Source organism: Lentzea sp. DG1S-22 (assembly GCF_036321065.1).
Taxonomy (GTDB): Bacteria; Actinomycetota; Actinomycetes; order Mycobacteriales; family Pseudonocardiaceae; genus Lentzea; species Lentzea jiangxiensis.
Map to the genome: position 1 here is coordinate 3,477,428 of NZ_CP143276.1, position 56,212 is coordinate 3,533,639.

Sequence of the window (56,212 nt, forward strand, 5' to 3'; positions counted from 1 at the left end):
GGCCTGAGTCAGTGGTGGGTGACGGTCGAGCGGCGGTGCACCAGACCCAGCCGCTCGGCCGTGGCAGCGCTGTCGATGCCAACCATGCCCACCGTCTTCTTCGGGTCGGAGGCGCACAACATCGCGATGACGTCGTCCGCCACCTCGACCGGATCGCGGCCGGCGACGTCGATGCCGTGCCGGAACGTCACCGACGGTTCGTCCCACGACGCGCCGGCCGGATACCGGAAATCCAGGACGGCGGCGTCGTGGACGTCCCGCGAGCTGCGGCAGTGGCCAGGTCCGCAGTCCCAGCGGCCGAGGATCGAGGGATCAGCCCTCAGCCGGTGCTCGACCAGCCGGGCCACCGTGCGGGCGGGCCACTCCCAGGAGCGGTCCGCCTCCGCCAGCGCCACCTCCCGGTCGTACTCCTCGGCGTCGAAGCGGAACTCGCCCGGCAGCCGATCGTTGTGCCTGGTCCACCGCCAGTCCTTCCACACCACCTCCGCGCCCTCTCGCACGATCGTGACGTACAGGTCGGTGCCGTCGTGATCGTCGAGGAGCACCTCCCGCGGCTCGTCGGTGGCCAGGAGGCGGCCGCCGTCGACGACCCGCTCCGGCCACCCGGAGAAGCCTCCCCCGAACAACGCCGCGCAGATCGGCTCGCGGTCGAGGAGGATCCTGGCTTCCACTCCACCGGTGGGTTCGGGCGCGCGGGTCGCGATCCGCACCGCGAACCGCTTCGACGGCATGCGCAGACCTGGGCTCTCGCGAAGCACCCACGCAGCGCGGCCGTCGTCCGCCGCTTGTTCCTCCAGCACGCTGCTCCAGCGCGACAGCACACTCCTGATCTCGCTCAGGAGACCGTCGCGCAGGTCGCGCACCACCACGGCCGCGTGTCCGGACACCAGCTCCTCCGCCAGGGAGCAGAGCAACACGGCGCGGTCCACTGTGGCCGGTCGGGTCGAGGCGAGCGCCACCCACCGCCTCAACGCCGTCGTGTCGTGCGGGTAGTAGCCGAACTCGGACGACAGGTCGTTGTGGCACATGTCGTACAAGCGTTTGCCCATGCGGTCCCACGACTCGTCGTCCACGTGCGCTCGGTCGAGCAACTGCACGCGCAAGTCGTGTTTGCCCGCCCTTTCGCGCACGTGCCTCATGTACCCCGACGAGTTCCGGCAGGCCCAGCGGCAGACGTCCGGATCCGGGTGCCCGCGCAGGGCTCCGCCCGCCTCGCCGCGGACGCCCGGTACTCGGTCGGCTACCCAGATGGCGTCGGTCTGCGCGCCGGGGATCGCCAGCAGCGCGCGAACGGCCTGGGGCGCCGCGAACTCGTGCTGTCCGAGGGTTCTGAGGAGCGGGATGTCGCTTTCGCGGGCCTGACCGGTCAGGAGCGCGAGTCCGATGAGGACCGCGCGCTGGTTCTCGCTCGTGAGCAGCCACCTGGCGGCGTTCACCAGGCGCGGCGAGCGCTCTGGGGCCAGTTCGCGCAGCACGGCTCGCACGTCGTGGTCGTAGAACGCGAGTCGCGTGCACCTGTCGTGCAGGGTGTCGGCTGAGGTCGCCGTGTCGGTGGTGACTTCCCGCAAAAGTGCGGTCAACGCCCGCCGGCGTTCTTCGGACCCCTGCTCGAGGAGGTCCGGCCATTCGCGCCTCACCGGGCGGGGTGGAACTCGATTCGCTCGATCATGCCGCCACTGTACCGGCCGGTGCCCCGTCGGGACACCGGCCAGCCGGCTCAGCACCCTCTCAGACGGCTTTCAGGCCGTCCGGCGTCTGCTCGTGCCGGGTGCCGCACTCCGGGCACGAGAAGTCGTCGGAGAGCCGCAGGCCGCACGCGCAGACCCAGCCCTTCACGACCGCCGGGTTGCCGGCAACGAACGCGTGCGCGGGCACCGACTTCGTCACGACCGCACCGGCGGCGGCGAACGCGTGCTCACCGATCTCCGTGCCGCACACCACCACAGCACCAGCACCGAGAGTCGCCCCTCGACGCACGAGAGTCGTCTCCAGCGCGTCGCCCGTCTTCTTCACGTGCGCGCGGGGGCGGAGGTCGTTGGTGAAGAGCACGTTCGGGCCGAGGAACACGTCGTCCTCGCACGTGACGCCGTCGAAGACCAGAGTCCCGTTCTTGACCGTCACGTTGTCGCCGAGCACCGCGCGCGACTCGACGAACGCGCCGTCGCAGATGTTGCAGTCGCGGCCGATGCGGGCGCCGGGCAGCACGTGCGCGAACGCCCAGACGCGCGTGCCGTCGCCCACGTCGTCGGATTCGCAGAGGCCGTGGGGGTGGACGCGGACCCCGCTCATCGCAGCGCCTCCGCGAGCGCCTCGACCACGCGGGTCTGCTGCGCCTCGGTGATCTCCGGGAAGAGCGGCAGCGACAGGATCTCCGCGGCCGAGGTCTCCGCCACCGGGAACGAGCCCGCCAACTCGGCGAAGGCGCCGGTCCTGTGCAGCGGCGTCGGGTAGTGGATCCCCGCGCCGACACCGGCCGCGTGCAGTGCGGAGAGCACGCGGTCGCGCTCGGCGACGCGCACGACGTAGAGGTGCCAGACCGGCAGGTTGCCGGCCAGCACGATCGGCGTGCGCACGCCGGGGACGTCGGCGAGCATCTCGGTGTAGCGCTGCGCGGCGGCGCGGCGGGCCTGGTTCCAGCCCTCGAGGCGGCGCAGCTTCGCGGACAGCACCACGGCCTGCAGCGTGTCGAGGCGGCTGTTGAAGCCGAGCACCGGGTGCTCGTACTTGCGCGGCGAACCGTGCTCGCGCAGCAGCTTCACCGACTCGGCGACCGCGTCGGACGTCGTCAGCACCGCGCCGCCGTCGCCGTACGCGCCGAGGTTCTTGCCGGGGTAGAAGGAGGTGGCGGCGGCGACGCCGAGACCGCCGACGGCGACGCCGTTGCGGCGGGCGCCCTGGGCCTGGGCGGCGTCCTCGACGACCGGCAGGCCGTGCGGCAGCAGCTCGACCGGGGCGGCCTGGCCGTAGAGGTGCACCGGCACGATCGCCTTGGTGCGCGAGGTGACCGCGGAGGACACCTGGGTGACGTCGATCAGCAGCGTGTCGTCGACGCAGTCCACGAGCACGGGCGTCGCGCCGCAGCGGGCGACGGCCTCGGCCGTCGCGATGAAGGTGTTGGCGGGCAGCACGACCTCGTCGCCGTGGCCGACGCCCAGCGCGCGCAACGCCAGCTCGATGGCGTCGGTGCCGTTGCCGACGCCGATGGCGTGCGGAACTTCCTGGTAGGCAGCGAATTCCGACTCGAACCGGGCGACCTGGGGGCCACCGATGAAGGCTGTCGTCTTGAGCACCTCTGCCCAGCCGTCGGCCACCTCGTCGGCCACCTGCTCGTGCTGGGCACGCAGGTCCACCAGCGGAATCTCGATCACGCGCTCTCCCCACGCAACGGGCGGGCCGGCACACCGGCCCACGTCTGGCCTGCCGGGACGTCCCGCAGGACAACGGCTCCCATGCCGACGACGGCACCGGCGCCGATCTTCACACCCTCGCGCACCAGGGCTCCCTGCCCCAGGTACGCGGACTCCCCCACGAACACTCCCCCGCCGAGCGAGGCGTGGCCGGCGAACGTGACGCCGTCCGACACCTCGTCGTCGTGGGTGATCAGCACGTGCGGCATCGCCACGACGTGCCGGCCGATCTCCAGCGGTGTCGTGATCACGACACCGGCGAGCAGCACCGTCCCGGCGCCGATGGTGGCGCCGGAGGTGACGGCCGCCGGGTGCACGACGGTCGCCCACCGCTCGTCCGGCAGCCCGAGCCTCTCCACGAGGTTCAAGCGGGACAACGGCCGCCGCGCGTTGGCGATGCACGCCACGACGGCCGCGTCCGGGTGGTCACCGAGGCTGTCGAGCCCGCCCAGCACGGGCACCCCGTCGACCAGGGTGCCGTGCAGGGCGGCGGAGTCGTCGAGAGCCCCGATCGGGGTCCAGACGTCCGGGAGGAGGCGGACCGCCGCGAGCACCTCGCGGGCGAGTCCCCCGCTCCGATCAGCAGCAGCGGCCTCGTCACTGGAAGACCACGTCCACCCAGTAGTTGCCGCCGTTGTAGGTCGTGGCCGGGAAGCCCGACCCGGCCGTGAACACACCGGCGTTCGGCGTGGCGCCCAGCGGCGGCGAGGTCACCGAGCCGAAGTAGCCGGCGTTGACCGCGTAGTGACCCGTGGTGGTCGTGTACGAGGCCGTGTACTCGGTCCCGGCCGTGATCGACACCGGCTGCGAGAACGTCAGCGTCTGCCAGCCCGACTCGGTCTCGTTCGAGAACGTGCCGGTCGCGAGGCGCTGCCCGTCCGCGGCCCAGAGCGACCCGGTGTGGGTGCCGGTGTTGCCGGCGCCCTTGTAGAACTTCACGCCGGTGATCTGGCCGTTGGCGGTCGACGTGAACTTCACGCCCAGCTCGTAGGCGCCGTTGTCGTCGGCGGAGGTGACGGACGGGACCGTGGCCGCGCTGAACAGCGAGCACGGGCAGGTCTGCGTCGTCGCCGACGTGAAGGACCACGTCTGCGCGTTGGGCATCAGGTTGCCGAACGTGTCGGCGATCTTGACGCTCACCGAGTACGCGGTGGACGCCGCGAACCTGGCGGCCGGGGTGAACGTGACCATCCGCGAGTCCTCCGAGAGCGCCAGCGTGCCGGCGATCTTCGCGCCACCGGGGTCGGTGACGGTGAACTGCGCGGAGCCCAGGTCGACGGCCTCGTCGAACGACGCGGTGACGACCGAGTCCAGCGCCACCTCGGACGCGCCGGGCAACGGGGTGCGGGACTGCAGGACGGGCGCGTCGTTGTCGGCGTTGGGCTGGTAGACGACGTCGACCCAGTAGTTGCCGGAGCCGTACGTCATCGTCGGGAAGCCCGAGCCGGGGACGAACACGCCGTTCGTCTCCTGCGGTGCCGACAGCGGACCTGAGCTGACCGGGCCGGTGCCGAAGTAGCCGGCGTTCACCGCGTAGTTGCCGGTGGTGGTCGTGTACGAGGCCGTGTAGGCCTGGCCCGCGCTGACGATCACCGGCTGCGAGAACGTGAGCGTCTGCCAGCCCGTCGCGGTCTCACCGGTGAACGTGCCGGTCGCGAGGCGCGAGCCGGTGGCGTTCCACAGCGAGCCGGTGTGCGTGCCGGTGTTGCCCGCGCCCTTGTAGAAGCGGACACCGGTGATCTGGCCGGACTGCGTCGGGCTGAACCTCACGCCCAGCTCGTACGCGCCGTTGTCCTCGGCCGAGGTCACCGCCGGAACCGTCGCCGTGCTGAACAGCGAGCACGGGCAGGTGGCCGTCGTCGTGGTCGTGAAGGTCCACTCCGCGGCGTTCGGCATCGCGATGCCGTTGGCGTCCGCGATGCCCACGTGCGCCTTGTACTGCGTGCCGGACACGAGCTTGCCGGACGGTGTCCACGTGACCGTCTTCTGGTCGCCGGACAGCGACACCGAGCCGGACAGCCTGGCGCCCTTCGGGTCCTCCAGCCAGATCTGCGCCGACGCCGGGTCGACCGGCTCGCTGAACGTCGCCGTCAGCGTGCTCTGCAGGCCCACGTTCGTCGCGTTCGCGGCCGGCGTGCGGTTCGTGATCGTCGGCGGCGTGGTGTCACCGTTGAGCCCGTTGCGGTAGATGACGTCGACCCAGTAGTTCGTGGCGTTGTAGGAGCTGTTCGGGAAGCCGCTGCCGTACTTGTAGACGCCGTTGCCGCCGTCGGCACCGTTCTGCAGCGCGTGCAGCGACTGGTAGCTCGCCTCCTGGCCGTTGAAGTAGCCGGAGGTGACCGAGTACCGGCCGTTCGGGGCGTTGTAGGACACGACGTAGGTCGTGTTCGCCTGCACCTGGACCGGCGAGCTGAACATCAGCTTCTGCCAGCCGGACGTGGTCTCGCCGCTGAACGTGCCGGTCGCGAGCAGCAGACCCGTGGAGGTCCACAGCGAGCCGGTGTGCGTGCCGGTGTTGCCGGTGCCCTTGTAGAAGCGGACGCCGAGCACGTCGCCCTTGCCGTCGAAGCGGACCTTGGTGCCGAGCTCGACCGCGGTGGTGTCACCGGAGTCGGCCACGGCCGGTGCCGCGAAGTCGTCCCAGACGGTGCACGGGCAGGTCGCCGGGCGCGGCGAGCCTGTCGTGAACGTCCAGTTCGCCTGCGTGGACAGGTTCCCGGCCGCGTCCGCCGCCCTCATCGTGACGGTGTAGGCCGTGGCCGCCGCCAGGGGCGCCGAGGGCGTGAACGTGATCGTGCGGGCGTCGTTGGAGATCGACTTGGTGCCCGTGACGGCACCGGCCGGGCCGGTCACCGTGACCTGCGCCGAGCTGAGCGCCACGTTCTCGTCGAACGTGCCGGACACCGCGGTGTCGAGCGCGACGGAGCCCGCGTTGGCCACGGGGGACGTCGCGGACTGCAGCGGCGCGCGGGTGTCCGGACCGGGGTCCGTCGCCCACACCACGTCGACCCAGTAGTTGGTGTGGTCGAACGTCTGGTTCGGGAAGCCGGCGCCGAAGCGGAAGACGCCGTTCGGACCGTCCACACCGGACTTCAGGCCGGTGATGGGCTCCATGTACGCCTGCTGCTGGTGGAACCCGCCCGTGTCGTACGCGAAGTGCCCCGTCGGGGTGTAGTAGGACACGATGTAGGTCGTGTTCCCGTTCACCGCCACGGGTTTCGGGAAGAGCAGCGTCTGCCAGCCCGTCGGACTCTCGTTGGCGAACGTGCCGGTCGCGAGCAGGTCGCCGTTCGCGGACCACAGCGAGCCGGTGTGCGTGCCGGTGTTGCCGGTGCCCTTGTAGAACTTGACGCCGCGGACGTAGCCGTTGCTCGCGGCGCGCCACTTCACGCCGAGCTCCAGCTGCGAGCTGTCGTCCGCGGAGGCGACCTTCGGGACCTCGGTGCCGGAGAACATGCCGCACGGGCAGGTCTTGGCTGTCACGTTCGGGGTGGCCGGCACGGGCGCCGACAGGTTGAGCGAGTCGTCGACCGCGCGGACGCGGAGCTGGGCCGTGCCGGACTGCGACGGCGTGTAGGTGTAGCTCCACGTCGTCTGGCCCGCCTGCCAGTTCGCGTAGTGCCAGCGGGTGCCGCCGTCGGTGGAGACCTCGACGCCCGCGACCCGGCCGGCGGCGTCGATCACGGTGCCGCCGAAGGTGTAGGGCTGGCCGACGACCGACTGCGACGGCAGGGTCGTGATCTGCACGCCCGGTGCGGCGTTGTCGCTGATGGCGCCGGAGGTGGAGAGCTGGTCGGCCGCCCACAGCTGGTAGGGCTGCACGCCCATGTCCGCGAGGAAGTTGACCGTCGCCTGCTTGATCCGCTTGTCCGAGGTCGGGGTGTTGGTCGGGAACGCGTGCTCGTCGTCCACGCCCCATGCCCACTGCACCGTGCCCGCGCCGAACACCAGCGCACCGGAAGGTGCGCGGTAGTACGTGATCGCGTGGGTCTCGGTGCTCGAGCCGTACTCGTCGCCGTAGTTCTTCAGCGCGTAGTAGCCGTCGAGCTGCACGGTCGTGCGCGACATCTGCGCGACGCCGGCGGGCTGGAAGCCGTTGTCGTACACGGTGTTCCACTCGTAGCCGAGCGTGCCGGGCTGGAAGGTGTACGTGGTGCCCGCCGTCATGTTCTGCAGGTCGGTGTTGCGCCAGAGCCGCATCTTGCCGTACGCGGCCGGCACCTGCAGCGAGTCGTCACGCCGGCCGTTGACGGTGAACATGTTGCCGAGCAACGCGTTCTCCGGCCTGCCGCCGTCCTGCGGAGGGCTGTACCGCGGGTCGCGCCACGTGCCGGTCCAATCGTTCAGGCCGTCGTTCTGGGTGCCCTTGGTCTCCTTGAAGCAGGCGATGGTCCGCCAGTCCGTCTGCGAGGAGTCGATGCTCTTCTCGTAGCGGGTCTTCCAGAAGATCTCGTTGCCGGTGAGGAACGCCATGTGCACGCCGGCGTCGCGGGCGGCCATCACGTTGTTCCACTGCTCGTTCGACCAGTACTCGTCGTGGCCGACGGCCATGAACACCTTGTGGTTCTTGATCAGGTGCCCGCGGCGCGCGGAGTCGACGTCGGTCGTGTAGCTCATGTCGTACCCGTTGCGCTCCAGGAACCTGAGCATCGGGTACTCGGCGTTGAAGATGAAGTTCTCGTCGCCGTCGCCGCCGGTGTAGGGGCGGTTGTAGCTGACCTTGTACGAGCTGCCGCCCTGGCCGGGACCGTCACCGAAGTAGAGGCTGTTGCCGCCGTAGCGGTTGTAGGCGACCCAGGTCGCGTCGGAGGTCTGGAAGAAGATCTTCGACTGGGAGCTGTCGTCGCGGACGACGAAGGCCATCTCGTTCTCGGCACCGGTGTCGTTGCGCGTCATGCGCACGTAGTAGATGCCCGAGGTGGCGGTGGCCGGGATGGTCCAGGTGAGCGAGACGGCCCAGTTGCCGCAGTCGATGAGCGCGGTCGGCGCGTCCCGCAGACATGGAGGTTGGTTCTGCGGTGTGTTGCGCTGGACCGTGCCCATGTACCGGGCGCCTTTGCCGCCGTACCAGCCCATCCGGTAGATGTCGAGCTTGTACGACGAGGCCGACGTCAGCATCTTGAAGCTGACGGTCTGGCCGATGTTGTAGCTGATGTCCGTCGTGTACCCGAGGATCGTGTCGTCGCGGTACTGGGCCTGCCAGTTGTCCGCGCCGGGCTGCGTGTTCTCGCACGCGACCTTGTTGGTGACCGGGAAGTCACACGGAGCAGCGTGTGCGTTGGGGGCGTTGAAGACCCCGAGCACGAACATCGTCGATGCGATCAACGCCGTGATCACGAGCACCCGCACGAGACGCGACTGCTGAGCCACCATTGGGTTTCACCTCTCGGACGGAGTTACCGTGTGTGATCCGCGCACTACGCTGGACAGCACAGGGCTGCTACTCCGAACGTCGGCGATCTGGTTATAACTGTTACGTGTCAACAGAAGAATGTTCCGGCGGGGCTTGAATCCCCGACTTTCAACCACGCACGGTCAGACGGGATGCGTGCAGAGTGGCCGACAACGCTGACACGACCTGGTCCTGTTCGGACTTCGTCATGTCGTGGAACAGCGGGAGGATCAGCGTCCTGGCCGTGAAGGCCTCCGTCACCGGGAGCTCCACGCTCCCGTGGCCGGAATAGGCGGGTTCCAGGTGCGACGCCATGATCCCGCGCCGCGCGCTCACGCCGCGCTCGGCCAGCCCGGCGAGGACTTCCTGGCGGTCGGGCGCGCCCTCGGGCAGCCACACCCAGAACGACTGGTAGTTCGTCGTCCCGCACTCCGGGTCGCGCACGGTCTCGAGGTCGAGGTCCGCCAGCAGCTCGTGGTAGCGGGCGGCCAGCTCACGGCGACGGGCGATGATCATGTCCAGTTTGGACAGCTGCACCAGGCCCACCGCGGCCTGGATGTCGGTCATCCGGTAGTTGAACGCCGTCTCCAGGTACTGCTCGATCACGGCGCTGCCGCCGTTGTGGCGGTCCGCCGCCGAGACGCTCATGCCGTGCTCGCGCAGGCGCTTGAGCCGCACGGCCCACTCGGGGTCGTCGGTGGTGACCATGCCGCCCTCACCGGTCGTGAGGAGCTTGCGCGGGTGGAACGACCAGGCGGCGAGCAACGCGTTCGTGCCGACCGGCGCGCCCTTGTACGTGGAGCCCGCCGCGCAGGCCGCGTCCTCGATCACCGCGATGCCCCGCGGTGCGCAGAGCGCCTTGATCGCGTCGACGTCCGCGGGCACGCCGGCCTGGTGCACGACCATGACCGCGCGGGTGCGCCCGGTGAGCACGGGTTCCACAGTGGACGCGCTCAGGTTGCCGGTGCCCGGCTCGACGTCGGCGAACACCGGCGTCGCGCCCGTGTAGCGGACCGAGTTGGCGGTGGCGATGAACGACAGCGACGGCACGACGACCTCGTCGCCGGGCCCGATGCCGAGCACGTGCACGGCGAGGTGCAGGCCGGTGGTGCAGGAGGACACGGCGACACCGTGCCGGGCGCCGACGGACGCGGCGAAGGCCTCTTCGAACTCGCGGACTCGGGGGCCCTGCGCCACCCAGCCGGACCGGACGGCCTCGGCGGCGGCGAGTGCCTCTTCTTCACCGAGCAACGGCCGCATAACCGGGATCACTGGTACTGCCCTTCGCTGGCGGACGAACGTTCGTGGGAAAGGGTGCGGCCGTGGCTCGGGCCCACGGCTCCGCGGAATCCAGCCGTGGACTTCGTTCCGCGGGGTGCGCCGTGGGTCTTTCGGACCACGGCTCCGCGGGTGCGGCCACGGGCGTCGGGCCCGCGGCCGCGGTCGGTCCGTCAGGCGTTCCGCTCGGCAGCGGCCTTCTCGGCACGCCACCACGCGACGAGGTCGCGCAGTCCGCCGTCCATCTCGATCTCGGGCTTCCACCCGAGCTCGCGGGCCGCGAGGCTGATGTCGGCGAGCCGGCGCGTCACGCCGTTCACCTTGCGCTCGGGGCCGTGCTCCAGCGGCAGGTCGGAGTCCATCGCGGCGAGCAGCGCGAGGGCGAGCTCCTTGAGCGAGGTCTCCTCGGAGGACGCGATGTTGTACACCGCGTCCGTGACCGGCGCCTTGGCCGCGAGGATGTTGGCGCGTGCGATGTCGTGCACGTGCACGAAGTCCATCGTCTGGGCGCCGTCGCCGAAGATGAGCGGCGACTTGCCTTCGACGATGCGCTCCATCCAGCGGATGAGCACCTCGGTGTACAGGCCGTGGACGTCCATCCGCGGTCCGTACACGTTGAAGTAGCGCAGCGCCACGTAGTCGAGGTCGTACATGGCCTTGAAGCTGCGCAGCATGCCTTCGTTGAACGCCTTCGCGGCGCCGTAGAAGGTGTCGTTGTTGTACGGGTGGTGCCGTTCGTCGGTGGGGAACGACTCCGCGAGGCCGTAGACCGAGGCCGACGACGACGCGATGACCTTCTTCACCCCGGCGGCCGCGGCGGCCTCCAGGATCGTGAACGTGCCGTCGACCAGGCACTCCAGCGCGAGGCGCGGTTCCTCGGCGCACTGGGTGATGCGGATGGCGGCGAGGTGGAAGACGAGGTCCACCCCCTCGGTCAGCTCCCGCACCAGTGCCTTGTCGTTGATGTCGCCCTCGACGACGCGGACGACACCGGACTCGAGCGCGGAGGCCAGGTTCTCCCGGCGGCCGCGCACGAAGTTGTCCAGCACGACGACCTCGGCGGCGCCGGCCTCGACGAGCTGGTCCACCACCGAGGAGCCGATCGTGCCCGCACCACCGGTGACGAGGGCACGCTGCCCGGTGATCGGCTGGCCCGCTTCGTTCTGGGCGGTCATGGAGAAATCCTGCCTTCGACTTGGTGAACGGGGACGAACAGACCGCCGGAGCGCAGCGACTCCGACGCCGCCTCCAGCACCGCCAGCACGCGCAGGCCCGCGCGTCCGTCGGTGAGCGGCGCGCGCTTCTCGGTGATGGACGCGGCGAACTCGGCCATCATCGTGCGCAGCGCCTCGCGTTCGACCAGCGCCGGCGCGACCATGTCGCCGGTGCGGTAGGAGATCTTCTGCTGCTCCACGGAGCGCTCGACGCCGCGGTCGTAAATGGACAGTCGCTGCGCCGGGTTGTTGTCGTCCCACACGACCGTGCGCTGCGAGCCGCCGATGACCATCGTGCGGATCTTGGTGGGAGACAGCCAGTTCACGTGCACGTGCGTGATGGCGCCGTTCGACAGCCGGACCGTGAGGTGGCCGACGCACGCGACGCCCGCGCCGATCGGGTCCGAACCGTGCGCGGCGACCTCCACCGGCACCACGTCGTCGGGCAGGATCGCCTCGAAGATCGAGAGGTCGTGCGGGGCGAGGTCCCACAGCACGTCCACGTCCGGCTGCACCAGACCGAGGTTGATGCGCACCGAGTCGATGTACTGGATGTCGCCGAGCTCGCCACCACGGATGATCTCGCGCAGGTGCTGCACCGACGACGTGTACGCGAAGGTGTGGTCGAGCATCAGCGTGAGGCCGCGCTGTTCCGCGGTCTCGACGAGCTTCAGGCCGTCCTCGAGGTTGGCCGCGAGCGGCTTCTCCACGAGGACGTGCTTGCCGGCCTCCAGCGCCGCGAGCGCGACGGGCAGGTGCGTGGCGGCGGGTGTCGCGATGGCGACGGCGTGCACCTCGGGGTCGGCGAAGACCTCGTCGAGGGACGCCGTGGCGCGCACGGTCGAGTACTGGCCCAGCACGCGCCGTGCCTTGTCCACGTCGAGGTCGCAGAGGTAGCGCAGGTGCAGCTCGGGAGTGGCCTGCGCGTTGCGGACGAGGTTCGGCCCCCAGTACCCGGCGCCGATGACAGCAAGGCCGATCACGTCTTGGTCCCCCATCAGTAAGCCCCCTGGCCGCCGAAGACGGCGCGGAAGGTCTTCCACATGATCACGAGGTCGAGGGCGAGCGACCAGTCCTCGACGTAGCGCAGGTCGAGGCGGACCGACTCCTCCCACGAGAGGTCGCTGCGTCCGCTCACCTGCCAGAGGCCGGTCAGGCCGGGCTTCACCAGCAGGCGGCGCCGCACGTCCGAGGAGTACTTCGCGGTCTCCTCCGGCAGCGGCGGGCGGGGACCGACGAGCGACATGCTGCCCGCGAGAACGTTGAACAGCTGGGGCAGCTCGTCGATCGAGTAACGGCGCAGGACCGTGCCGACCTTGGTGATGCGCGGGTCCTTCTTCACCTTGAACAGCACGCCGTTGCCCTCGTCGACAGCGGCGAGCTTGGCGCGCAACGCATCCGAGTTGGTGACCATCGTGCGGAACTTGATGATCGTGAACGGCACGCCGGTCTTGCCGACCCGCTTCTGGCGGTAGAAGACGGGGCCGCGGCTGTCGATCATCACGAACGCGGCGACGGCGAACATGAGCGGTGCCAGCAGGAGCAGCAGCACGAACGCTCCGACGCGGTCGACGACCTCCTTGACCAGACGGCGGAACCCGCTCAGCGCCGGTTCGCTCACCCGCAGCAGCGGCATGCCGAGCACGGCGCTCATGTGCAGGCGCGGGCCCGCGACCTCCATGAGACCGGGCGAGACGACCATCTCGGCACCGGTGCCTTCGAGGGCCCACGCGAGCTGCTGGAGACGGCGAGGTGTCCAGTAGGCGTCGGGTGTCACGGCGACGATGCGGTACCCGCCGCGGCGGACGTGCTCGGCGAGCTCGCGCAGCTGGCCGACGACGGGCACGCCGTCGACGTCGGTACCGGTGCGGCCGCGGCCGTCGATGGTGCAGATGGCGTCGACGCGCCAGCCCAGGTGGGCGACGCGCTTGGTGCGGTGGATCAGGTCCTCGACGGTGTCGAGGTTGCCGGCGGCGAGGACCGGGAGCAGGAAGCGCCCTTCACCGCGGCCGCGGTGCAGGGGGCGGCGCAGGAGGTAGCGCATGGGGAACGCGACCAGGGCGATCGCGGGTACCACGACGAAGATCCACAGGCGGGCGCCGGGGATGTCGACGGCGAGCGCTCCGAGACCGAGCGCCACGACGGCACCGAACAACCCCCGGCCGAGTCTTCGGAACTCCTCGGCACCCTGGCCGAGAACGGCCGGCTGCCACACGCGGTTGATCGCGAGGGAGCCGACGACGAGGACTACTGTGAGTATGTCCAGCAGGGCAAGGGAAAGCGGGCCGAAGGCCGTGTGGCGCACGCTCATGACCGCACCGACGGCGACGACGACCAGGGCAACGGTCAGCACGTCGGCGGTGATCACGGCGTAGCGGTAGCGGCTTTCCCAACGGGCAACAGGTGGGTGGGTCTGTCTGCGTTCCGACAGCGGATTGAGCGTGGAGCGCTGCCCGTCGACGTCACGGGCAGCGCGGACCTGCTCACTCATCGTTCTGATCTCCCCGGCTCAGCGGCGATTCGGACGTGCACGTACGCAGGTCACCCCGAGGACCTTGATTCTCAGATCTTCGCGATCTCCGGCCGCGCCGCATTCAGGCGCGACAGCCGAAGCTCGCAACCGGTGATTCGCGCGTTCCGGTGTTCGCGTTACAGACCCTGGAGAAAAGTTTCCCCGGTGATCGAACAACGGACGTGACGCGCGTCTCACCAACTGGAAACCGTGGCGACGCAAGACGTTTCAAGATGTCCAAAAGGGACATAGAGGTTACGCATGTCGCGAGGTAATCGTTCAGGTCAGGTCTTCAGACCCTTGTCTGATCGACTGCGATTGTGCATGCTCTTACCGCTGAATGGAGCAATGCGTTACGGCCGAACGGAAACGCGTACTTCGTCACCTTCGACCACCACTACGTCACCGTGACGCAGCTGTGCTCCCCGCCGCAGCTCCACAGAGCCGTTGACGTGGACTTCTCCGTCCTCGATGAGCTCTTTCGCGTGCCCACCGTCCTCCGCCAGCTGAGCCAGCTTGAGGAACTGCCCTAGCCTGATCGGCTCTTCGGAGATCTCCACCGTCCGCATGAGCGCCATCATCCCAGTAGGGCGCACCCCACCGCTCGCTCGGGGGCCGACACCAGCGCGTTCGAGTGACGCCGTTGACAGGCTTGGGGCATGAAAACTTCGAGGGGGCACATCGCCTGGTTGGCGGTGTCGGGGGTCGTCTGCGTGGCGATAACGATCTTCGCGGCGAGCGCGTACGTCACGCTGGACGTGGACCAGGCCAGACCGCCGCTGCGCGGGCCGCTGCACTACGGGCTGCTCGTCGCGCACGTGTTCACCGGATCGGTCGCGGTCCTGACGGGTGTACCGCAGTTCTGGCTGAAGCTGCGCGGCAGGCACCCGCAGGTGCACCGGGTGCTGGGCCGCGTGTACTTCGCGGCCGTGCTGCCGTCGTCGCTGCTCGGTCTCGTGTGCGCCCAGCTCGCCGTCGTCGGGCTGCCGTCGTCCGGGCCGCTGACCGTGCTGTCGGTGCTCTGGTTCGTCACCGCCGTGCAAGGTCTGCGAACGGCCCGGCGGCGCCAGTTCGGCGCTCACCGCATCTGGATGATCCGCGGGTTCGCGCTGACCACCGCCGCCGTGACCGGCCGGCTGTGGGCACTGCTGCTCGGCTCGCTGCTGCCGGAAGCCGACGGGCTCCTGGTCTTCACCACGGCGAACTGGTTGTCGCTCGTGGTGAACCTGCTGGTCGCCGAGTGGTGGGTCCAGTCGCGGGGCTACACCCGCGCCTTGCCCTCCTCAGCGCTGAGCCCGAGCATCTCGAGCAGGTCAGCGCAGTCGAGCGCGTCCGTGGCGTGACAGGCCACGGTGCGCGCCGCCTTGCTGTTCTGGATCGTGCTGTGCTCCTTCTCCAGGGCCTTGGCCTCGGCAAAGGTGCCGGTTTCGGGCTCGGCGATCGCGGGACGCGCCCAAGTCATGTCGTGCCTGCTTCCGCATCGGGGGATGAAGCCATCATGACAACGGGATCACCGAAACACCAGAACTTGTGCTTACCGTAATCGACCACCCACGCTGCGTGCCAACCGTGGGAGCGCTTTCTCAAGAACGCTCCAAACGATTTTCAGCCGCGTTTCGATTTTATCTGCCGTACCTCAGGACCGACTCCACTTCGGTCACAAATGCAACCAGGCGTTCGTCGTCCACATCGTCCGGAGTAGGACCGTCCACAGCGAGCCGTTGCAGTGCAACGGAAGTGGTGGCGCTTTCCCGGGCGAGACGGCGAAAGCCGAACGTGGCCTCGTAGAGCGATATCGCCGTGCCGAGCGCGGCGAGCGTCGTCGCCGCGAAACCCCACATCGCCCGGCGTGGCCCGTCCGCCATGCCGATCGCCGCGGCCGCCGCGGCGGCGATGAACAGCGCCGCCGCGAGCGCGACCGTCCACGTGCGAGCGGCGGAGTAGCGCCTGCGGCTGCGTTCGAAGTGGTCGAGGCGGTCTCGGAACCGGTGCCGCAGATAGGCTTCGACGAACTGGGCCTGCCGCTGCTTGTCGCTCATGTCCTGACCACCTCGTGCTTGCGGTCGCTGACCGCGGCCTCCAGGTCCGCCACCCGGTCCCGCCGTTCCTCCTCCGTCGCCGGCGCGGGTGCGGCGAGGTGCGCGAAGTACAGCGCCCGCAGCCGTTCCGCCCTCGACCGCGCGGTCAGGTACTTGTCGAGCGACTCCCTCTTGCGCGCCACGATCGTGATGGCCGCGGCGAACGCCCCGCCCGCGACGACCAGGACGCCGGGCCACGGCGTGTCCCTGAGCCACGTCTGCAGCGCGGCGAACACCGTCGTCGTGAGACCACCGGCGATCGCGAGCACCGCGGTGAGGCGGTAGCGGTTCTGCTCCGCCTCCGCCTGCGCGTCGAGCTCCTGGAAGGCGGGCGCGACGACCTGGTTGGCGTCGTGGATCGCGTCGGCGAGCGCCGGGTACGCCACGACGAAGCCGGGGTCGACGAGCGGGCGCGGTTGCGGTGCCCGGTAGCGCACCCGGGGCAGCAGCTTCGGCGGCTTGACGGGCTTCTCCTTGCCCAGCAACCGTTCCAGCGCGGTGACGGCCTTGGCGGGTCCCTCGTCCACGTGGACGAGGGAGATCCTGCCGCTGCGCACGAGCACCGCGAGGTCGCCGCTGAGGTCACCGGTCGCGATGCGGTCCGCGAGACCGCCGGTGCCGGCGAGCACCAGCAACGGGTTGTTCCCGCCGAGGTGGTCGACGACCTCATCCTCGTTCTCACCTCCGGCGACGAGAGCGACCACGGGCTTCTTGTGGCGCACCGCGTCGACCGTGCGGAACAGCACCGGTGTCGCGTCCGTCCACTCCGAACCGGGGACGATCACGGCGACGCTGTGGTGGGGTTCCAGCGGGACCTGACCGTTGGTGGAGGTCTCGGTGAGGTCGTGCACCTTGCTGCTCGGTGCGACACCGACGACGACGGGCCACTGCTGCTCGCACGCCCGCAAAGCCAGGCCCAGCAAGTGGACAACGCCTCTGTCGGTGCCTTCGGTGACGAACACGGCGCCGTGGCGCGCCGCGGTCACGACCACGGATCTGAGCACCGGCAACAACTTCGCGGCGAGATCCGTCTCGATGTCCTGCGTGGAGCCGAAGACCGAGATGACCGTGCGTCCTCGGGGCAGGCCGAGGGCCTTCGGTTTGATCTCGGCGTCCGGCTGGGACAGCCGTTTGACTGTCGGGCCGCCTGCTGTGGGCATGCCGCGCACCATAACGCCGTGATCGACCGGAGGCCAGAGCCGTTCAGACCCGTCTCACCTCGCCCACACGCTCCTGATCAGCTCTTCCAGGTCGCTCAGGTCGTCGATCACGATCTGGGCCCCCGCCCGGTGGAGGTCCTGCCGCGAGTTGCGCCCCGTGGCCACCGCGACCAGGCGCACACCCGCCTTCGTGGCCGCGTGCACGTCGTGCGGGGTGTCGCCGATGACGACGACCTGGTCGGAGGTGAAGGGCCGGATGCGCTGTGCGCGTTCGCGGGCGAAGGTCACCAGTTCGGCGCGGTCCGCGTGCTCGTCGCCGAACGCGCTCACGTCCCAGTCGACGAGGTGCGCGAGGCCGAACTCCTCGAGCTTGATGAGCGCCACGCTCCTGAGGTTGGCGGTCAGCACGCCCTGGTGCACGCGCGGGTCGTCCGCGAAGTGCTCGAGGGCCCGGAGCGCACCCGGCAGGACCTCGCCGTGGCCGGGGAGATCGGCGCGGCGCGTCTCGAAGGAGTGCGCCAGCGCGTCGGACAGCAGGCGCGCGGCCTCCTCGGTGTCCTCGATGCCGTGCTGCCGCAGCACCTCGCCGATGACGTCGACCTCGGTGCGTCCGCCGAGGTCCACGGGACCGGTGAGCTCCCGGCCGAACGCCGCGCGGAACGCCTGGCTGTACATCAGCCCGCCGAACCCGCGCGCCGAGATCAGCGTGTTGTCGACGTCCCACAGCACCAGCAGCTCGGGCCCGGTCACCGGACCACCCCCCACTCCCCGTAAAATGCCTGATCATGACCTCGATCGACCCCGCAGAGCTGGAAGTCTGCCTGCGCGTGCTTGCCCAGGTCGAGGACCTGCCGGCCGAACACGACGACGCCGTGCGCGTCCGCCGGGCCACCGCGAAGATCTTCAAGGCCGCGAAGAAGTTCCGGAAGTCCGAGCGCAAGGCCGCCATCGTGGCCAACGACCGCGCTGTGACCGCGCTCACGGCCACCGGGTCGCCGGACCGCATCGACGACGAGACGCAGGGCCTCCCCCTGGTGTCGAACGCCGCCGGCGCCACCGCCGGGACGCTGCTGCGCGCCCGGTCCTGCTACACGTGCCGTTCGAGGTTCGTCGAGGTCGACGCCTTCTACCACAACCTCTGCCCCGCCTGCGCCGCGTTCAACCACAGCAAGCGCGACGCCCGCACCGACCTGACCGGCCGCAACGCGCTGCTGACCGGCGGCAGGGCGAAGATCGGCATGTACATCGCGCTGCGGCTGCTGCGCGACGGCGCGCACACCACGATCACCACCCGCTTCCCCAAGGACGCGGCCCGCCGGTTCGCCTCGATGCCCGACGCGGCCGACTGGATCGACCGCCTCAAGATCGTGGGCATCGACCTGCGCGACCCGGCCCAGGTGCTGGCGCTGGCGGACGAGGTCGCCTCGAACGGCCCGCTGGACGTCCTCATCAACAACGCCGCCCAGACCGTGCGCCGCTCCCCCGGCGCGTACGCACCGCTGGCCCACGCCGAGCACGAGGCGCTGACCGGGGACGCCCGCCGTCCGGAGCTGATCTCGTTCGGCGGCCACGGCCAGCTCGCGCTGCCGGGCACCGCGGTTCCCGAGGCCCACTCGGTGACGACGCTGGCGTTGATGGCGGGGTCCAAGGACATCGACGCGGGCGGCCTGGTGCCGGACACGGCGGCGACGAACTCGTGGATCCAGAACGTCGACGAGGTCGACCCGGTGGAGCTGCTGGAGGTGCAGCTCTGCAACTCGACGGCGCCGTTCCTGCTGATCTCGCGGCTGCGCGCCTCGATGGCGAAGTCGTCGCACCGCCGCAAGTACGTGGTGAACGTGTCGGCGATGGAGGGCCAGTTCTCCCGCGCCTACAAGGGTTCCGGGCACCCGCACACCAACATGGCCAAGGCCGCGCTCAACATGTTGACGCGCACCAGCGCCGAGGAGATGCTGCAGTCCGACGGGATCCTGATGACGGCCGTCGACACCGGCTGGATCACCGACGAACGGCCGCACCCGATGAAGGTGCGGCTGGCCGAGGAGGGCTTCCACGCCCCGCTGGACCTGGTCGACGGCGCGGCGCGGGTGTACGACCCGATCGTGCGCGGCGAGGCCGGCGAGGACCTGTACGGCTGCTTCCTGAAGGACTACGCGCCCTCCCCGTGGTGACCGGCGGGCGACTTCCGTCGGGAAACACGCGTCCGAGGTACCGGTCGGACGCACCCGAACGAGCCCTTTCGTCACGTCGAAGGCCTGTTTGAACACCTGTTCGAGTACTCCTTTGTCATGAGAACTGTGTGGCGGGGAGCACTCCGGTTCGGGATGACGACCATGACGGTGCGGCTGGTGTCGGCGGCGACCGAGCACCGCAGCAAGGTGCACCTGGTGCACCGCGAGGACAGCGGCCGCGTGCGGCACCAGCAGGTGTGCGGGGAATGCTCGCTGAGGCTCACGCCGGACGACATCGGGCGGGGCTACGAGCTCGACGACGGGCGCATCGTGCAGATCGACCCGGCGGACCTGCCGGCGCCCGAGGACGGTGTGATCGACGTGCAGCAGTTCGCACCGCAGGTCGACCTCGACCCGGTGGCGTTGCACCGCAGCTACTACCTGGAGCCCGACGACCTGGCCGTGCGGTCCTACGTGCTGCTGCGCGAGACGCTGGAGCGCACCAAGGCCGCGGCCATCGTGAAGTTCGCACTGCGGGGCAAGGAAACACTGGCCGCGATCCGGCCGCAGCACGGCGTCCTCGTCCTGCACACGCTGCTGTGGCCGGACGAGGTGCGGGAGCCGCACTTCGCGTTCCTGCACCGCGACACCGAGGTGCGGACCGGCGAACTGGCCGCCGCGGCGGCGCTGGTCCGCGCGCAGACCCGTCCGTTCAAGCCGCACGACTACCCGAACACGCACCACGAGGCGCTGCTGCACCTCGTGGAGGCGAACGTCTAGGCCACCGCTCCAGGTGGGACCGGGCGCGCTCCCCGCGTATCGGGGATGAACGCGGGGCGCGCGCCCGCGCCGCCGGCGTGGCAACCCCGGAAGCACTCCGGGGTTGCCACGCCGGGGTGAGGTCCCACCGCTGCCGGTGCGGCTAACTAGCATCACTGCCCATGCTCGCCAGTCCGTCCGATCTCGTCGACCTGCTCGAGTGCGAGCACCGCAGCCACCTGGCTCGTGACGAACGGCGCGGCGACCCCGCCGAGCTGCACCGGCTCGCCGCCCGGACGGCGCGGGACATGCGGTCCGGCGCGGACGTGGTCGAGAACGCGGTCTTCTTCGACGGTGTCTTCCACTGCTCGGCGCAGACACTCGTGCGCACGGCCAACGGCTACGAGCCGTGCGACGAAGTCCCCGAAGCCACGCCGCTGGCCGTGTTGTCGCTGGTCGCGGCCGCGCAGGCGGTGGGGGCCGAGCGGGCGCACCTGGTCGTGGACGGGCGGCGGACGTCGTTCCGGGTCGCCGACTTCACCCCCCTGCTCGGGCGGCTGCGGACGCGGCTCGCGAAACCCGGTCCCGCGCCCGCCCGGTCGTGGGGTGAGGTGCGGGCGGCGTGCACCGGGTGCCGGTTCGCCCGTCACTGCGCTTCCGGTCGCGAGGAGGCGCGTGACCTCTCGCTCGTGGCCGGGTTGCGCGCCGACCAGCGGCGGAAGCTGGTTTCAGCCGGCATTGACACCATCGACGCGCTTGCGGAGACCGAGGAACGGCCGGCCGCGTTGTCGCCCGCCAGCTTCACGGCGCTGGCCGCCCAGGCGCGGCTGCAGGTGCGGCAGGAACGCACCGGCGAGACCACCTACGAGGTCGTGGCGCCCGAGGCGCTGGCGCACCTGCCGGAGCCCGCCGAGGACGACGTGTTCCTGGAGGTCGACGGCGACACGTTCCGCACGCCGGGCTGGGAGGGGACGTTCGCGGAGTTCGTCGAGCGCACGCCGTCCGGGACGGTCTACCACTTCATGCCGCACGACCTGGCCGGCCGGGCCGCGCGGTCGGCGACGCTGGAGTCCGAAGTGGACGAGCTGGTGCGGCGGTGCGTCGACCTGGGTGCGTTGACGCGGCGGGTGTTGCGGGTGTCCACGAGGGAGTACACGCTGCCCGCGTTGAGGCCGTTGCTGGACGACGAGGTCCCGACGCGCGGCCTGCGGGATCTGCTGCACCGCATCAAGGCGGAGCGCGAGATCGAGACCGCCGCCCCGCCGGAACGCGACGAGGCGGCGCTGGAGAAGGCGGCCGAGCGGGCGCGCCGGATGGCGGCGCTGACCGAACCGTTGGCGGCGGAAGGGCACGACCTCTTCGCGGCGACGGTCGGCTACCACCGGCGCGAGGCGAGTCCGGCGTGGGGCGACTTCTTCCGGCAGGCCACCGCGCCGATCTCCGACCTGGAGACGGACTCGAACTGCGCGGTGCCGATCACGCTGCGGGCCGAGGACTGGGTGCCGCCGAGCGGGCGGGTCCGGACGCACAAGCGGCAGGTGCACGCGCGGATCGACCCGGAGCGCCCGCACCCGTTCGGCTCCGGCGAGCAGGTCCGGCTGCTCTACCCCGGCAACGTGACGCGCAACGCCGTGGTGGCCGACGACAACCCGTACGAGCTGGTGCTGACCGAGAGCAACGCCGTCGTGCACGGCGAGATGCCGATCGCGGTGCTGCCGGGCAGCCCGGTGCCGGCGTCGCCGAAGGACGAGGCCGTCGCGGAACTGGCCGAGCAGGCGGTCGGCCTGTTGCCGCTGCTCCCCCGCAACCCCGGCATCGACCTGCTGCTGCGCACGCCGCCCGCGCAACCGCTGCCGCAGCACGACGACGTGGTGCAGGCCGTGATCAAGGCCGTTGACCAGCTCGACGGCGGGACGCTGGCCGTGCAGGGACCGCCCGGCGCCGGCAAGACGTACCTCGCGACGAAGCTGGTGCGGCACCTGATCGACCAGGGCAGGACCGTCGCGGTCACCTCGACGTCGCACAAGGCCGTCGAGAACGTGCTGTCGAGCGTCGACCCGGACATCCCGATGGCCAAGCGCCCCAAGGAGAAGAAGCCAGAGGAGGGTCTGCCGTGGGACCAGCCGAAGACCACCGGCGCGCTGGCCCAGTGGCGTGAGGAGCACCCGCAGGGCCATCTCGTCGGCGGCACCGCCTGGACGTTCTCGAACGCCGTGATCAAGGCGAACCCGTTCGACGTGATGATCATCGACGAGGCGGGCCAGTTCGCGCTGGCCGACGCGGTGGCCGTGGCGACGGCAGCGCGCAACCTCGTGCTGCTGGGCGATCCGCAGCAGCTGCCGCAGGTCGTGCAGGGCGTGCACCCGCCCGGCTCGGACGCCTCGGCGCTCGGCCACCTGCTCGGCGACTCGGACGTCATCCCCCCGCACCTGGGCTACTTCCTCGCCGAGACGCGGCGGATGCACCCGGCGGTGTGCCGTCCCGTGTCCGAACTGTCCTACGCCGGACTGCTCCATTCGCACGAGACCGCCGCCCTCCGGTCGATCTCCGGCATCGAACCCGGGATCTACCTGCGCGAGGTCGACCACCGGCACAACATCACGTCGTCGGTCGAGGAGGCCGACGCCGTGGTCGACACGGTCCGCGCGATCGTCGGTCGGGAATGGACGGACAACGGCAAAACGCGCGAACTGACCGATGCGGACATCCTGGTCGTGGCGCCGTACAACCTGCAGGTGCGGGTGATCCGCCGCCGGCTGGCCGAGGCGGGGTTCGAGGGCACGCGGGTGGGCACCGTGGACCGGTTCCAGGGGCAGGAGGCGCCGGCCGTCATCATGTCGATGACGTCGTCGTCCACCGTGGACCTGCCTCGTGGCCTGGACTTCCTCCTGTCGCGCAACCGGTTGAACGTGGCGTTGTCGCGCGCTCAGGTGCTGGCCGTGATGATCTGCTCGCCCCGGCTGCTGGACGCCGACGTCCGCGGAGTGGAGCAGATGCGGCTGGTAGCGGGCACGATCGGGCTAACAGAAAACATGAGAATCTTTCCGTGGTGACACCGTAGCGTTGTCAGACGGTGACCTTTCGACTGCTCTGGGTTGTTAACGTGACGCGGTTCACCCGATCGGGTGGTTCAGACATGAATGTTCGCTCGATCCGCCACGCATCAATGCAGAGCAGGAGAGATTCGTTGGCACGGAGAGTTCTCGGCGCGGTCGCGGTGACCGCCACCGCCGCGCTGGCCACGATCGTGATGGCCACCCCCGCAAGCGCGCACAACCCCAACTGGTCTGCGCGCTGCGACGAGGACGCCAAGGTCACCAAGGTGTCGATCGACCTCACCCAGTACGCGAGCAAGGGCAAGAACACCGTCACGCTCACGGACAACGGCAAGGAACTCCTCAAGACGACCGAGTTCCCGGAGTCGTTCCACTGGAAGAAGAACGACCTCGACGCCAGCGTCAAGCACGAGTTCAAGATCGTCGTGACGGCCTGGGACGGCTTCAACAAGACCGACACCAAGACGGTCGAGCCGTGCGCGAAGAAGACGCCGCCCACCACGACGACCAAGCCCACGACGACGACCACGACGCCGGCCACCACGGCTCCGGAGGTGCCCTCGACCTCCGCCGAGGCCACGCCGTCGACCACCCCGGCCGCTCCCGGCGGCAGCGCTCCGGAACCGCCGCTCGCGGCGACCGGTGCGTCCCCGACGTGGCTGCTGCTCTCGGGTCTGGGCCTCGTCGGTGCCGGCGCCGGCACCCTGCTGTTCCTGCGCCGCCGCCGCAGCGCGTGAAGTAGCTGAGCCAGAAGCGGCGGTGGCCACCTTCCGGCCACCGCCGCTTCCTGCTCTCCCTAGAGGTCCAACGCCGTGGCCGGGCCGTGGCCCTCGCGGATGAACCACTCCGTGCCGAACGCGTGGGCGAACGTCGGTTCGTCCAGCGCCAGGAAGAACGAGTCCTCGGTGATCTGCGAGGCGTGCGCGCGCATGGCCTTGCGCTTGAACTCCAGGTACTCGGTGACGTCGACGCCCACGTTGATCTCCGACTCCGGGACGGCGCCTTCCTCCAGGGGCGGCGGCTCCGCGATGCCGGAGCGGCGGAAGGCCTCGCGGAACTCCGACTCCCGCACCGTCGCCTGGTAGACGTTCGGGGTGCCGGCGATCTCGGCCGCGCGCATGCCGACGCGGTGGACCTGGATGTGGTCGGGGTGGCCGTAGCCGCCGAAGCTGTCGTACGTGGTGAGGACCTTCGCGTCCTCCTCCTCGAGGATCTTCGCGAGTTTCCGGGCTGCCTCCTCCACGTCCGCGGTCCAGAAGGAGCCGGGTTCGGCGTTGAGGGCGTCACCCATCATGCCGGAGTCGCGGTAGCCCAGGAACTCCACTCGCGCCACGCCGAGGATGTCCGCCGCCGCACGGGTTTCCTGGACACGGCGTTGCCACAGTTCCTCGTTCTCCCCGAGGAAGTCGGGGATCTCGCCCGCCTCGCCCCTGGTGGCCACCACCAGCACCACGCGGTGCCCCTCTTCGAAGGCCTTGCGCATGACGCCGCCGGTCACGATGCACTCGTCGTCGGGATGGGCGTGGAACGTCACCAGGGTTGCCATGGTTGCGACGTTACCCGGTGGCGGGGTTCGCCCCGGGGTGGCTGTGGCAGCGAGCCCTGCCCCACCTGCGCCTGCCGCCCGCTCCCCGGACGGACATGTGAAAGGGCGGCGCTCCCCCGTGCAGGACAGGAGGCGCCGCCCCTCGGCGAACTCGTGGAGCTATCGCAGGGTCAGGTTCCAGGCGTTGATGTACCCGGTGTCACCGGAGTACAGGTCCTGGACCCGCAGCTTCCACGTGCCCGCCGCGACCTCGGACGAGGCGTTGACCGTGTAGGTCGCCACCACGTTGTCGGCGCTGTCCGAAGAGGACGAGTTCTTCAGCCGGTAGGCGGTGCCGTCCGGCGCGACCAGGTCGATCACCAGGTCGCCGCGGTAGGTGTGGACGATGTCCACGCCGACCTTGGTGGTGCTGCCGGCATTGCCCGTCACCGCGGAGGTGATGGACGAGGTGACCGCGGTGCCGCGGTCCGGGATGGCGACGTCCGTGGTGTTCTCCAGGGCGCCGCTGGGCGGGGGCGTGGTGTCCAGGGCGTTCACGGTCTTGGTGGCGTCGGCGAGGCCGGCGCCGCAACCGCCCGAGCAGGTGCCGGGCAGGGCGCGGGAGTTCGTCTTGATGAGGTCCTTGACCTGGGCCGGGGTCAGGGATGGCTTCTTCGCCACGAGCAGCGCCGCGAGGCCCGCGATGTGCGGGGCCGCCATCGAGGTGCCCTGGTACGGCTTGTAGTTCTCGGCGCCGGGGACGGTGGTGCCCGCGTTCAGCGTCGACCAGATGCCGTTCTCCGGCGTGGTGATGGTGCCGGGGGTGTCGGTGCCGCGGCGGGTCTCGCCGCCGGGGGCCGCGATGTCGATGCGGGTGCCGTAGTTCGAGTAGAACGCCTTGTTGCCCTCGCGCGAGGAGGCCGCGACGGTGATGACGCCGTTGCAGTTCGCCGGGGTGAAGTTCGAGACGTTCATGTTCGAGTTGCCGGCCGCGACGACGACCGTGCTGCCGCGGTTGATGGCCCCGTTGATCGCGTTCTGGTAGGTCGTCGAGCAGGACGACTGGCCGCCCAGCGACATGTTGATGACCTTGGCGGGCGTGGCGTTGGCGGGGACGCCGCTCACCGTGCCGCCCGACGCCCAGGTGATCGCGTCGGCGATGTCCGAGGTGGCGCCGCCGCACTTCGCGAGGACGCGCAGGGGCTGGATCCTGGCGTCGTAGGCGATGCCGGCGATGCCCTTGGTGTTGTTCGTGGACGCGGCGATCGTGCCGGCCACGTGGGTGCCGTGCCAGGACGAGCTCTGGTCGGCGGCGGGCACCGGGTTGCCGTTCGCGTCGGTGCCGCACTCGCCGCGGGCGACCCAGTCGCCCTCGTCGGCCGGGTTGGCGTCGCGGCCGTTGTTGTCACGGGCGCGCGCCGCGTCCGAGACGAAGTCGTAGCCCGCGACGACCTTGCTCGCCAGGTCGCTGTGCGCGACGTAGCCGGTGTCGATGACCGCGACGGTCACGCCCGCGCCGGTCGTGCTGGACCACGCGCCGGGGACGTTCATGCCGGCGGTCGCCTCGAAGAGGTCCCACTGCCGGGAGTACTCGGTGTCGTTCGGGTCGGCGAACGGCTGCATCAGCAGGTCCGGCTCGACGTAGGCGACATCGGGGTCGTTCTTGAACGCCTGGATGACCGAGTCGGCGTTCGAGGTCTTCGATCCCAGGTCCACGACGACCGCGCCACTCGCCATGCGGCGGTGCACGGACTTGCCCTTGCTGCGGGCGTCGTCCGAGGCAGCGGAGTCGGACGAGGCCTCGGCGGTGCCCGGCCGGTAGCCGACGATCAACCGCTCGAAAGGCCGGTTGACCTGCGTCGAGTCCGGCTGGGACTGGATCTGGGACGGTGCCGCGCTGACAGGGGCGACAACGCTGAGCACAGCGGCGGAAACTGCCGCGGCGCACACACTCGTGCGTCGCAATCCGTTCACGTGAGGTCCTTCCACGCATTACCTTCCGCGTGCCGTTGAGGGCGTCAGGGTTCTGAACCGGCTGCGGAGGTGGGGAGGACCGTAAGTCGCGTCACACCTGCGAAAACAGGTCCAGCGGAGTCCGAATAACGACACTGGCGTGTTCACGACAGGGGTGTTGCGCCGAATGGCGCACAATATGGCCGTGTTCGGACATCTGGGCGTCTCGCCGGAGCTGTCGGCGGTCTACGAACTCCTGGTCACAGGGGGTAGCCGCACGACGGAGGAGATCGGCGTCGCCGCCGGGGTGCTGCAGGAGATGCGCGAGCTCGGCCTGGTCCGGCACCTGCCGGGGGACGTGTGGCAGGCCGTCGCGCCGGACCTCGCGGTGGAGGCGCTGATCGCCGCCCGCGAGGAAGCCCACCGCCGGGCACGCGCGGACGTCGGCCCGCTGATGGAGCTCTACCTGCGCAACCGCGACGAGGAACTGGCGGACAACGCGTTCGTCGAGGTGATCTCCGGCGTGGCCCCGGTCCGCGACCTGTGGCACACGCTGCTGCGCGGCGCCCGCGAGGAGGTCTGCGTCCTCGACCAGCCGCCGTACGTGACGCCGCTCGGCCAGCACGTCGCCCTGGAGGACGAGACGCGCGAACGGGACGTGCGGTGGCGGGTCGTCTACGACAGGTCCGCAGTGGACATCCCCGGCCGTGTCGTGGAGATCATCGAACTGGTCGCCGCCGGCGAACGGGCCCGCGTCACGCCGACGCTGCCGTTCAAGCTCGCGGTGATCGACGCGCACGCCGCCGTGCTCCCCGTCGTGAACGGCGACGTGGTCGACAAGGTGCTGCTGATCCGCCCGTCGGCACTGCTCGACGTGCTGCGCTCGACGTTCGAGCTGTACTGGGACAAGGGAATCCCGTTCAGCCCCGGCGGGATCTACGCGGCGGCGGCCGACGTCGACCCGAACCTGCTCGGGCTGCTCGCGGCCGGGCTGACCGACGAGTCGATCGCGCGGCAGCTGGGGCTGGCGCCGCGCACGGTGCAGCGGCGGGTGCGGCAGCTGATGGACCGGTGCGGGGCGCAGACGCGGTTCCAGGCCGGGGTGCAGGCGATGCGGCGCGGCTGGCTGTAGAAAGCGGATCTCGCGTGCAACCTCCGGTGATCTCGCGGCGTCTTCACCCACAGCAAGCGAACACTCACCAGGGGGATTCAACGATGCGCATGCGCAAGGTGATGGCGGCTGCCCTGACGGGCCTCGCCCTGATCGGTCTCGCGGGCACGGCCTCGGCCTCGCCGTCGGCGGACGTGGTGTGGCCGCCGAAGGACGTCACGCCGGTCCACAAGACCAAGGCGGAGCTCGAGAAGCAGGCCGCCGGGTTCACCGCCCGCCAGCAGAAGACCTTCCCGAGGATCTTCGCCGGTGCCCGGAACGTCTCGCCCGGCAACTGGGGTGGCGAGGCCGAGGGGCTGTTCGACGACATGCAGTACATGACCAACTGGACGACGTTCGACGTCCACGGTCAGGGCAGCACGGTGTTCATGCAGGTCAACGCTCCGGGCTTCTTCAAGGACTCGCCGGAGCAGCTCTGCGAGCGCGACAAGTGCACCGGTGAGGCCGGTGACCACCGCGGTGGCGTGACGGTCTTCACCAAGGACGAGGTGCACGGCATCACGGTCGCGTGGAACTTCCGCCGCAACGGTGAGGTCGTCTGGGCGCAGAGCTGGACGCCGGGCACCGAGGCGCAGCTGGCCGCGGTGGCGTCGGACCGCGCGTACACCTTCACGCGCTAGGGAGAAGTGGAGAGCGGGCGCTTCCGGTCATGGAGTCACCGGAAGTGCCCGCTCCATCAGCCGGCGACCTTGCGCGCGGCCACCAGCTGCCCGTCCGCGAAGCCCTCGACGCGCACCTCCTCGCCGGTCGCGGTCAACGTCGCGGTGTGCGCGCCGTCGGTCACGTCCAGCGAGGTGGCGGGGCGGCCGTCGACGTAGACGTCCACCCGGTCGAGGTTCACGGTGTCCAGTGAGACGGTCGTTCCCGCGACCGCCACCCCCAGCCTGCGCACGGGCTGTTCCGCCAGCAGCTCCCCCGCGCGGGCGAGCAGGTCCACGTTGCCCTCCAGTAGGTCCGCGCGCGTCACCTTGTGCTGGTGCGTCGGGCGCACGCCGAGGTCCTCCACGGGTGTGCCTGCGAGCTTGCCGACGCGCAGGGTGCGGCGGATCGAGACGCGCATGTTCGCCTTGTTGGGCAACGGCTTGTACGGCGACTCGGCGTCGGCCGGTGCGGGGATCTTCAGCAGTGTCGCCAGGAGTCCGTGCGTCCACACGTTCGCGCCGCCGGCACCGGTGTTGTCGTCCACACCGAGGATCGGGCCCAGGTCGTGGTCGGCCCAGCCCGCGGCGAAGATGTCGGTCGCGGAGTAGCAGCGCGCGTCGGTGATCAGCACGACCGGACCGTGGTAGGTCTGGCCCACGGCGTTCGCGCCCTCGACCGGCGTGATGGTGTGCGAGCAGGAGAACGCCTGGCCCGTCTCGGTCGACGAGTCGAGCGAGGGGAACCACGGGCCCAGGTTGATCCGGCCCGTCGGGTCGTCCGCGTGGCGGCGGCAGATGCGCAGGTTCAGCGGGGTGCTGAGGAACTGCACGGGTTCCGGTTCGATGCGCCGGGGCGTCATCGTCTGCAACAAGAACTCCGCGGCGAAGATGTGGCCGCCGCCGTTGTCGCGCACGTCGACGATGAGTCCGTTCTGCGGCAACAAAGCCGCGAGCCGCACGAACTCCGCGAGGAACGCGTCGGGGTCGTCGACGCTGAACGTGAAGATCCGCAGGTGTCCGAACGTGCCGGACGGCGTCGTGACCGGGCGGGCCCGGAACACGCCGGGCATCGTCGTCGCGACGTCCTGCGAGCCCATCGCGACGGCACCGCCGGCGGCCTCGGCCTGCACGACTTTGGGCGCGTGCAACAACTTCTTGGCACGTGCCTTCTCGTCGGAGTCCAGGTCCACGCCCTGCGCGGCCGCGGCGGGTGAGAGCGCGTCGACGTCGGTCATCGGCGGCAGGTTCTCCGTCACCTGCCAGTCGACGCGGACGTCCTCGGGACCGGTCGCGCCGCGGTAGGTGACGACCACCCAGTCCTCGTCGGGCGGGAGCTGGATCACCAGGGGGCGCAGCGTGAGCGACTCCAGGCCGCGGGCGAGGTTCGCGGCGGCGTTGCTGCCCGCGAAGACCGCGCCGTTCACCGCGACCGCGCGGGCGATCGGCGTGCCGTTCCAGTGCGTCACCTCGGTGCCGGCCTCGAGGCCGGTGAAGCCCGCGACCGTGCGGGCGACGAGGTACTGCTCGGTGCCGTCGGGTGCGAAGCAGCGCTCCAGCTGGAACGGCAGGAAGGCGATCTTGCCCGCGAACGGCGCGGGCAGGAGGTAGTTGGTGTGCAGGTCGCGCACCGAGTGGAAGGTGCTCGACAGCTCGCGGTGGAACTGCCACTCGGGCTCGGCCGTGGCGTCGGTCTGCCGTTCGAGCCTGGCTCTGAGGACCCTGAGTCTTTGCACGGGGTTCACCGCGTGCATGGCGACTTTCAGCGGCAGGTGCGCGTAGTTCTGTTCCAGCATGATCAGCGCCTGGTCGACGATGAGCTTGCGCTGCGCCAGGGTGAGCGTGCCCGCGGTGGCCAGGAACTCGGCGAGTCCTACGGAGTGTGCGACGTTCGGGTGAGCGGTTGCGGTCATGGTGGGGCCTCCTTGCCAAGTAGAGGCTTGCGGAGGCGTCCGGATACACCTTTTTCACCCGTTCGGCCGCTGACCGGAGCAGTTCCCGCGACGACAACCGGAGTAAAGGGGAGGCACGCGATGAGCCCACGCGTCCTGGAACTGCGCATCCACGGGGTCAACAACACGCCACCGGACGCGATGCTGGCCCTCCCCGACCACGCCGTCGAGCAGTTCCGCGGCGACCGGTTCGGCAGCTTCTGGCGGCCGAAGGCGGACAAGATCGCCGAACTGCCCGCCGACCACGCCGGGCGGGTGCCGCGGACCGTGCGGCGCGAGGCGTACTCGTGGGGCGGCATGGCGCGCAGCAGCCCCGGTGTGCCCGGCAGCGGGGTGCCGTCGGTGCTCGCGAACGTGCTGGGGCGCATCGGGTGGGCGTTGCTGCTGCCGTTCGGGCTCGCGAACGTCGCCTACTGGTCCCGCAGGCTCCCCGACGACTCGGTGCCGACCACGAAGCGGATGGTGTGGTGGAACGCCGGGCGCGGTGCGGCCAGCACACGGCTCTTCGGCCTGGGGCTGACGATCTTGCTGGTGCTCGCGGTGTGCGAGGTCGCGATCGACGTCTACGCGGTCCAGTGCTCGCTGCCCGGCACCACGTGCAGGCGCCTGCCGGAGTTCCTGGACGTGCTCGGCGATCCCGCGCGGCACGTCCGGGTGCTCGCCGCGTCCGCCGTTCCGGTGTTGCTGCTGCTCGGGTTGCTGGCGCTGACCTCGTTGTCGCGCAGCAGGTACGAGATGACGACGATGCGCCGCGCGCCGGTGCGGCGGCCGGGCGTGGTGCTCAGCCGGGCGTCGATGTGGGAGGGCAGCCCGCGGATCCGCCGGCTCACCCGGCTGCACATCGCCGCCGGGTGCTGCGTCGTGGTGCTGGTGACGAGCACGCAGGTGTGGCAGAACGCGGTCTTCCTGGTGCTGAGCGTGGTCGCGGGTGGTGTGCTCGCGGTCGTGGTGGGCCGGGTCGTGGTGACGGCGACCGACTGCCCGGACGTGCCGTCGACCGAGAAGGGCGGCCTGTGGTCGTGGCTGCTGATGATCTCGGCGGTCGTCGTGCTGGTGGCGCACGGGTTCGCGCTGCACGCGGTCGAGCCGGTCTTCGACGGGCCGCTGTGGCTGACGTCGTGGGGGCCGCCGGTGGTCGCGGTGGCGCTGCTCGGGTCGGTGCTGGCGGCGTGGTCGTGGCGGCGCGACGACGCCAAGGGCCCGCTGGTCCTGCTCGTGCTGTTCGTGGCGTTCATGGCCGCCACGTACTGGTTCCCGCTCGCGTGGGCCGGCGCGGCGGTGGCCGGCGGGGCACTGGCGTGGCGGGCGAGGCCGCGGCGTGGTGACGAGTGGCAGGCCTGGCACGGTGCCGGGCCCGGTGTGCTGCTGGGCTTGTCGCTGACGGCGTCGGTGATGCTGTCGGCGGTGCTGGTGCTGACGTTCCGCGGCTGGGTCGGCACAGGACTGCGCGTGCCGTCGTTCTACTCGTGGTTCAGCGCGGCGTTCGCGGCGGCGCTGGTGCCGCTGGTGGTGCTGCTCCTGGTGCAGGCCCTCGTCCTGCTGTCCCGGCTGGCGAAGCCGTCCGTGCTCGACGACGAGGCCGAGGTGCTCGTCGTGCGGGTGCGGCACGTCGTCGCGGTGACGCACCGGGCCGAGAACGTGGTCGGCGTGCTGTCGACGCTGGGCGTGCTCGCGGTGCTGCTGACGTGCTACCTGACGTTCGCCTCGCCGGGCTGGGCCGGGTCGTCCGGCGTCGCGTGGGTGGTGGGCAGGGGCGACTGGGTGACGGGCCTCGCCGGGATCGCGGTGATCGGGTCGTTCGTCGGCGCCGGCATGCTCACCAACCGCAGGCCGCTCGGGCTGCTGTGGGACCTGATGTGCTTCCTGCCGCGCACGGCGCACCCCTTCGCGCCGCCCTGCTACGCCGAACGCGCGGTGCCGGAGATCGCCGACCGGGCCCGCGAGTTCCTGGACGCCTCGCCGCGGCACCGCGTGGTGCTGTCCGCGCACAGCCTGGGCGCGGTGCTGGCCGTCGCGGCGCTGTACGCGCTGCCGGACGGGTACCTGCGGCGCGTGCAGCTGCTGACGTACGGCGTGCAGCTGCGGCCGTACTTCGGCCGGATCTTCCCCGAACTGCTCGGCCCGGCCGTCCTCGGCACACCGGAGGTGCGCGCGGGCGCGATGTTCTCGTGCGACCCGTGGTGCCGCGATCCCGGTGCGGCACAGGACCGCGGGCTCTACTCGTTGCTGGGCACCAACTGGATCAACCTGTGGCGGCGCACCGACTACCTCGGGTTCCCCGTGCACGGCTGGCAGCCCAACGACCTCGACCGCCGCGCCGGCGAGACGGACGGCTCACCGGACAAGGTGGAGACGCACAGCGACTACCACCTCTGCTCCGCCTATCGGGACGCGTTCGCGGACCTCGTGTCCCGGCCGATCTGAACCAGTCACCCGATCGTGGACGTGGAGGGGATGGGAACCTGGACGCCGTTGACCCAAGGAGAAACATGCGCGCGACTGTGGCGACCCTCGTGGGTGCCGTACTGCTCACCGGAGGGCTGGCGGCCTGCTCGGCCCCGTCCGAGGCCCCCTCCACCGCCCCGTCGTCGGAGGCACCGGCGTCGTCCGGGGCTCCGGCCGTGAAGCCGGTGGCGGAGACCGACGTGGTGGCGCCGGTGGCGTCCGGGGACCAGCCGAAGGGCATCACCTACGACGTGGCGCGGATCCCGGTGGGCGCGCGGCTCTCCACCGGTTCCTCCGTCTCGAACGGACGGACGACGGTCGAGCTGGAGGTGTCCGGCCTGCTGCCGAACACGAAGTACGGCTCGCACGTGCACACCAAGCCGTGCGGCGCCAAGCCCGCCGACTCGGGCCCGCACTACCAGCACGAGAAGGACCCGGTGTCGCCGAGCGTCGACCCGGCGTTCGCCAACGCGCGCAACGAGATCTGGCTGGACTTCACCACCGACGCGCAGGGCGCCGCCACGGGCACGGCGACGGTGGAGTGGGAGTTCCGCAAGGGCGAGGCGAACTCGGTCGTGGTGCACGCCGCGCACACCAGCACCGAGCACGGGAAGGCGGGCACGGCGGGTGACCGGCTCGCGTGCCTGACGGCCGCGTTCTGAGCCTGCCGGTGGCGGACGCGTGCCGCGGGCTCGAGGCGGCACCTCACCGGTCGAGGTGCCACCACCCCGCGGACTACAGCGGCCAGCTCAGAGCCACCCCTCCGCCGAGGTGCGGCCCGGCCACCGGTTCCAGCACCGCGGCCCGCACCAGGTTGAGCACCTCGTACCGGGGTCCCGCGCGGCGCACCAGTCCGCGCACGCTCAGCTCCCTCACGAGTCGCGCCGGCCCGGGGTCCTCGTCCCCCTCGGCCATCCGCACCAGCAGCGCGCGGCCTTCCTCGTCCAAAGTGGACAAAGAGCGGCGCAGCGAGTCGCGCAGGTGGGCCGAGGTCGGGTCGAGCGGGTTGCCGCGCAGCCGTTCCAGCAGGTGCTGCGGCGAGTAGACCATGAACCAGCCCGCGGCGAACTCCAGCGCCGACGGCAGTCCGTCCAGCGCGTGGACCAGGCCGACCAGGGCGGCCTGGTTCGCGGGTTCGGCCCGGAAGGCGGGGCGCACCCGGTGCACGTGCCGCAGCAGCAGCCGCACCGCCGCGTCGTCGGCCAGCGGCCCCAGCGGGAAGACGTGTTCCCCGGGCACGCCGGTGGGGGCCAGCGCCGTGACGACGACCCGCAGGCGCGGGTGGGCGTCCAGCAGGCCCTGGTCCGGGCGGCGGTCGGTGACGAGGACGGTGTCCTGGTCGTCGTCGATCGGCGGGGTCGCCGACGACGGCTGCCACACCACGGACCAGCCCTGGCGGAAGTGCAGGTCTCCCGCGACCTCCAGGGCGAGTCTCGTCTTGCCGGCGCCGCTGACGCCGGTGATGGTGACCAGGCGCGACTCGCCCGGCAGGCAGGACGCGTCGGTCAGCAGCGCCGTCAGGGCCGCCGCCTCCGCCTCACGTCCGACGAGGACGCCGGCGGGTCCCGCGGGTGCCGGCGGCGCCACCGCCGCCCGGCCGGCACCGCGTCCTCCCGCCTGCTGCAGGTCCGCCCGGCTGCGGTCGTCGAGGCGCAGGCCGTCCGCGAGCAGCCGCACGGTCTCCGCGCGCGGCGAGCGCGTCCGGCCGCACTCCAGGTCGCGGATCGCCCGCACGCTCACCATCGCGAAGTCGGCCAGTTGCTGCTGCGTGAGGCCGGCACGGATGCGGTGCGTGCGCAGTAGTTCCCCGAACTCCTTCATGCCCTTTCCCTCCCTCGGACACCGAGTCTCGGACGAACCGGGCGGGGGGACATGGGTGGCTCTCCCCCATATTCGCGTCCGGGGTGCAAATGTGGGGGGTTGGTCCCCATGTGCCGCCGCGCCCGCGCGTGCGAGGTTGCCCTCGTGACCTCAGCGGCCGAGACCAGCACCAGCGAGAGCTGGACAGCGGCCTTCGCCCACGCGTTGCGCCCGCTGATAGACGCCTCCCGCACGGAGGTGGCGCCGCCGTTCGACGCGGCGTTCGCCGAGCAGCTCGGACGGCGGCTCGTGGCCATCGCGACGCGCACGCTCGTGCTGGAGCTGCACACCGTCCGCGACACCCTGACCGCCGCGACGAGCGCCGAGCGGTTCACCGAGTTCACCCGCACGCTCGACCTCTCCCGCCTCTTCAGCCGCTACCCGGTCCTGGCGCGGCTGCTCGCACAGGCCTGCGAGCAGGCCGTTTCCGCTCACCACGAGCTGTCGGCGCGGTACACGCGCGACCGCGGGGAGATCGTCCGCACCCTCTTCGACGGCCACGACCCCGGTGCGCTCGTGTCGATCGAGACCGGTCGGGGCGACGCCCACCAGCAGGGGCGGACCGTGGCGGTCCTGACCTTCGACCGCGGGCGCAAGCTCGTCTACCGGCCGCGCCCGATCGGCCTGCACGTGCGGTTCACCGACCAGCTGGACTGGCTTTCCAAGCGAACTGGAATCACCTTCCGGGCACCGCGCCTGCTCGCCCGCGACGGCTACGGCTGGATCGAGCACGTAGAGCACGAACCGTGCGCGGACATCGCCGGGGTCGCCGAGTTCTACCGCAGGCTCGGCGCCCTGCTGGCGCTGCTCTACGCGGTCGACGGCACGGACATGCACTACGAGAACCTGATCGCGTGCGGCGACCAGCCGGTGCTCGTGGACGTGGAGACGCTGTTCCACCCGACGCTGAGCCCGGCCACCGACCCCGCGGTCCTCGCGCTCGTGCGGTCGGTGCACCGCACGGCCCTGCTCCCCCACGTGCTGCTGGGCGACAACGGGGTCGCGGACGTGTCCGGCGTCGGTGGTGACCACGGCGTGCTGTCGCCGCTGGACGTCGTCGACTGGGCCGACGCCGGCACCGACCGGATGCGGCTCGTCCGGCGGCCCCGTGCCTCCACCGGCGCGAGGAACAGGCCGCTGCTCGGTGGTGTGCCGGCCGAGCCCGCCGACTACCAGGACTCGCTGCTCGCCGGGTTCCGCTCGGGCTACGACGCGATAGTCGACCACCGCGACGAGCTGCTGCGCCTCCTCAGGGCGTGCGCCGACGAAGAGGTGCGGTTCGTGGCGCGCGCGACGCGCCAGTACGCGCGGTTGCTGGACGAGTCGACGCACCCGTCCGTGCTGGCCGACGCCCTGGACCGCGACCTGGCGTTCGCCGTGCTGGTGGCCGACGACCCGCTGCTCGACCGGCTCGTGCCGTTCGAGGTCTCGGACCTGTGGCGCGGTGACGTGCCGCTCTTCACCTGCAGGCCGGGCTCGACCGACCTGTGGACCGCGTCCGGGCTCCGGCTGCCGGGGATGCTGCCGGAGCCCGGGCTGCACGCGGTGACGCGCAAGGTCCTCGCGATGAACGAGGTGGACCGGCACGACCAGCAGTGGGTGATCAGGGCGCTGCTGGCGTCGCGGTCGCGTCCGGTGTCGCACCACAGCGGCGCCCCGGTGCCCGGCCACGTCGCCCTGGTCGACCCGGACCCGGCGCGGTTGCTGGTGGCGGCGTGCGGGATCGCGGACCAGATCCTCGCCCACGCGGTCACGGGCGAGGACCGCGTCAACTGGCTCGGACTCGAACTGGTCGACGACCGGCACTGGACGGTGCAGCCGCTCGGGGCCGGGTTGTCGAACGGGTACACGGGTGTGGCGCTGTTCCTGGCGGAGCTGGGCGCGCTGACGGGTGCCGCGCGGTACGTCGACTTCGCCAGGGACGCGGTGCGGCCGTTGCCCGCTCTGCTGGAGGTCTTCGCCGCCGAGCCGGAACTGGTGTCGGCCGCGGGCGGCGGGGTGCACGGGCTCGGCGGCATCTGCTACGGCCTGGCCCGCCTCACACCCCTGCTCGGCCTCGACCCCGCACTGCTGGCGCGCGCGGTGTCGCTGATGCCCCGCGAGGACAAGTCTCCGACCGTCGTGGACGGTGTAGCGGGCTCGCTGGCCGCGATGCTCGCCGTGGGCACGCCCGAGGCGCTGGAACTCGCGGACCACTACGCGTCGCTCCTGCGTGGCGCTATTTGCCGGACGAATGGCTTCGCCCGGGGCCATGCGGGAATCGGATGGGCGCTTCGGCGTTACGCTGCGGCGGTCGGCGACGAGAATGCGTATGTGGCCGCACAGACGTTCCTGGAGAGCGACGCCCTCGACCCGACCGACACCGGCTGGTGCACGGGTCTGGCGGGGGTCTCGCTCGCCCGCGACGACGAGCGCCTGGCCGGTCTGCTGGCGTCGAGGGAACCGTTGCGGGACATGAGTCTCTGCCACGGCGAACTCGGCGTCGTCGAGGCACTGGCCGCACACCACCCCAGCGCCGCGACCCGTCGCACGGCGCTGCTGCTGGGAGCACTGGACGAGCACGGCGCCCGGTGCGCCACCCCGGGCGGTGTCCCGTCGCCCGGACTGCTCACGGGCCTGGCCGGCATCGGCCACGGCCTGCTGCGCCGAGGTTTTCCGGTGCCGTCAGCCCTGCTGTTGCAAGCACCACCCGATGAAGAGGAGTCCACCCGATGAACGAGTCCCTGCACCGCACGGCCGACCAGCCCGAGGCGGCCGAACACGCGATCGGGGAGATGGAGCTCGCGCCGAAGACCTCCGCGGGGGCACGGGCGCGCGCGATGATGGGACTGACCCTCGCGATGGGTGCGTTCACGGCGCTCACCCCGGCGCTCTCGGACACGACCGTGAGCGTCGTGTAGGAGCCCTATTCCCCCCGAATACGCCTGGGCAGCCGATAGGGAGACCGTCACGGGACCGTTAGGGTCCAGACATGCAAACCCGCGCGTCCCACGTGGTCGGCCGCGATCGCGAGATCGCGGCCGTCACCGGGGCACTCTCCCGGACGCGCGAGTCCCGCGGCGGTGCTCTCTTCCTCACCGGTGAGGCGGGCATCGGCAAGTCCAGGCTCGCGAGGTACGCGGCGGGCCTCGCCTACGACGACGGCATGCGCGTGATCAAGGGCCGCGGCACGACGATCGGGCCGATGGTGCCGTTCCGCCCGATCGCGGAGGCACTTCTCGGCCTCTTCCGCGGAGATCCGCCGGACGACTCCGCCCTGGGCCCGTACAAACCCGTGCTGGGCGCGCTGATCCCCGAGTGGCACGACCCGTCGTCCACGACGGAGTCGGTCGTCGTGCTGGCCGAGGCGGTGCTCAGGCTGCTGGCGTCGGTCGCGCGCAAGACGCCGTGCCTGCTCGTCCTCGAGGACCTGCACGAGGCGGACGCCGAGACGCTCGCGGTCATCGAGTACCTGGCGGACAACCTGGAGGACCAGCCGGTGCTCCTGCTCGCCACGATCCGCACCGAACCCGGCAACGCCTTGGAGCTCGTGCGCCGGATGGTGCAGCGCGGCTCCGGTGGTCTCGTGGAACTGCACCGGTTGTCGCAGGACGAGGTCGAGCAGATGACGGCCGCCTGCCTGGAGGGCGCCGCCGTCCCGGCGGAACTCGTCGATCGCCTGTGGACGGACAGCGCCGGGAACCCGTTCGTCGTCGAGGAACTGCTGCACGGCATGGTGAGCGGCGGCCTGCTCGTCGCCGGGGCGCAGGGCTGGCAGGTGCTGGGAGAGCTGAAGCTGCCGGTGCCGGCGGCGTTCGTGCGCAGCGTCGCGCACCGCACGGACAGGCTGGGGCCGCAGGGCCGCGAGGTGCTGTCCATCGCGGCGGTGCTCGGGCACAGGTTCCCGCTCTCCGTGGTGCAGAAGGTCACCCGCACGGACGACCGCGAGCTGCTCAGCCACCTGCACGCGGGCGTGGCCGCGCAGCTCGTGACGCCGGACGAGCCCGCGCCGGACTGGTACGCGTTCCGCCACCCGCTCACCGCGGACGCGTTGCTCGCCCAGCTCGCCCCCGCCGAACGCGCGGACCTGTCGGAACGCACGGCCGACGCGGTCGAGGAGCTGCACCCCGGCCTGCCCGGCGACTGGTGCCCGCTCGTCGCGAAGCTGCGGTTCGACGCGGGAGCCCAGACGCAGGCGGGGCTGCTGTTCGCCGAGGCGGGCAGACGCGCGCTGGCCGGTGGCGCGGCGGGTTCCGCCGTCACCCTGCTGGACCGCGCGCAGCAGTTGCTGGAGCACGACGTCACCGCGCGCGCCGAAGTGCTCGACACGCTCCTCCCCGCGCTGGCCGAGACCGGTGACTTCGAACGGGCCTTCGCGCTGGACGTCGCGGGCCTGCAGGCCCTGGACGCCTCCCTGCGCGCGAAGCTCCACACGCGACTGTCCAGGGTGGCCTACACCGCGGGCTGGTTCACCGAGGGCGTGGAGCAGGTGCGCATCGCGCGGACGTTGCTCGGCCCGGACGCCCCCGACGAGCTGACCGCGCAGCTGGACGTGAACTCGGCCTACCTGACGCTGAACATCCCGAGCCCGGACCGGATCTCGTCCGCGGCGGGGCTCGCCAGGGAGGCGGCGCTGGCGGCGGACCGCGCGCGACTGCCGACGGTGGCGTGCGAGGCGTGGCAACTGCTCGGCATCATCGCGCGCGAACAGGACCTGGACGAGGCGAACGCGTGCTTCGGCAAGGCGCTGTCACTCGCGGACGCGCACCGGATGCCGATCCAGCACGTCTACGCGCTGGTGCGCATGGCGGGCAACGACTGGTTGCAGCACGGCACCACGGCCTCCCTGGACCGCACCCACGCCGAGGCCTGCCGGGCTGGCGCGATCACGGTGGCGCACAACGTGGACGCGATCCTCGCGTTGCAGCACGTGCTGACCGGCGACTACGCGGTCGCGGCCGAGCAGATCGACCGGTGCCTGCAGACCACGACCCGCCTGCGCTTCCACGCGCTGACCCGCTACCTGCTGATGGCGAAGGCGACGCTGGCCGCGCACCGCGGTGACCGCGCGGCGACCGACGACGCCGTCGGGAGGTTCGAGTCCGTCGCGAAGAACGGCGCGCAGGAGCACTCGCTCTGCTTCGGGCTCGCCCGCGCGTTCTGCGCGCTGCTCGAGGAGAACCACCGGCTGGCGGCGGCGGAGCTCGACCGCGCGCTCGACGTGGAGTCGCAGAACCCCACGACGTTCCACCTCTCCGGCACGCACGGCATGCGCGTGCTCCTCGGCGTGCTGGACGGCCGGTTCTCCTGGTCCGACTTCGAGGCGCAGACCGCGGCCTCGGCCGCCGGGATGCGGTGGAACCGGCAGTTCACCTCGCTGGCGCGCGCCGTCCTCCTCGGCCGCGACGGCAGGCACGCCGAGGCCGCGGAGGCGTTCCGGTGTGCCCAGGAGGCCGCGGCGATCTACCCGATGGCCCGGCACCTGGGCCTGCGGCTGGTGGCGCCGGAGGCGGCCGGGTGGGGTGATCCGGTGACGTGGCTGCGGTCGGCGGAGGAGTACTTCCACCAGGCCGGCAACACCGCCGTGGCGTCGGCGTGCCGCGGCCTGCTCAGGCAGGCCGGAGCGCCCGTGCAGCAACGCCGCACGGGCACGGACCAGGTCCCGCGGCAGCTGCGCGGGCACGGTGTGACGGTGCGCGAGTTCGAGGTGTTCGTGCTGCTGGCCGACCGGATGGGCAACAAGGCCATCGGCACGCGCCTGCACATCTCGCCGCGCACGGTGGAGAAGCACGTCGCCTCGCTCATCGCGAAGACGGGTCAGCCCGACCGGGAGTCCCTGTCCGCGTACGCCGCCGCGCTGAGCCGCTGACGTTCGCGCTTCATCCGCGCCTCGAACTCGTGGCGCTTCCCGCCCGCGAGGTCGGTGCGCGCGGCGCGCTCGACCTCGCGGAACACCTCGTAGTAGGTGTCCTCGTACTGCTCGACGACCTCGAAGGTCCACTTGCCCGGCAGCACGTCGCGGCCGAGCACGTCCCGCTGGACCCGGTCGGCGTGCTCGTGGTGGCCCGCCTCGCGCAACAGCGAGACCACCTCGTCGAGCATCAGGTCGGCGTGGCCGGTGAGCTGGTGGAACGAGTAGAGGTGGCCGCGGGCCCGTTCGGTGGTCTCCAGCGCCTCGCTGAGCTTGCCGAGCGCCTGGATCGTCTTGTCGTCCATGCCGGAACGAATACCCAGTGGGAGTTTGCGCCTACCTCCGGTGGGTAGCCGCAGGTCGACCACGTTCACGACCAAACTTCGAGGTGAGTCCGATGGTCGATGTCGCTACGCGCACGAAGGTCCAACAGGCCGCATTAGCGGTGGCCGCGGTGTTCGCCCTGGTCGGTGTGCTGGGCTTCATCCCCGGCATCACGACCGGCTACGACCGGATGACCTTCGCGGGTCACGAGTCCGGCGCGATGCTGCTCGGCGTCTTCATGGTGTCGATCCTGCACAACATCGTGCACCTGCTGTTCGGTGTCGCGGGTTTCCTGATGGCGCGCACGGCCGCGGGCGCGCGGGCGTACCTGATCGGCGGCGGTGCGATCTACCTCGTGCTGTGGCTGTACGGGCTGGTGATCGACAAGACGAGCAGCGCCAACTTCGTCCCTCTCAACACCGCTGACGACTGGCTGCACTTCGTGCTCGGCGTCGGCATGATCGGACTGGGAGTGGCGCTTGGCAAGCGTGCAGCAGTGCGCTGACACCGTTGGCGTCGAGGAAGAGTTCCTGCTCGTCGACACGGCGTCCGGACGCACCTCGGTGCGTGCCGGCGCCGTGTTGGCGCGCGTGCAGGACACGGACCTGACGAAGTTCCACGCCGAGCTGGCCGGCACGCAGGTCGAAGCGGCGACGGGTCCGTGCACCTCTGTCACCGATCTGGGTGACGCGTTGCGGCAGGCCCGGGATGCGCTCGCGAAAGCGGCGGACGAGGAAGGCCTCGCGCTGCTCTCCCGCGGCACCCCGCCGGAACCGTCGGAGCAGCAGGTCGTGAGCCGCGAGAACCCCCGCTTCCGCCGGGTCCTCGACACCTACGCGGGCGTGGTCGAGGACTACGAGGCCTGCGGGTGCCACGTCCACGTGGGCGTCCCGGACCGGGAGACGGCCGTGCGGGTGCTGAACCACGTCCGCCCCTGGCTGCCCACGCTGCTCGCGCTGTCGGCGAACTCCCCGGACAACGGCTACGCGAGCTGGCGGATGGTGCAGCAGTCGCGCTTCCCCGGCTCGGGCGTGCCGCCGGTCTTCACCGGTGCGGCGGACTACGACGCGCAGGTCGCGCGGATGGTCGCGTGCGGGACCCTGGTGGACGAGGCCCAGTCGTTCTGGCTCATCAGGCTGTCGCCGAAGCTGCCGACCGTGGAGTTCCGGGTCGCGGACGCGGCGCCGACCGTCGAGGACGCGGTGCTGCTCGCGGCCCTGTCGCGTGCTCTCGTCCAGGTGGCGTCCCGAGGAGGGGAACCGGCGCCGGTGCGTGACGACGTGTGCGCGGCGGCCGTCTGGACGGCTTCCCGGTACGGCCTGGACGGCGTGGCGGTCGACCCGTGGCGCGAGCGCAGGGTGCCCGCGACCGCGTTGCTCGAGGCGCTGGTCGAGCACGTGACGCCGGCGTTGGAGGCCCGGGGTGAGCTCCGGCTCGTGCATGACCTCCTCGGACGGCGGGTATGACACCCAGGTGAAACTTCCCTCGCCCCGCGGGCAACTGTCCGAGGCCGTGATCGACGCCCTGAACGGCGAACGCGGCAGGCCGATCCCCTTCGCCGCCGCCGACCCGTTCGGCGAGGACCTGACCATCGCGCTGCACGTCCTCTACGAGCTGCACTACGGCGGCTTCGACGGCGTGGACCCGGACTGGGAGTGGGACCCGGACCTGCTCAGGCTGCGAGCGCAGGTCGAGCACGCGTTCCTCGGCGCGCTGCGGTCCGGGGTGGAGGGCGGCAGCGACCTCGACGCGGCGCTGGAGGCGTTGCTGGTCGAGCACGTCCCCGGTACCGGCGTGTCGCACCACCTGCGCGACAACGGCACCTGGGAGGAGATGCGCGAGTACTTCGCGCACAGGTCGGTCTACCACCACAAGGAGGCCGACCCGCACGCGTGGGTGATCCCCCGGTTGCGCGGCAGGGCGAAGGCGGCGCTGGTCGCGGTCGAGTTCGACGAGTTCGGCGGCGGCAAGGCCGACCGGATGCACTCCCGCCTCTACGCGGACCTGCTCGAAGGCGCCGGGATGTCGTCGGAGTACCTGTCCTACCTCGACGACGTGCCGGCTCCGGCCATCGCGATCGTGAACATGATGTCGCTGTTCGGGCTGCACCGCTCGCTGCGGGGCGCCCTGGTCGGGCACTTCGCCGCCGCCGAGATCACCACGGCGCCCAGTGCGCACCGGATGGCGCAGGCCCTGACCCGCCTGGAGGCCGACCCGCGCTGCATCGAGTTCTTCACCGAGCACATCGAGGCCGACGCCGTGCACGAGCAGATCATGCGCCGTGACGTCATCGACTCGTTGCTGGAGCAGGAGCCGGAGCTCAAGCCGGACGTGGTGTTCGGCATCCAGGCCACGGAACTGCTGGAGGAACGCCTCGCGAACCACCTCCTGTCGTCGTGGCGTGCGGGCGAGACGTCGCTGCACCGACGCCTGCAGTGACCTGACGAAAAGGTCTGGCCCCGAGAACACGGTGTTCTCGGGGCCAGACCTTGTCCACACTTGCGAGAGATCAGCTGCTGTCGTCCCGGTGCTCCGCGACATCGGTGCGCACACGCTTGCGATGGCTGGTGTCGCAGAACGGAAAGCGCTTGCTGCGACGGCAGGCGCACACCGCGACCACGAAACGGTCGCTGGTGTGCGTCTCGCCGTCGTCGGTCACCAGCTCGACGGGGCCCTCAACGAGCACCGGCCCGTTCGGCACCACCGTCACCCTGCGGGCGTTCTGGCCGGTCACCTCGGATCACCACCAGTTCCTCGTGCCGCTGACCGGGTTCGATCAGACCGTGTTGTTCCAGGAAGCTCGTCCTGCCGTTCATGACGGGACCGAACGGCACGCGGCGCCGCTGCACGACGGCGGCCTTGAGACCGCAGTCGCGCAACTGCGCGAGCGTCGCCTCCACCCCGCACAGTGCCGAGTGGACCATCAGCAGGACGCCGCCGGGGTTCAGCAGCTCGTACATCCTGGCGCACAACGGGTTGAGCAGCTGGCGTCCGTCGAGCCCCGCGTCCCAGGCCCTGGCCGGCCCCTGCGCCGCGCACGGGTTCGACGCGGGCACGTACGGAGGGTTCGAGAGCACCAGGTCGAAGCTCTCGTCGCCGATCACCTCCAGCGCGTTGCCGAGCCGGACGCGCAGCGGAACCCGGTTCAGCGCGGCGTTGACACGCGCGGTCCACACCGCCCGCCGGGAGACGTCCACGCCGGTCACCTCGGCGGCTCCCGCGCGGATCGCCGCGATGGCGAGCGCGCCGGTGCCCGTTCCGATGTCGAGCACACGGCCACCGGGTGGAACCGCCGCCGCGTGCAGCGCTTCGACCAGAAGCGCGGTGTCGTCCTGGGGCGTGTACACGCCCGGTGCTCTGAGCAGCCTCACCACGCTGGAATCCCCCGTCGGAATGCCTTGAAACACCACGTTTTCCTGCGTGTTTCGCGGGTATACGAGGATGTGCTGACGACTGTCTTCCGGCTGCTCGCGAAGGCGCGGCACGCCCGGGCCTTCCACCCGCGCGGCCTCCTGCTGACCGGGGAGCTGACGGGATCCGACCCCTTCCCCCGCGGTGCCGAGGTCGTCGTGCGACTGTCCAAAGGCGCGGGCACCGGTCCCGGCAAGCCCGACGTGCTCGGCCTCGCCCTGCGCGTGCCCACCCCGTCCGGCGACTGGGACCTGCTGCTGTCGAGCACCGGCACGGGTGCGCGGACGCGGATGCTGCCGAAGTTCGTGCGCCGCTGGCGCGACGCCCGGCTCGGCACGCTCGCGCCCTACCGGTACCGCGGCGAGCTGCTGTGGTTCATGGCCGTTCCCGGCGAGGGGGAGCCGCCGGGGAGGTTCACCCTGCACGCGTCGGGCAAGGACGCGCGGTGGCGCCAGGTCGCCGAGCTGACGCTCCGGCCGCGCGAGGACGCGCGGCCGGTGGCGTTCGACCCGGTTCTCAACCTGCCGCCGGAGCTGGAGCTGGCGCCGCGCTGGCTCGCCACGGTGCGCAGGGAGGCCTACGAGGGGAGCCGGCGCGGTCGCCGCGGGTCATGACTTCAACTTGTCGTAGACGAGGTTCAGGGTGTCCGAGGCCGCCACGGCGGTGAGGGCCGTCGACACCAGGCGGGTGAACCGCGGCGCGAACACCAAGCCGGCGGTGAGCCCGCTCGCGATCCACACGCCCGCGCAGAACGGGCACGTCAGCAGCTCGCCGATCGCGTGCCGCGCGGGGTGGTCCGACCGCACCGACTCCTTGAGCTCCGCGTGCCCCGCCGGCTCCTCGTAGCGGGTGAACGGTGCCCTGAGCGGGCTCGTCACCGCCTCCTTGGTGAGCAACCGGCTCGCCTTGTGCGTCGCCACGGCCACGAGCGCGGTGTCGCCGAGTGAGAACTTCTCGGGAAGCCGGACGCCGGTGAAGCGCCCGACCGCCGCGACGGCGCCGACGACTGCCGTGTATGTGCCGATGGCGAGCAGGTAGCCGGGAAGCGGCCTGCCCTCGCCGTACGCCTGCTGGATCCGGTTCACGCGTTCGAGACCTCCGCACTGACGGCGTTCGGGCCGTTGTAGTCATTTTCGGGCAGCTTTTCCGGCGCTGCCGGGACGTCCTCGCCGGCCCCGTTCCCCCGTCCGGCGTCGAGCAGTCGCCCTTTGTCCACGGGGTAGCCGGCGCCGGACAGGCACTTCTGGGTCTCACTGGGGTTCGGTTGGTCCATGGGGCGCGAATACCCGTCAGGAGTCGGCTGAACCGGGCTCCGTCATCGAACGCATCATCTTGGCCTTCACCGGGTCCGGGGCGACCCTGCCCGCGATCGCCTGGACCTTGTTCTTGAGCGCCCCGGCCACCACGTGGTCGTCGCCCTTCATCAGCGCCTCGAACCCCTGCTGCGCGACCTGCGCCGGGTCGTCCTTGTCCCCCGTCGCGATCTTGGTGTCCTGCATGCCGGCGCGGTCGAAGAACTCGGTGTCGGTCGGGCCGGGCATCAGGCTCGTGACGCTGACGCCGGTGTCGCGCAGCTCCTCGCGCAGGCTTTGGGCGAACGACGCCAGGAACGCTTTCGACGCCGCGTAGACCGAGTGGAACGGGCCGGGCGCGGTGGCGGCGATGGACGACGTGAAGAGCACCTTGCCCTCCTTGCGGTCCACCATGTCGCCGATCAGGCGATGCGCGAGGTGCACCGCGGAGCGGACGTTGAGGTCGACGATCTCCAGGTTGTCGCCGAGCGCGGTGTCGCGCACGAAGTCGCCGCCGACGCCGACGCCCGCGTTGATCGCGAGCGCGTCGACCGAGCGGCCCATCGCGCGCACCCGTGCCACGAGGGACTCGACGCCCTCGAACAGGCGCAGGTCGGCGAGCACCGGTTCGACCCGCACACCGCCGCTGCGCAGCCTCAGCTGCGCGGCGGCCTCCTCGATCCTCTCGTCCTCCGCCACGGCCACCACGTCGAAGCCGTTGTCCGCGAAGACTTTGGCGAGTTCGTAACCGATTCCACTGGACGCGCCGGTTACCACGGCAAGCGCATTCACAAGCTTTCTCCTTCCGGTCAACACCCGGATACCCGTGGCCACCAGGTCGATGCGACATCGGCCGAAAGTCCGATGCAACCTCCCCGGAGGGTGAGGTGTCCTTATCCATAGGTTGGTCGAAACGACATGGGGGACGTTCGTGCGGAAAATTGTTCTCGCGCCGCTGTGCGCGCTGGTCACGGTGGGCGTGGCTGCGTGCAGTCCGTCGGGTCCCGACCAGACCGACCCGGAGTTGGCGCCGCGGGGCACGACGATGACGAAGGTCAAGCCGACGAGGCAGGACCTGACCACCAAGCTCAGCATCTCGGGCAAGGTCGAGATGAACCCCACGTTCGGGCTGGTCGCCCCCGCCGCGGGCCAGGTGCGGTACTTCGACGTCCCGGCTCCGAACGGCACCCCCACGAGACCGATCCGGGTCGCGACGGTGTGGAGCGGCCAGACGCCGAACTACGTCGAGGCCCCGGCGGGGTCCACGTTCAGCGGCAGGCTGGTCGACGACAAGGCGACGGTGACGGCGGGCATGCCGATCGCGTCCGCCAAGCACGTCGGCTACGCGCTCGTCGGCGACATCGACGGCCAGCAGGCGTACAAGATCAGCGGTGCGCTCACCGACGTGACGGCGCAGATCAAGAACGGGCCCGGACCCTTCCCGTGCACGGTGCTCGGCACGATCGCCGCGCTGCCGCAGGGCACCATCCCGGAGAAGCCTCCGGCCACGCCCGGCGACAAGGACTCCAAGGACCAGCAGCCGCAGCAGCCCAAGACCCCGGAGCAGCCGCAGCAGCCGAGCGGCTCCACGGGCCTGCGCATCGTGTGCACCGCGCCCGCCGACGTGCAGATGATCAACGGCGCCACCGCGTCGATCGAGGTCACCACCGGCAAGTCGACGCAGGCGCTGGTCGTCCCGGTCGAGGCCGTCGCGGGCCAGCAGGGCAAGGGCAAGGTCGACGTCCTCGGTGCCGACGGCCGGCGCCGCACCACCGACGTGGTGCTCGGCCTCACCGACGGCAAGGTGATCGAGGTGAAGTCGGGTCTCACCGGCGACGAGGAGCTCGCCGTGCCCGGCCCGAACCTGCCGGAGGGCCGGCAGCAGGGCGGCGACCAGAGCAAGCCGACGGGACCGTGATGACGCAGTCCTTCGCCCAGCCCGCGGTGCCAGCACCGCTGTTGCAGCTCAACGGGATCACGAAAGTGCTGAAGGGGCAGGAGGAACCGCGCACCATCCTGTCGGGGGTGGACCTGACCGTCCACCCGGGACAGAGCGTGGCGATCCTCGGCCGTTCCGGCTCCGGCAAGTCGACCCTGCTGTCGCTGATCGGACTGTTCGACCGTGCCGACGGAGGTCGGTACCTCCTGCACGGCGACGACATCACCAAGCTCCCCGAACGCAGGGCCGCGGCGTTGCGCAGCGCGGAGTTCGGGTTCGTCTTCCAGCGCTTCTTCCTGCTCAAGCACCTCACCGCGGCGCAGAACGTCGCGATGGCGCTCGTGAACGGCCAGGGCTGGTCGGCGCGGCGCAAGCGCAGGCAGCAGGTGATGGACGCGCTGGAGCAGGTCGGCATCGCTCATCTCGCGAAGTCCAAGCCCTCCCGGCTCTCCGGCGGTGAGCAGCAGCGCGTCGCGATCGCCAGGGCACTCGTCCGGCAACCGCGCATCATCCTCGCCGACGAGCCCACGGGCGCGCTCGACACCGAGACCGGCAACCTCGTCGTCGAGGTGCTGCTCAACACGACCAGGCAGGGCTGTGGCCTCGTGCTGGTGACGCACGACCACGACCACGCGCGCAAGATGGGCCGCGTGCTGGAGCTGCGCGACGGGCGGTTCAACTGATGTTCTCCGGCAAGCTGCGGTCCGCCCTCGTCATCGGCGGGCAGGGCATCCGCGCCCGAAAACTGCGCACGTTCCTCTCGATGGTCTCGCTGTTCCTCGGCGTCCTCGCGGTCGTGGCGGTGCAGGCGGGCTCCGAGATCGCCGAACGGGCGATGCTCGTCGACGTCGAGCTGCAGTCCGGCAAGGACGGCACGGTCACGGGCTACGTCCCCGGTGAGAAGGGCGCGCCGGGCATCGTCGAGGACATGATGAAGGGCCGCACCGACGCGGTCGCGATGATCGGCTCGAAGGCGATCATCGGCGAGCCCGGCGTGCGGCCGATCAACGAGGGCGGCATGCCGTTCGAGTACGCGGGCCGCGGCGGGGACTACTCCGGCCCGCAGGTGTACTGCGACAGGAACGGCACCTGCACCGAGCAGAAGGCGCAGGAGAAGAAGCCGGACGGCCAGGCGATCGAGGTCAGCATGGTCGCGCTGACCGGTGACATCCGCCCGTTCAAGCCTTTCCGCCCGGTCTCCGGCAACTGGCTCGAGTTCGGCACCGCGCCCTCCCTGGCCCCGAGGATCGTGCTGAACGAGGAGGCCGCCAAGGGCCTGCGGCAGTACCGCGTCCCCGGGGAGATGATGATCGACGGCGCCACCCACCACGTGTCGCCGCAGATCACGGGCGTGGTGCAGGACGGCTACTTCCAGCCGCGCATCTACATGCGCCTCGACGAACTGCGCACGTGGATGCCCGCGGCCGCCGAGACCACCGAGGTCGACAGGATGCGCGGCGGCGGCACCAACCTCGAGCTCTACCTGCAGCCGGGTTCCGACGATCTCCAGCGGCTGCTCAAGGCGAAGCTCGCCGGCGTCGGCATCCCGCAGGACCAGATGCACTTCCAGGTCGTGAACTCCAAGGAGCGCATGGAGTCCGAGCTGAAGATCATGCGCCTGATCTTCCTCGGCATGGCGTTCCTGGTGCTGCTGATCGGCGTCGCCGGCATCCTGAACGTCGGCCTCGCCACCGTCGGCGAGCGGGTCGAGGAGTTCGCCCTGCGCCGCGCGGTGGGCATGTCCCGGATGCTGCTCGCCGGCATCGTGCTCGCCGAGACGCTGCTGACGGGCCTGCTGACCGCGACGCTCGCGATCGGCGCCGGCGCGGCGGGCCTGCAGGTGGCCCTGATGATGTTCGGCAGCCGCTTCCCGTCGCTGCAGGGCACCGCCTTCCCCTGGGAGGCGGGGGTCGCGGGCGTGATCGCGGGTCTGGTCGCGGGCGTGCTGGGCGGGTTGATCCCGGCCGTCCGGGCGGCGCGGATCCCGATCGCCACAGTCATGCGAGCCTGAGGCGGCTCGTTGCCGGCGAAGCCCGGACCGCGATCGAGCGGTCCGGGCTTCGTGCCCTCCCGGGCTAGTTGAGCTCGTCCGGGTCCGGCCCGATCCGGCCACCCCGGTCCAGCGTGGACAGGGCCTCCATCTCGGCCTCCGGCAGCTCGAAGTCGAACACGTCGATGTTCTCCCGGATCCGGGACGGCGTCACGGACTTCGGGATCACGACGTTGCCGATCTGCAGGTGCCACCGCAGCACGACCTGGGCGGCGGACTTGCCGTGCGCCAGCGCGATCTTCTGTACGACCGGGTCGGACAGCAGCTCGCCGCCCTGGCCGAGCGGCGACCACGCCTCGGTCTGGATGCCGTGCTCGGCGTTGAACGCGCGCAGCTCGGCCTGCTGGAGGTACGGGTGCAGCTCGATCTGGTTCACCGCCGGGGTGACGCCGGTCTCGTCGATCAGGCGGCGCAGGTGCTCGGGCTGGAAGTTGGAGACGCCGATCGCGCGGATGCGGCCCTGCTCCTGCAGCTCGACGAACGCCTTCCACGTGTCGGCGTAGAGGTCGCGGGCCGGGGCCGGCCAGTGGATCAGGTACAGGTCGAGCACGTCGAGGCCGAGCTTGCGCATCGAGTCGTCGAACGCGCGCAGCGTCGAGTCGTAGCCCTGCTCGGAGTTCCAGAGCTTGGTGGTGACGAAGACGTCGTCGCGGGCCAGGCCGGACTCGGCGATGGCCTGGCCGGTGCCGGCCTCGTTGCCGTAGGCGGCCGCGGTGTCGATGCTGCGGTAGCCGGCCTCCAGCGCTTCCGCGACGGCCGAGGTGGCCTCCGCGTCGGGCACCTGCCAGACGCCGAAGCCGAGCTGGGGCATGACGACGCCGTTGTTGAGCTTCACGGTGTTCAAGAGAAAATCCTTACCTCGTTACGGGATGAGCGTCGGAGCGGTGCCGCCGTCGACGCGCAACGCGGCTCCGGTCGTCGCGGACGACAGGTCCGACGCGACGTAGGTGATGAGGTTCGCGACCTCGTGGGGGCGGATCAGGCGGCCGAGCAGGAGCGTGGGGCGTTCGGTGCGGACGAACTCCGCCTCGCCGCCCTCGCCGACGCGGTCGCGGATGAACTCCTCGACGCCGGGGGTGAGCGTCGGGCCGGGCAGCACCGAGTTGACGGTGACGCCGGTGCCCTTGACCTCCTGGGCCATGCCGCGCGAGAGGGCGAGCTGCGCGGTCTTCGTCATGCCGTAGTGGACCATCTCGGTCGGGGTGAAGACGGAGGACTCGCTGCTCACGAAGATCACCCGGCCCCAGCCGCGCTCGACCATGCGGGGCGTGTAGTGCCGGGCGAGGCGCACGCCGGACATGATGTTGGTGTCGAAGTAGCGCTGCCACTCGGCGTCGTCGATCTCGAAGACCGGCTTCGCGCCGTAGATCCCCAGGTTGTTGACCAGGACGTCGACGTCGGGCACCTGGCTGACGAGGTCGGCCGCGCCCTCGGCGGTCGCGAGGTCCGCCGCGACGCCGCGCACGTCGCCGTTCGCGCTCAGCTTGCCGACCGCCTCGGCGACGCGGTCGGCGCTGCGGCCGGTGATGACGACGGCGGCACCCGCCTCGAGCAGCGCCTCCGCCGTGGCGTACCCGATGCCGGCGGTCGAGCCCGTCACAAGCGCCGTGCGTCCCGACAGATCCATATCTCTCCCCGGTAGACTTGCTGAAGACGATTACAAGCGTAAGCAATAGTTGCACGCGCTGTCTATTTGAGGGGATTGACCTATGTCACTGGACGACGACGCCGTCCAGGCGCGCGCACAGGGGTGGCGCACGCTCGCGGCGTTGCACGCGCGGATCGAGGACCGTCTCGAAAGAGCGCTGCAGAAGGCCCACGAACTTTCCGTCAGCGAGTACACCGTTCTGGACGTCCTCAACCGCCAGGACGGCTTCCACCTCCGGATGAACCAGCTCTCCAACGCCGTGGTGCTCAGCCAGTCGGCCACGACGCGCCTGGTCACGCGCCTGGAGGACCGCGGCCTGCTGGCCCGCTACCTCTGCCCCACCGACCGGCGCGGCATCTACACCGAGGTCACCGGCAAGGGCCACGCGCTGCTCGCACAGGCCCGTCCCACGCACGACGCCGTCCTCTCCGCCTCGCTGGAGGAGGCTTCGGCCACTCCGGAGCTGAAGCCACTCGTCGAGGCGCTCGCCAAGCTCTGACCCACTCGGCAAGATCGCCCGCATGGATCTCCACGCTCTGATCCGCGCCGAGGCGCCGATGGCCGAGCAGCAGCGCGCCCTCACCGAACCGGTGCTCACCGCGCTCGTCGACCACGGCGTGCACCGCCGGATCGCCCCGCAGCGCTACGGCGGCGCCGAGCTCGGCCTGCCCCAGTGGAGCCGGGAGGTCCAGGAGCTGTCGCGGGCCGACGCCTCGACCGGGTGGACCGCGATGACGACCGCGGTCTCGGCGTCACTGGCCTGGTACCTGCCTCGGGATGCCTCCGACGAGGTCTTCGGCGACCCGCGTGCGCTGATCGCGGGCACGGCCGCACCGCTCGGCAGGGCGGTCGAGGCCGACGGCGGCTACCGCGTCACCGGCCGCTGGGGCTGGGGCAGCGCCGTCACCCACTCCGACTGGGTCATCGCAGGCACGCTCATGCCCGTCGGCCCGCGTCTGGCCGTGTACCCCCGAGCGGACGTGACGATCCACGACACCTGGAACGCCGCCGGCCTGCGCGCCACCGGTTCGCACGAGTTCTCCCTCGACGATGCCTTCCTGCCGTCACGTCGTGCGGTGTGGCCGATCGGCTGCACTCCCGGCATCGAGGGCCCGATCACCGTCTTCCCGTACTTCAGCTTCCTGGCCGTGGGCGTCGCGTCCGTGTGCCTGGGCGTCGCCCGCCGCGCGATCGACGAGATCGAGGCGCTGGCCGTCGCGAAGACCCCTCAGCACGCGACCACCCGGCTCGCCGAGCAGACCGGTGTGCAGATCGAGCTCGCGCTGGCCGAGGCGCGACTGTCGTCGGCGACGGCGTTCCTGCACGAGGCCCTGAGCGCCGCCTGGGAGCACGCCGTGAACGGCACCCGGACCCCGGACGCCCTGAAGGCGCGGCTGCGGCTGGCCTGCTCGTTCGCCTCGGGTGAGGCGACCGACGTCACGCGGAAGGCGTTCGCGGCGGGCGGCGGCAGCTCGGTGTTCGAGTCGTCCGCCCTGCAACGGTGCCTGCGCGACGCCCACGTCGCCGCCCAGCACACCGTGGTGTCGCGCCGGGTGCTGGAGACGTACTCGATGCTCAAGCTGGGCCTCGAGCCCGACATGGCGAGGTTCTGAAGCCGGACCGGGATGGTGGAGTTAGGGTGCGTGCATGCCCGACACGCAGTACGAAGACCTGCTCCGCCACGTCCTGAAGGAGGGCGTGCGCAAGGAGGACCGCACCGGCACCGGCACGCGGTCGATCTTCGGCCACCAGCTGCGCTACCCGCTCGCCGCGGGCTTCCCGCTGATCACGACGAAGAAGGTCCACTTCAAGTCGATCGCGTACGAGCTGCTGTGGTTCCTGCGCGGCGACAGCAACGTCCGCTGGCTGCGGGAGCACGGCGTGTCCATCTGGGACGAGTGGGCGTCCCCGGAGGGCGAGCTCGGCCCCGTCTACGGCGTGCAGTGGCGCTCGTGGCCCACCCCGGACGGCGGGCACGTCGACCAGATCGCCGAGGTGCTGAAGACCCTGCGGGAGAACCCGGACTCGCGCCGGATCATCGTCTCCGCCTGGAACGTCGGCGAGATCCCGCAGATGGCGCTGCCGCCCTGCCACGCGTTCTTCCAGTTCTACGTCGCCGACGGCAAGCTGTCCTGCCAGCTCTACCAGCGCAGCGCGGACCTGTTCCTCGGCGTGCCGTTCAACATCGCCTCCTACGCGCTGCTCACGCACATGATCGCGGCGCAGACCGGCCTCGGCGTCGGCGACTTCATCTGGACCGGCGGCGACTGCCACATCTACGACAACCACGTCGAACAGGTCGAACTGCAGCTCAGCCGCGACGCCCGCGAGTTCCCCACCCTCCGGCTGGCCTCAGCGCCGTCGCTGTTCGACTACACCTACGAGGACTTCACGATCGAGGGCTACGACCCGCACCCCGGCATCAAGGCCCCGGTGGCGGTGTGATCGGCCTGATCTGGGCGCAGGCCGCGAACGGCGTGATCGGTCGCGACAACGCCATCCCGTGGCACGTCCCCGAGGACATGAAGCACTTCCGGGAGACCACCGCGGGGGCGGCGGTCCTCATGGGACGCCGCACCTGGGAGTCCCTGCCGCCGCGCTTCCGCCCGCTGCCCGGCCGCCGCAACCTGGTGCTGTCGCGCACGCCCCAGGAGGGCGTGGAGACGTTCTCCTCGCTGCGGGAGGCGCTCGCGGACGTCACCGGCGACCTGTGGGTGATCGGCGGGTCCGCGGTGTACGCGGCCACGCTGCCGTTCGCGGACCGGGTCGAGGTGACCGAGATCCGGGAGACGTTCGAGGGCGACACCTGCGCGCCCGCCGTGGACCGCGAGCCGGTGCGCGTCGGGGAGTGGCTGGAGTCGAGCAGCGGCCTGCACTACCGGTTCGTCAGCTACTGACGCCGGCCGCCGAACTCCCATTCGTGCACCTCGACGGCGTCGTACCGGTCGACGGTCAGCGCGGACCGCGGGTCGGCCGACCTGACCAGCGCCGCCGTCCCCAGCCACGCCGTGCCGTCGTCGGACAGCAACGGCCCGTACGCGATCAGCTCGTCGGGGCGCGCGGGGACGAGGTCGGCCGGTTCGCCCGACCCGAACCCGAGCACGAGGTGGCCACCGCCCTCGCGGCCGCCGGGGAAGTCCCACATCGTGCGGCCGAGCACGTTGCGCCACCTGCGCAGCAGCACGTCGCGGTACGCGCCTGCCCGGTAGTTCGGCTCGTCGAACGCGAACGCCCGTGCGGCGGCAGGGTCGGGGAGGTCGACGACGTGGACGCTGCCGGTGAGCAGACCGCCGGTGAACGTCGGGCCTCGGGCGATCAGCTCGAACCGGTCCATGTAGGACCAGTGCTGCTCGACGAGCCTCTCGCGCAACGGCATCGAGCCCGGCCGGTCGCGGTGGTGGCAGAAGAACTCCATCAGCGCCTGCGCGCCCGCGCGTGCCACGCCTCCACGATCAGCTCCTCCAGCTCCCCCACCCCGATGTGCTCCAGCCGCACGAAGATCGCCGGGTACCCCTGGAAGTGCGGCGTCGTGAAGTAGACCGACCGGTCCGACGCGAGCAGCGCCTCCTTGGCGCCGAGGTCGGGCACCCGCGCCGCCAGGATCGGCCCGGAGGGGGCCGCCGCGCCCAGTGCCGACAGGTCGGTCCCCCGCAGCGGCCGTTCCCAGACGAACAGCTTCTCCCTGACCCTCCAGTCGACGACGCCCTCCCGCACCCCCTCCGTCACGTCGGGCATGGAGGTGGCGATCCTGCGCACGTCGTCCCAGGTGGCCATGGCGGATCTCCTACAGGTGGTCCGGCGGACGCTGCTGCTCGGCGAGGAACCGTTCGAACTCGGCACCCAGCTCGTCCGCGCTGGGGATGTCGGTGTCGCCGACAGTCTGGATGAACGCGTCGTACTGCCGCTCGAGCGCTTCCACCACCTGCGCGACCTCCTCGGACTCCGCGACCTGGCGGTGGATCTCGGCGTCGGCGGTCTGGGCGGCCTCGATCAGCGAGCCGATCGGCAGGGCGAGGCCCGAGGCGCGGGCGACGGCGTCCAGCAGCGTCACGGCGGCGGTCGGGTACTGCGACTGGGCGAGGTAGTGCGGCACCTGGGCGGCGAAGCCCATGGCGTCGTGGCCCGCCTGGCCCAGGCGGAACTCGAGCAGGCCGGAGACGTTGCCCGGCACCTGCACGCGGTTGAAGAACGGCTGGTACTCCGACACGAGCTCGGGGCGCGTGGCGTGGCCGATGACGTTCAGCGGGCGGGTGTGCGGCACGCCCATCGGGATGCCGTGGAAGCCGATGGTGAGGCGGACGCCCCAACGGTCGACCAACGACTTCACGGCCTGGATGAACGCCTCCCAGCCGCGGTCCGGCTCCGGGCCCGTGAGCAGCAGGAACGGGTGCCCCGCGCTGTCGAACAGCAGGTGCACGACGAGCTCTGGGGCGGCGTAGTCCTCCCAGTGGTCGGTCGCGTAGGTCATCAGCGGGCGGCGCGAGCGGTAGTCGATCAGGCCGTCGACGTCGAACCGCGCCACGACGCGGCTCTCCAGGGTCTCCAGCAGGTGCTCGGCGAGCAGGCGGCCCGCGGCGCCGGCGTCCATGAAGCCCTCGAAGTGGTGCAGCAGCACCGCACCCGTGAGGTCCGGCACCTCCGAGTCCACCTCGTACAGGTTCTCCGGGTCCACCGCAACGCCTCCTGAACAATCGCTTTCGTCTCGCCCAAAGCCAACCACGCGGACGCGCAACTGATTCCGCTCGGGTCGATTAGCCCATACGGCCCGTGTGCGCGCATCACTTCACGGGTACCCGAACGCGGTGTACAAGCGCTGGGTGATGCGTGGAGCTCTGGTCGCGGCCGTTCTCATTCTCCTCGGCGCGGCGGCGTACGTCTTCGGCCTGGTCCGGCCGTTCGGCGGCGAGTCGATCGACCGCAGCCAGCCCGCGATGCTCAAGTCGGTGCGGGACCTGAGCCAGTACCACGCCGCGGCGGGCGAGTTCCAGGTCGTGCTGGACATCGAGGACGACGTGAAGTGGGTGCCCGCCGCACTGGCGGGTCAGCGCACGCTGTTCGTCGCGGCCGGGTCGGTCAACGCGTACGTG

Annotated in this window: 53 protein-coding genes (2 of these 53 cut by a window edge); 25 read left to right on the forward strand and 28 right to left on the reverse strand. The window is 70.8% G+C overall.

Features of this window, described 5'->3' with window-relative positions; genetic code table 11:
- On the forward strand, positions 1–7 hold the end of the coding sequence (locus tag V1227_RS15345) for a maleylpyruvate isomerase family mycothiol-dependent enzyme (RefSeq protein ID WP_329793232.1). The gene continues 731 nt to the left of window position 1, outside the view; 7 of the gene's 738 nt are visible here — the last part of the coding sequence; the start codon falls outside the window, past its left edge; it ends in the stop codon at positions 5–7.
- A gap of 1 nt (position 8) precedes the next feature.
- Here the strand turns inward: V1227_RS15345 and V1227_RS15350 are convergent, their stop codons facing one another.
- The 10 genes from V1227_RS15350 to V1227_RS15395 all read right to left on the reverse strand — a co-directional run bounded on the left by V1227_RS15350 (position 9) and on the right by V1227_RS15395 (position 14,372).
- Positions 9–1,580 (reverse strand): hypothetical protein, encoded by a 1,572-nt coding sequence (locus tag V1227_RS15350; protein WP_329793234.1) that lies wholly within the window; start codon positions 1,578–1,580, stop codon positions 9–11.
- 148 nt (positions 1,581–1,728) lie between these two features.
- Positions 1,729–2,289, reverse strand: a complete 561-nt coding sequence (locus tag V1227_RS15355; protein ID WP_329793235.1) for an acyltransferase — start codon at positions 2,287–2,289, stop codon at positions 1,729–1,731.
- On the reverse strand, positions 2,286–3,368 hold the full coding sequence (locus tag V1227_RS15360; protein WP_442916496.1) for a DegT/DnrJ/EryC1/StrS family aminotransferase: 1,083 nt from the start codon (positions 3,366–3,368) through the stop codon (positions 2,286–2,288). The genes V1227_RS15355 and V1227_RS15360 overlap by 4 nt, the downstream gene beginning before the upstream one ends.
- On the reverse strand, positions 3,365–3,961 hold the full coding sequence (locus tag V1227_RS15365; protein ID WP_329793236.1) for a NeuD/PglB/VioB family sugar acetyltransferase: 597 nt from the start codon (positions 3,959–3,961) through the stop codon (positions 3,365–3,367). The genes V1227_RS15360 and V1227_RS15365 overlap by 4 nt, the downstream gene beginning before the upstream one ends.
- A 43-nt stretch (positions 3,962–4,004) precedes the next feature.
- A complete protein-coding gene (locus V1227_RS15370; RefSeq protein ID WP_329793237.1) occupies positions 4,005–8,780 on the reverse strand; it encodes a DUF4082 domain-containing protein in 4,776 nt (1,591 codons plus the stop codon).
- A gap of 148 nt (positions 8,781–8,928) precedes the next feature.
- Positions 8,929–10,071: a DegT/DnrJ/EryC1/StrS family aminotransferase gene (locus V1227_RS15375; RefSeq protein ID WP_329793238.1), complete on the reverse strand. Its 1,143-nt coding sequence runs from the start codon at positions 10,069–10,071 to the stop codon at positions 8,929–8,931.
- A 179-nt stretch (positions 10,072–10,250) separates the two neighbouring features.
- Positions 10,251–11,252 carry an NAD-dependent epimerase/dehydratase family protein gene (locus V1227_RS15380; RefSeq protein WP_329793239.1) on the reverse strand — a complete coding sequence of 334 codons (1,002 nt, stop codon included), beginning with the start codon at positions 11,250–11,252 and terminating at the stop codon, positions 10,251–10,253.
- Positions 11,249–12,289: a Gfo/Idh/MocA family protein gene (locus V1227_RS15385; protein ID WP_329793240.1), complete on the reverse strand. Its 1,041-nt coding sequence runs from the start codon at positions 12,287–12,289 to the stop codon at positions 11,249–11,251. Before V1227_RS15385 ends, V1227_RS15380 begins: the two co-directional genes overlap by 4 nt.
- Positions 12,289–13,782: a sugar transferase gene (locus V1227_RS15390; protein ID WP_329793242.1), complete on the reverse strand. Its 1,494-nt coding sequence runs from the start codon at positions 13,780–13,782 to the stop codon at positions 12,289–12,291. Before V1227_RS15390 ends, V1227_RS15385 begins: the two co-directional genes overlap by 1 nt.
- A gap of 374 nt (positions 13,783–14,156) precedes the next feature.
- Positions 14,157–14,372, reverse strand: a complete 216-nt coding sequence (locus tag V1227_RS15395; RefSeq protein WP_236219853.1) for an RNA-binding S4 domain-containing protein — start codon at positions 14,370–14,372, stop codon at positions 14,157–14,159.
- A gap of 90 nt (positions 14,373–14,462) precedes the next feature.
- Between V1227_RS15395 and V1227_RS15400 the strand changes: the two genes are divergently transcribed.
- A complete protein-coding gene (locus tag V1227_RS15400) occupies positions 14,463–15,146 on the forward strand; it encodes a DUF2306 domain-containing protein (protein ID WP_329793243.1) in 684 nt (227 codons plus the stop codon).
- Positions 15,147–15,425: 279 nt separating this feature from the next.
- On the opposite strand, the gene V1227_RS15405 is transcribed toward V1227_RS15400, so the two are convergent.
- From V1227_RS15405 to V1227_RS15415, 3 genes are read right to left on the reverse strand one after another with little or no spacing between them, the layout of a single operon-like run.
- A complete protein-coding gene (locus V1227_RS15405; RefSeq protein ID WP_329793244.1) occupies positions 15,426–15,842 on the reverse strand; it encodes an SLATT domain-containing protein in 417 nt (138 codons plus the stop codon).
- Positions 15,839–17,041, reverse strand: a complete 1,203-nt coding sequence (locus tag V1227_RS15410; protein ID WP_329793245.1) for a DUF4231 domain-containing protein — start codon at positions 17,039–17,041, stop codon at positions 15,839–15,841. Before V1227_RS15410 ends, V1227_RS15405 begins: the two co-directional genes overlap by 4 nt.
- A 54-nt stretch (positions 17,042–17,095) precedes the next feature.
- Complete coding sequence (locus V1227_RS15415; RefSeq protein WP_329793246.1) at positions 17,096–17,791, reverse strand: HAD family hydrolase; 696 nt, start codon at positions 17,789–17,791, stop codon at positions 17,096–17,098.
- A 35-nt stretch (positions 17,792–17,826) separates the two neighbouring features.
- Here V1227_RS15415 and V1227_RS15420 point away from each other — a divergent pair, with 35 nt between their 5' ends.
- The 4 genes from V1227_RS15420 (at position 17,827) to V1227_RS15435 (ending at position 23,764) form a co-directional block, all read left to right on the forward strand.
- Complete coding sequence (locus tag V1227_RS15420; RefSeq protein WP_329793247.1) at positions 17,827–19,212, forward strand: SDR family NAD(P)-dependent oxidoreductase; 1,386 nt, start codon at positions 17,827–17,829, stop codon at positions 19,210–19,212.
- Between the two features lie 117 nt (positions 19,213–19,329).
- Positions 19,330–19,992 (forward strand): non-homologous end joining protein Ku, encoded by a 663-nt coding sequence (ku, locus tag V1227_RS15425; protein ID WP_329793248.1) that lies wholly within the window; start codon positions 19,330–19,332, stop codon positions 19,990–19,992.
- Between the two features lie 161 nt (positions 19,993–20,153).
- Positions 20,154–23,024: a bifunctional RecB family nuclease/DEAD/DEAH box helicase gene (locus tag V1227_RS15430; protein ID WP_329793249.1), complete on the forward strand. Its 2,871-nt coding sequence runs from the start codon at positions 20,154–20,156 to the stop codon at positions 23,022–23,024.
- A gap of 134 nt (positions 23,025–23,158) precedes the next feature.
- Positions 23,159–23,764: an LPXTG cell wall anchor domain-containing protein gene (locus V1227_RS15435; protein WP_329793250.1), complete on the forward strand. Its 606-nt coding sequence runs from the start codon at positions 23,159–23,161 to the stop codon at positions 23,762–23,764.
- A 59-nt stretch (positions 23,765–23,823) separates the two neighbouring features.
- Here the strand turns inward: V1227_RS15435 and V1227_RS15440 are convergent, their stop codons facing one another.
- Both V1227_RS15440 and V1227_RS15445 read right to left on the reverse strand, forming a co-directional pair.
- The gene (locus V1227_RS15440) at positions 23,824–24,573 is read right to left on the reverse strand and encodes a PIG-L family deacetylase (protein ID WP_329793252.1); all 750 of its coding nucleotides are present in this window, start codon (positions 24,571–24,573) and stop codon (positions 23,824–23,826) included.
- Positions 24,574–24,732: 159 nt separating this feature from the next.
- Positions 24,733–26,475, reverse strand: coding sequence for a S8 family peptidase (locus tag V1227_RS15445; protein WP_329793253.1), 1,743 nt, complete (start codon positions 26,473–26,475; stop codon positions 24,733–24,735).
- Positions 26,476–26,710: 235 nt separating this feature from the next.
- Between V1227_RS15445 and V1227_RS15450 the strand changes: the two genes are divergently transcribed.
- Positions 26,711–27,637 carry a LuxR C-terminal-related transcriptional regulator gene (locus V1227_RS15450; RefSeq protein WP_329793254.1) on the forward strand — a complete coding sequence of 309 codons (927 nt, stop codon included), beginning with the start codon at positions 26,711–26,713 and terminating at the stop codon, positions 27,635–27,637.
- Between the two features lie 83 nt (positions 27,638–27,720).
- The gene (locus V1227_RS15455) at positions 27,721–28,296 is read left to right on the forward strand and encodes a hypothetical protein (RefSeq protein ID WP_329793255.1); all 576 of its coding nucleotides are present in this window, start codon (positions 27,721–27,723) and stop codon (positions 28,294–28,296) included.
- 56 nt (positions 28,297–28,352) lie between these two features.
- On the opposite strand, the gene V1227_RS15460 is transcribed toward V1227_RS15455, so the two are convergent.
- Positions 28,353–30,227 (reverse strand): S41 family peptidase, encoded by a 1,875-nt coding sequence (locus tag V1227_RS15460; protein ID WP_329793256.1) that lies wholly within the window; start codon positions 30,225–30,227, stop codon positions 28,353–28,355.
- Between the two features lie 120 nt (positions 30,228–30,347).
- Between V1227_RS15460 and V1227_RS15465 the strand changes: the two genes are divergently transcribed.
- Together V1227_RS15465 and V1227_RS15470 are read left to right on the forward strand one after the other, a co-directional pair.
- Positions 30,348–32,690: a hypothetical protein gene (locus V1227_RS15465; protein WP_329793257.1), complete on the forward strand. Its 2,343-nt coding sequence runs from the start codon at positions 30,348–30,350 to the stop codon at positions 32,688–32,690.
- Between the two features lie 65 nt (positions 32,691–32,755).
- Positions 32,756–33,373 (forward strand): superoxide dismutase family protein, encoded by a 618-nt coding sequence (locus V1227_RS15470; RefSeq protein WP_329793258.1) that lies wholly within the window; start codon positions 32,756–32,758, stop codon positions 33,371–33,373.
- Between the two features lie 73 nt (positions 33,374–33,446).
- Here the strand turns inward: V1227_RS15470 and V1227_RS15475 are convergent, their stop codons facing one another.
- Positions 33,447–34,532, reverse strand: a complete 1,086-nt coding sequence (locus tag V1227_RS15475) for a helix-turn-helix domain-containing protein (protein ID WP_329793259.1) — start codon at positions 34,530–34,532, stop codon at positions 33,447–33,449.
- Positions 34,533–34,676: 144 nt separating this feature from the next.
- Between V1227_RS15475 and V1227_RS15480 the strand changes: the two genes are divergently transcribed.
- The 3 genes from V1227_RS15480 to V1227_RS15490 all read left to right on the forward strand — a co-directional run bounded on the left by V1227_RS15480 (position 34,677) and on the right by V1227_RS15490 (position 40,419).
- Positions 34,677–37,286: a type 2 lanthipeptide synthetase LanM family protein gene (locus tag V1227_RS15480; protein WP_329793260.1), complete on the forward strand. Its 2,610-nt coding sequence runs from the start codon at positions 34,677–34,679 to the stop codon at positions 37,284–37,286.
- Complete coding sequence (locus V1227_RS15485) at positions 37,283–37,471, forward strand: hypothetical protein (protein ID WP_329793261.1); 189 nt, start codon at positions 37,283–37,285, stop codon at positions 37,469–37,471. The genes V1227_RS15480 and V1227_RS15485 overlap by 4 nt, the downstream gene beginning before the upstream one ends.
- A gap of 71 nt (positions 37,472–37,542) precedes the next feature.
- Positions 37,543–40,419, forward strand: coding sequence for an AAA family ATPase (locus V1227_RS15490; protein WP_329793262.1), 2,877 nt, complete (start codon positions 37,543–37,545; stop codon positions 40,417–40,419).
- Here the strand turns inward: V1227_RS15490 and V1227_RS15495 are convergent.
- On the reverse strand, positions 40,368–40,766 hold the full coding sequence (locus V1227_RS15495) for a hypothetical protein (protein WP_236219834.1): 399 nt from the start codon (positions 40,764–40,766) through the stop codon (positions 40,368–40,370). The genes V1227_RS15490 and V1227_RS15495 overlap by 52 nt on opposite strands.
- 92 nt (positions 40,767–40,858) lie before the next feature.
- On the opposite strand from V1227_RS15495, the gene V1227_RS15500 reads away from it, so the two are divergent.
- Genes V1227_RS15500 through V1227_RS15510 form a run of 3 tightly spaced genes read left to right on the forward strand, consistent with a single transcriptional unit; the run spans position 40,859 to position 43,224 of the window.
- Positions 40,859–41,290 (forward strand): DUF4383 domain-containing protein, encoded by a 432-nt coding sequence (locus V1227_RS15500; RefSeq protein WP_329793263.1) that lies wholly within the window; start codon positions 40,859–40,861, stop codon positions 41,288–41,290.
- Positions 41,274–42,251: a carboxylate-amine ligase gene (locus V1227_RS15505; RefSeq protein ID WP_329794039.1), complete on the forward strand. Its 978-nt coding sequence runs from the start codon at positions 41,274–41,276 to the stop codon at positions 42,249–42,251. Before V1227_RS15500 ends, V1227_RS15505 begins: the two co-directional genes overlap by 17 nt.
- Positions 42,226–43,224 carry an iron-containing redox enzyme family protein gene (locus V1227_RS15510; protein ID WP_329793264.1) on the forward strand — a complete coding sequence of 333 codons (999 nt, stop codon included), beginning with the start codon at positions 42,226–42,228 and terminating at the stop codon, positions 43,222–43,224. Before V1227_RS15505 ends, V1227_RS15510 begins: the two co-directional genes overlap by 26 nt.
- Before the next feature lie 70 nt (positions 43,225–43,294).
- Here V1227_RS15510 and V1227_RS15515 read toward each other — a convergent pair whose 3' ends face one another.
- Together V1227_RS15515 and V1227_RS15520 are read right to left on the reverse strand one after the other, a co-directional pair.
- Positions 43,295–43,519 carry a CDGSH iron-sulfur domain-containing protein gene (locus V1227_RS15515; protein ID WP_329793266.1) on the reverse strand — a complete coding sequence of 75 codons (225 nt, stop codon included), beginning with the start codon at positions 43,517–43,519 and terminating at the stop codon, positions 43,295–43,297.
- A complete protein-coding gene (locus V1227_RS15520) occupies positions 43,461–44,156 on the reverse strand; it encodes a HemK2/MTQ2 family protein methyltransferase (protein ID WP_329794040.1) in 696 nt (231 codons plus the stop codon). Before V1227_RS15520 ends, V1227_RS15515 begins: the two co-directional genes overlap by 59 nt.
- A 72-nt stretch (positions 44,157–44,228) precedes the next feature.
- Between V1227_RS15520 and V1227_RS15525 the strand changes: the two genes are divergently transcribed.
- On the forward strand, positions 44,229–44,810 hold the full coding sequence (locus V1227_RS15525) for a hypothetical protein (protein WP_329793267.1): 582 nt from the start codon (positions 44,229–44,231) through the stop codon (positions 44,808–44,810).
- Here the strand turns inward: V1227_RS15525 and V1227_RS15530 are convergent.
- Genes V1227_RS15530 through V1227_RS15540 form a run of 3 tightly spaced genes read right to left on the reverse strand, consistent with a single transcriptional unit; the run spans position 44,805 to position 46,280 of the window.
- Positions 44,805–45,281, reverse strand: coding sequence for a DUF1360 domain-containing protein (locus tag V1227_RS15530; RefSeq protein WP_329793269.1), 477 nt, complete (start codon positions 45,279–45,281; stop codon positions 44,805–44,807). The two genes, V1227_RS15525 and V1227_RS15530, sit on opposite strands and share 6 nt — an antisense overlap.
- Positions 45,278–45,469, reverse strand: coding sequence for a DUF2795 domain-containing protein (locus V1227_RS15535; protein WP_329793271.1), 192 nt, complete (start codon positions 45,467–45,469; stop codon positions 45,278–45,280). Before V1227_RS15535 ends, V1227_RS15530 begins: the two co-directional genes overlap by 4 nt.
- A 16-nt stretch (positions 45,470–45,485) precedes the next feature.
- A complete protein-coding gene (locus V1227_RS15540) occupies positions 45,486–46,280 on the reverse strand; it encodes an SDR family NAD(P)-dependent oxidoreductase (RefSeq protein ID WP_329793272.1) in 795 nt (264 codons plus the stop codon).
- Positions 46,281–46,419: 139 nt separating this feature from the next.
- Between V1227_RS15540 and V1227_RS15545 the strand changes: the two genes are divergently transcribed.
- Genes V1227_RS15545 through V1227_RS15555 form a run of 3 tightly spaced genes read left to right on the forward strand, consistent with a single transcriptional unit; the run spans position 46,420 to position 49,438 of the window.
- Complete coding sequence (locus tag V1227_RS15545; protein ID WP_329793273.1) at positions 46,420–47,406, forward strand: efflux RND transporter periplasmic adaptor subunit; 987 nt, start codon at positions 46,420–46,422, stop codon at positions 47,404–47,406.
- Complete coding sequence (locus V1227_RS15550; protein WP_329793274.1) at positions 47,406–48,110, forward strand: ABC transporter ATP-binding protein; 705 nt, start codon at positions 47,406–47,408, stop codon at positions 48,108–48,110. Before V1227_RS15545 ends, V1227_RS15550 begins: the two co-directional genes overlap by 1 nt.
- Entirely contained in the window at positions 48,110–49,438 is a 1,329-nt protein-coding gene (locus tag V1227_RS15555; RefSeq protein ID WP_329793275.1) for an ABC transporter permease, read from the forward strand. The genes V1227_RS15550 and V1227_RS15555 overlap by 1 nt, the downstream gene beginning before the upstream one ends.
- Before the next feature lie 64 nt (positions 49,439–49,502).
- Here V1227_RS15555 and V1227_RS15560 read toward each other — a convergent pair whose 3' ends face one another.
- The gene (locus tag V1227_RS15560; protein ID WP_329794041.1) at positions 49,503–50,288 is read right to left on the reverse strand and encodes an aldo/keto reductase; all 786 of its coding nucleotides are present in this window, start codon (positions 50,286–50,288) and stop codon (positions 49,503–49,505) included.
- Between the two features lie 51 nt (positions 50,289–50,339).
- Positions 50,340–51,104, reverse strand: coding sequence for an SDR family NAD(P)-dependent oxidoreductase (locus V1227_RS15565; protein WP_329793276.1), 765 nt, complete (start codon positions 51,102–51,104; stop codon positions 50,340–50,342).
- 82 nt (positions 51,105–51,186) lie between these two features.
- On the opposite strand from V1227_RS15565, the gene V1227_RS15570 reads away from it, so the two are divergent.
- The 4 genes from V1227_RS15570 to V1227_RS15585 are packed head-to-tail and all read left to right on the forward strand — an operon-like array spanning position 51,187 to position 54,022.
- Positions 51,187–51,624, forward strand: a complete 438-nt coding sequence (locus V1227_RS15570; RefSeq protein WP_090097878.1) for a MarR family winged helix-turn-helix transcriptional regulator — start codon at positions 51,187–51,189, stop codon at positions 51,622–51,624.
- A 22-nt stretch (positions 51,625–51,646) separates the two neighbouring features.
- Positions 51,647–52,738, forward strand: a complete 1,092-nt coding sequence (locus V1227_RS15575; protein ID WP_329793277.1) for an acyl-CoA dehydrogenase family protein — start codon at positions 51,647–51,649, stop codon at positions 52,736–52,738.
- Positions 52,739–52,772: 34 nt separating this feature from the next.
- Positions 52,773–53,570 carry a thymidylate synthase gene (locus V1227_RS15580; protein WP_329793278.1) on the forward strand — a complete coding sequence of 266 codons (798 nt, stop codon included), beginning with the start codon at positions 52,773–52,775 and terminating at the stop codon, positions 53,568–53,570.
- Positions 53,567–54,022 (forward strand): dihydrofolate reductase, encoded by a 456-nt coding sequence (locus V1227_RS15585; RefSeq protein WP_329793279.1) that lies wholly within the window; start codon positions 53,567–53,569, stop codon positions 54,020–54,022. Before V1227_RS15580 ends, V1227_RS15585 begins: the two co-directional genes overlap by 4 nt.
- Here the strand turns inward: V1227_RS15585 and V1227_RS15590 are convergent.
- The 3 genes from V1227_RS15590 to V1227_RS15600 are packed head-to-tail and all read right to left on the reverse strand — an operon-like array spanning position 54,016 to position 55,797.
- Positions 54,016–54,540 carry a YciI family protein gene (locus V1227_RS15590; protein WP_329794042.1) on the reverse strand — a complete coding sequence of 175 codons (525 nt, stop codon included), beginning with the start codon at positions 54,538–54,540 and terminating at the stop codon, positions 54,016–54,018. The two genes, V1227_RS15585 and V1227_RS15590, sit on opposite strands and share 7 nt — an antisense overlap.
- On the reverse strand, positions 54,540–54,899 hold the full coding sequence (locus V1227_RS15595) for an MmcQ/YjbR family DNA-binding protein (RefSeq protein ID WP_329793281.1): 360 nt from the start codon (positions 54,897–54,899) through the stop codon (positions 54,540–54,542). The genes V1227_RS15590 and V1227_RS15595 overlap by 1 nt, the downstream gene beginning before the upstream one ends.
- Positions 54,900–54,909: 10 nt before the next feature.
- Positions 54,910–55,797, reverse strand: coding sequence for a proteasome assembly chaperone family protein (locus V1227_RS15600; RefSeq protein WP_329793282.1), 888 nt, complete (start codon positions 55,795–55,797; stop codon positions 54,910–54,912).
- Between the two features lie 130 nt (positions 55,798–55,927).
- Here V1227_RS15600 and V1227_RS15605 point away from each other — a divergent pair, with 130 nt between their 5' ends.
- A protein-coding gene (locus V1227_RS15605) for a DUF4230 domain-containing protein (protein WP_329793283.1) crosses the window boundary here: on the forward strand, positions 55,928–56,212 show its 5' end (the start). The gene runs 327 nt beyond the window's last position; only the first 285 of its 612 coding nucleotides appear in the window; it begins with the start codon at positions 55,928–55,930; its stop codon lies off the right edge, out of view.

Bases quoted from the DNA above. Each gene is read 5' to 3' on its own strand.
- V1227_RS15355 (WP_329793235.1), bottom strand. From the start codon at position 2,289: ATGAGCGGGGTCCGCGTCCACCCCCACGGCCTCTGCGAATCCGACGAC.
- V1227_RS15370 (WP_329793237.1), bottom strand. From the start codon at position 8,780: ATGGTGGCTCAGCAGTCGCGTCTCGTGCGGGTGCTCGTGATCACGGCG.
- V1227_RS15380 (WP_329793239.1), bottom strand. From the start codon at position 11,252: ATGACCGCCCAGAACGAAGCGGGCCAGCCGATCACCGGGCAGCGTGCC.
- V1227_RS15385 (WP_329793240.1), bottom strand. From the start codon at position 12,289: ATGGGGGACCAAGACGTGATCGGCCTTGCTGTCATCGGCGCCGGGTAC.
- V1227_RS15390 (WP_329793242.1), bottom strand. From the start codon at position 13,782: ATGAGTGAGCAGGTCCGCGCTGCCCGTGACGTCGACGGGCAGCGCTCC.
- V1227_RS15395 (WP_236219853.1), bottom strand. From the start codon at position 14,372: ATGCGGACGGTGGAGATCTCCGAAGAGCCGATCAGGCTAGGGCAGTTC.
- V1227_RS15400 (WP_329793243.1), top strand. From the start codon at position 14,463: ATGAAAACTTCGAGGGGGCACATCGCCTGGTTGGCGGTGTCGGGGGTC.
- V1227_RS15405 (WP_329793244.1), bottom strand. From the start codon at position 15,842: ATGAGCGACAAGCAGCGGCAGGCCCAGTTCGTCGAAGCCTATCTGCGG.
- V1227_RS15410 (WP_329793245.1), bottom strand. From the start codon at position 17,041: ATGCCCACAGCAGGCGGCCCGACAGTCAAACGGCTGTCCCAGCCGGAC.
- V1227_RS15420 (WP_329793247.1), top strand. From the start codon at position 17,827: ATGACCTCGATCGACCCCGCAGAGCTGGAAGTCTGCCTGCGCGTGCTT.
- ku (WP_329793248.1), top strand. From the start codon at position 19,330: ATGAGAACTGTGTGGCGGGGAGCACTCCGGTTCGGGATGACGACCATG.
- V1227_RS15430 (WP_329793249.1), top strand. From the start codon at position 20,154: ATGCTCGCCAGTCCGTCCGATCTCGTCGACCTGCTCGAGTGCGAGCAC.
- V1227_RS15440 (WP_329793252.1), bottom strand. From the start codon at position 24,573: ATGGCAACCCTGGTGACGTTCCACGCCCATCCCGACGACGAGTGCATC.
- V1227_RS15455 (WP_329793255.1), top strand. From the start codon at position 27,721: ATGCGCATGCGCAAGGTGATGGCGGCTGCCCTGACGGGCCTCGCCCTG.
- V1227_RS15460 (WP_329793256.1), bottom strand. From the start codon at position 30,227: ATGACCGCAACCGCTCACCCGAACGTCGCACACTCCGTAGGACTCGCC.
- V1227_RS15465 (WP_329793257.1), top strand. From the start codon at position 30,348: ATGAGCCCACGCGTCCTGGAACTGCGCATCCACGGGGTCAACAACACG.
- V1227_RS15470 (WP_329793258.1), top strand. From the start codon at position 32,756: ATGCGCGCGACTGTGGCGACCCTCGTGGGTGCCGTACTGCTCACCGGA.
- V1227_RS15475 (WP_329793259.1), bottom strand. From the start codon at position 34,532: ATGAAGGAGTTCGGGGAACTACTGCGCACGCACCGCATCCGTGCCGGC.
- V1227_RS15485 (WP_329793261.1), top strand. From the start codon at position 37,283: ATGAACGAGTCCCTGCACCGCACGGCCGACCAGCCCGAGGCGGCCGAA.
- V1227_RS15490 (WP_329793262.1), top strand. From the start codon at position 37,543: ATGCAAACCCGCGCGTCCCACGTGGTCGGCCGCGATCGCGAGATCGCG.
- V1227_RS15495 (WP_236219834.1), bottom strand. From the start codon at position 40,766: ATGGACGACAAGACGATCCAGGCGCTCGGCAAGCTCAGCGAGGCGCTG.
- V1227_RS15500 (WP_329793263.1), top strand. From the start codon at position 40,859: ATGGTCGATGTCGCTACGCGCACGAAGGTCCAACAGGCCGCATTAGCG.
- V1227_RS15510 (WP_329793264.1), top strand. From the start codon at position 42,226: ATGACCTCCTCGGACGGCGGGTATGACACCCAGGTGAAACTTCCCTCG.
- V1227_RS15535 (WP_329793271.1), bottom strand. From the start codon at position 45,469: ATGGACCAACCGAACCCCAGTGAGACCCAGAAGTGCCTGTCCGGCGCC.
- V1227_RS15550 (WP_329793274.1), top strand. From the start codon at position 47,406: ATGACGCAGTCCTTCGCCCAGCCCGCGGTGCCAGCACCGCTGTTGCAG.
- V1227_RS15555 (WP_329793275.1), top strand. From the start codon at position 48,110: ATGTTCTCCGGCAAGCTGCGGTCCGCCCTCGTCATCGGCGGGCAGGGC.
- V1227_RS15560 (WP_329794041.1), bottom strand. From the start codon at position 50,288: ATGCCCCAGCTCGGCTTCGGCGTCTGGCAGGTGCCCGACGCGGAGGCC.
- V1227_RS15565 (WP_329793276.1), bottom strand. From the start codon at position 51,104: ATGGATCTGTCGGGACGCACGGCGCTTGTGACGGGCTCGACCGCCGGC.
- V1227_RS15570 (WP_090097878.1), top strand. From the start codon at position 51,187: ATGTCACTGGACGACGACGCCGTCCAGGCGCGCGCACAGGGGTGGCGC.
- V1227_RS15575 (WP_329793277.1), top strand. From the start codon at position 51,647: ATGGATCTCCACGCTCTGATCCGCGCCGAGGCGCCGATGGCCGAGCAG.
- V1227_RS15580 (WP_329793278.1), top strand. From the start codon at position 52,773: ATGCCCGACACGCAGTACGAAGACCTGCTCCGCCACGTCCTGAAGGAG.
- V1227_RS15590 (WP_329794042.1), bottom strand. From the start codon at position 54,540: ATGGAGTTCTTCTGCCACCACCGCGACCGGCCGGGCTCGATGCCGTTG.
- V1227_RS15595 (WP_329793281.1), bottom strand. From the start codon at position 54,899: ATGGCCACCTGGGACGACGTGCGCAGGATCGCCACCTCCATGCCCGAC.